General features: G+C 65.8%; 29 protein-coding genes, 1 tRNA gene and 1 pseudogene. 21 read left to right on the top strand and 10 right to left on the bottom strand.

Annotation, left to right across the window (positions count from 1 at the left end; genetic code table 11):
- The first annotated feature begins 707 nt into the window (after positions 1-707).
- The 5 genes and pseudogenes from ltrA (at position 708) to F7O44_RS28620 (ending at position 9,762) form a co-directional block, all read left to right on the top strand.
- Positions 708-1,991 (top strand): group II intron reverse transcriptase/maturase, encoded by a 1,284-nt coding sequence (gene ltrA / locus F7O44_RS28600; RefSeq protein ID WP_162453749.1) that lies wholly within the window; start codon positions 708-710, stop codon positions 1,989-1,991.
- A gap of 74 nt (positions 1,992-2,065) precedes the next feature.
- Positions 2,066-2,254: pseudogene (locus F7O44_RS32395) on the top strand (IS3 family transposase); the annotation flags it as partial.
- 168 nt (positions 2,255-2,422) lie between these two features.
- The gene (locus F7O44_RS28610) at positions 2,423-5,578 is read left to right on the top strand and encodes a UvrD-helicase domain-containing protein (protein ID WP_162453751.1); all 3,156 of its coding nucleotides are present in this window, start codon (positions 2,423-2,425) and stop codon (positions 5,576-5,578) included.
- Positions 5,575-8,757: a UvrD-helicase domain-containing protein gene (locus tag F7O44_RS28615; RefSeq protein ID WP_162453752.1), complete on the top strand. Its 3,183-nt coding sequence runs from the start codon at positions 5,575-5,577 to the stop codon at positions 8,755-8,757. The genes F7O44_RS28610 and F7O44_RS28615 overlap by 4 nt, the downstream gene beginning before the upstream one ends.
- A 51-nt stretch (positions 8,758-8,808) precedes the next feature.
- Positions 8,809-9,762 carry an NUDIX domain-containing protein gene (locus F7O44_RS28620; protein ID WP_162453753.1) on the top strand — a complete coding sequence of 318 codons (954 nt, stop codon included), beginning with the start codon at positions 8,809-8,811 and terminating at the stop codon, positions 9,760-9,762.
- A 31-nt stretch (positions 9,763-9,793) separates the two neighbouring features.
- Here the strand turns inward: F7O44_RS28620 and deoD are convergent, their stop codons facing one another.
- Together deoD and F7O44_RS30820 are read right to left on the bottom strand one after the other, a co-directional pair.
- Positions 9,794-10,498 (bottom strand): purine-nucleoside phosphorylase, encoded by a 705-nt coding sequence (deoD, locus tag F7O44_RS28625; protein ID WP_162453754.1) that lies wholly within the window; start codon positions 10,496-10,498, stop codon positions 9,794-9,796.
- An 82-nt stretch (positions 10,499-10,580) separates the two neighbouring features.
- Entirely contained in the window at positions 10,581-12,860 is a 2,280-nt protein-coding gene (locus F7O44_RS30820; RefSeq protein ID WP_162453755.1) for an ATP-binding cassette domain-containing protein, read from the bottom strand.
- 318 nt (positions 12,861-13,178) lie between these two features.
- Here F7O44_RS30820 and nudC point away from each other — a divergent pair, with 318 nt between their 5' ends.
- A complete protein-coding gene (gene nudC / locus F7O44_RS28635; RefSeq protein ID WP_174256008.1) occupies positions 13,179-14,114 on the top strand; it encodes an NAD(+) diphosphatase in 936 nt (311 codons plus the stop codon).
- 78 nt (positions 14,115-14,192) lie between these two features.
- On the opposite strand, the gene F7O44_RS28640 is transcribed toward nudC, so the two are convergent.
- The gene (locus F7O44_RS28640; protein ID WP_162453756.1) at positions 14,193-14,447 is read right to left on the bottom strand and encodes a mycoredoxin; all 255 of its coding nucleotides are present in this window, start codon (positions 14,445-14,447) and stop codon (positions 14,193-14,195) included.
- Between the two features lie 106 nt (positions 14,448-14,553).
- Between F7O44_RS28640 and F7O44_RS28645 the strand changes: the two genes are divergently transcribed.
- The gene (locus F7O44_RS28645) at positions 14,554-16,632 is read left to right on the top strand and encodes an ATP-dependent DNA helicase UvrD2 (protein ID WP_174256009.1); all 2,079 of its coding nucleotides are present in this window, start codon (positions 14,554-14,556) and stop codon (positions 16,630-16,632) included.
- On the opposite strand, the gene F7O44_RS28650 is transcribed toward F7O44_RS28645, so the two are convergent.
- Positions 16,633-17,364: a haloacid dehalogenase type II gene (locus tag F7O44_RS28650; RefSeq protein ID WP_162453758.1), complete on the bottom strand. Its 732-nt coding sequence runs from the start codon at positions 17,362-17,364 to the stop codon at positions 16,633-16,635. It lies immediately after the preceding gene.
- Between the two features lie 83 nt (positions 17,365-17,447).
- Between F7O44_RS28650 and F7O44_RS32195 the strand changes: the two genes are divergently transcribed.
- The 4 genes from F7O44_RS32195 to F7O44_RS28670 all read left to right on the top strand — a co-directional run bounded on the left by F7O44_RS32195 (position 17,448) and on the right by F7O44_RS28670 (position 19,099).
- A complete protein-coding gene (locus tag F7O44_RS32195) occupies positions 17,448-17,996 on the top strand; it encodes an ABATE domain-containing protein (protein ID WP_162453759.1) in 549 nt (182 codons plus the stop codon).
- Between the two features lie 203 nt (positions 17,997-18,199).
- Positions 18,200-18,436, top strand: a complete 237-nt coding sequence (locus F7O44_RS28660; protein WP_162453760.1) for a hypothetical protein — start codon at positions 18,200-18,202, stop codon at positions 18,434-18,436.
- A gap of 106 nt (positions 18,437-18,542) precedes the next feature.
- Positions 18,543-18,815: a WhiB family transcriptional regulator gene (locus F7O44_RS28665; RefSeq protein WP_162453775.1), complete on the top strand. Its 273-nt coding sequence runs from the start codon at positions 18,543-18,545 to the stop codon at positions 18,813-18,815.
- Between the two features lie 101 nt (positions 18,816-18,916).
- Positions 18,917-19,099 (top strand): hypothetical protein, encoded by a 183-nt coding sequence (locus F7O44_RS28670; protein ID WP_222851796.1) that lies wholly within the window; start codon positions 18,917-18,919, stop codon positions 19,097-19,099.
- Between the two features lie 125 nt (positions 19,100-19,224).
- Here the strand turns inward: F7O44_RS28670 and F7O44_RS28675 are convergent, their stop codons facing one another.
- Both F7O44_RS28675 and F7O44_RS29825 read right to left on the bottom strand, forming a co-directional pair.
- Positions 19,225-20,538: an ABC1 kinase family protein gene (locus F7O44_RS28675; protein ID WP_222851797.1), complete on the bottom strand. Its 1,314-nt coding sequence runs from the start codon at positions 20,536-20,538 to the stop codon at positions 19,225-19,227.
- Positions 20,539-20,542: 4 nt separating this feature from the next.
- Positions 20,543-21,526 carry a ThiF family adenylyltransferase gene (locus F7O44_RS29825; RefSeq protein ID WP_222851798.1) on the bottom strand — a complete coding sequence of 328 codons (984 nt, stop codon included), beginning with the start codon at positions 21,524-21,526 and terminating at the stop codon, positions 20,543-20,545.
- An 832-nt stretch (positions 21,527-22,358) separates the two neighbouring features.
- On the opposite strand from F7O44_RS29825, the gene F7O44_RS28680 reads away from it, so the two are divergent.
- Complete coding sequence (locus tag F7O44_RS28680) at positions 22,359-22,901, top strand: SprT-like domain-containing protein (protein ID WP_162453776.1); 543 nt, start codon at positions 22,359-22,361, stop codon at positions 22,899-22,901.
- Positions 22,902-22,910: 9 nt separating this feature from the next.
- Here the strand turns inward: F7O44_RS28680 and F7O44_RS28685 are convergent, their stop codons facing one another.
- Positions 22,911-24,311: a zinc-dependent metalloprotease gene (locus F7O44_RS28685; protein ID WP_162453763.1), complete on the bottom strand. Its 1,401-nt coding sequence runs from the start codon at positions 24,309-24,311 to the stop codon at positions 22,911-22,913.
- A 29-nt stretch (positions 24,312-24,340) separates the two neighbouring features.
- Here F7O44_RS28685 and F7O44_RS28690 point away from each other — a divergent pair, with 29 nt between their 5' ends.
- From F7O44_RS28690 to F7O44_RS28700, 3 genes are read left to right on the top strand one after another with little or no spacing between them, the layout of a single operon-like run.
- Positions 24,341-25,489: an NAD-dependent epimerase/dehydratase family protein gene (locus tag F7O44_RS28690; protein ID WP_162453764.1), complete on the top strand. Its 1,149-nt coding sequence runs from the start codon at positions 24,341-24,343 to the stop codon at positions 25,487-25,489.
- A 3-nt stretch (positions 25,490-25,492) separates the two neighbouring features.
- Positions 25,493-25,915: a molybdenum cofactor biosynthesis protein MoaE gene (locus tag F7O44_RS28695; RefSeq protein ID WP_162453765.1), complete on the top strand. Its 423-nt coding sequence runs from the start codon at positions 25,493-25,495 to the stop codon at positions 25,913-25,915.
- A 29-nt stretch (positions 25,916-25,944) separates the two neighbouring features.
- Entirely contained in the window at positions 25,945-26,991 is a 1,047-nt protein-coding gene (locus tag F7O44_RS28700; RefSeq protein WP_162453766.1) for a S16 family serine protease, read from the top strand.
- 18 nt (positions 26,992-27,009) lie between these two features.
- Here the strand turns inward: F7O44_RS28700 and F7O44_RS28705 are convergent, their stop codons facing one another.
- Positions 27,010-27,561, bottom strand: coding sequence for a PPA1309 family protein (locus tag F7O44_RS28705; protein ID WP_187361704.1), 552 nt, complete (start codon positions 27,559-27,561; stop codon positions 27,010-27,012).
- A gap of 106 nt (positions 27,562-27,667) precedes the next feature.
- On the opposite strand from F7O44_RS28705, the gene F7O44_RS28710 reads away from it, so the two are divergent.
- From F7O44_RS28710 to F7O44_RS28730, 5 genes are all read left to right on the top strand, one after another.
- Complete coding sequence (locus tag F7O44_RS28710; RefSeq protein ID WP_162453767.1) at positions 27,668-30,667, top strand: UPF0182 family protein; 3,000 nt, start codon at positions 27,668-27,670, stop codon at positions 30,665-30,667.
- A 195-nt stretch (positions 30,668-30,862) separates the two neighbouring features.
- A tRNA-Met gene (locus F7O44_RS28715) sits at positions 30,863-30,939 on the top strand.
- A 173-nt stretch (positions 30,940-31,112) separates the two neighbouring features.
- Positions 31,113-31,358 (top strand): helix-turn-helix transcriptional regulator, encoded by a 246-nt coding sequence (locus F7O44_RS28720; RefSeq protein WP_162453768.1) that lies wholly within the window; start codon positions 31,113-31,115, stop codon positions 31,356-31,358.
- 47 nt (positions 31,359-31,405) lie between these two features.
- Positions 31,406-32,857, top strand: coding sequence for a tyrosine-type recombinase/integrase (locus F7O44_RS30825; protein WP_162453769.1), 1,452 nt, complete (start codon positions 31,406-31,408; stop codon positions 32,855-32,857).
- Between the two features lie 221 nt (positions 32,858-33,078).
- Positions 33,079-33,948, top strand: coding sequence for a hypothetical protein (locus F7O44_RS28730; RefSeq protein WP_162453770.1), 870 nt, complete (start codon positions 33,079-33,081; stop codon positions 33,946-33,948).
- 423 nt (positions 33,949-34,371) lie between these two features.
- Here the strand turns inward: F7O44_RS28730 and F7O44_RS28735 are convergent, their stop codons facing one another.
- On the bottom strand, positions 34,372-37,608 hold the full coding sequence (locus tag F7O44_RS28735; RefSeq protein ID WP_162453771.1) for a DEAD/DEAH box helicase family protein: 3,237 nt from the start codon (positions 37,606-37,608) through the stop codon (positions 34,372-34,374).
- A gap of 52 nt (positions 37,609-37,660) precedes the next feature.
- Complete coding sequence (locus F7O44_RS28740; RefSeq protein WP_162453772.1) at positions 37,661-38,752, bottom strand: hypothetical protein; 1,092 nt, start codon at positions 38,750-38,752, stop codon at positions 37,661-37,663.
- 835 nt (positions 38,753-39,587) lie between these two features.
- Between F7O44_RS28740 and mobF the strand changes: the two genes are divergently transcribed.
- Entirely contained in the window at positions 39,588-43,037 is a 3,450-nt protein-coding gene (gene mobF, locus F7O44_RS28745; protein WP_222851801.1) for a MobF family relaxase, read from the top strand.
- Positions 43,038-43,322: the final 285 nt, after the last annotated feature.

Here is a 43,322-nt window from a genome sequence, read left to right on the forward strand (position 1 = left end):
CTTGAAGAAAGCTGCATCTTTCACTCAGACCGCGGCTCACAATATACTTCTGATAATTACAGCAAGAAGCTGAAGCAGCTTGGCATGCGGGCCTCACTTGGCCGGACCGGGATTTGTTACGATAACGGTGTGCCACGAGCGCGCCAGAAGGAGGCAGCGTGAGCTGACTTTGACTGGTGTGGTGCTGCGTTGGTGATGGAGGTAGGCCCTCCACGGTCGCTTTACAGGAAGAGGCCGTAAACCCCCGCGAGCTGCTGCGGTGAATGAGCCGTGGTGGTGAGCGTCGCGGAAAAGGCGCGCCGTGGAGCGCGTCAGGTGAGGACCGAGAAGGTGAACGAGAGTGAACCACCGATGAGGTGTCGAAATAGCATAGTTGACATCAAAACCAGAGTCCCGTTGTTGCTCTGGGAGCAGCCAGGAAGTTACCTGTCTACTGTCCTGGCGGTGTCCGGCATAGAGGTGGCACGAGCTCGGTCCAGGCGCCAGCGTGGAACGTGGGAACGCCTCGCTCCGACGTCGACCGCTTGTCGAGGGTCGAGAGGGAGAACTCCAAGCAGTAGAAGCTGTGAGGGGGAGAGTACCTGTGCGGAGCAGGCGGGCGGACCGCCTCGTAGTAGTGATGATGTTCCTGTAATGGGGGCGGAGCGAAGGGGGCGGGTTGTCGGGAGTGCGCCGTTCGGCCAACCGGTCTATCCGGGAGGAGCCGGGTGAGTGAACTCAAGGTGAAGGATAAACCGTTTGCCATTTCAAAGTGGTTGGTGTGGGAGGCATATAAGAAGGTCAAGGCCAACAAAGGCGCGCCTGGAGTAGATGGTCAGGCGATCGAGGAGTTCGAACAGAAACTGGAAAGTAACTTGTATCGGCTCTGGAATCGCCTGTCCTCGGGAACGTATTTCCCGCCTCCGGTGAAAGCTGTCGAGATACCGAAATCCGGTGGACGCGGAGTCCGTGTCCTAGGCATTCCGAGTGTGTCAGATCGCATCGCCCAGACAGCGGCCGCCATGATTCTGGAGGAGCGGGTGGAACCCATATTCCATCCAGATTCTTATGGTTATCGCCCTGGACGATCGGCTCTGGACGCGATTGGGGTGTGCCGGGAACGTTGTTGGAAGTATGGCTGGGTGATTGATTTGGATGTCCAGGCCTTTTTCGACAACGTCGATCATGCCCTGCTTGTACGGGCTGTCGAGCGGCATCTGGACGCGGAAACCCGGTGGGTGTTGTTGTATGTCCAACGGTGGCTGGTTGCGCCGTTGCAGACAGCAGACGGCACGCTTCAGGCGCGGGATCGGGGAACCCCTCAGGGATCTGCGATTTCTCCCGTCTTGGCGAATCTGTTCATGCACTACGCGTTCGACACGTGGCTGTCGCGGGAACATCCGCGGGTCGCGTTCGAACGATACTGTGATGACGCGGTGGTTCATTGCGTCAGCCAGAACCACGCGCAGCGGGTTCTGGCTGACCTGCGGTTGCGGATGGAAGAGGTCGGGTTGCGCTTGCATCCTGACAAGACGCGGATCGTGCACTGCCAGGACGCGCGTCGCCCGGGTGCTCATCAGCACACGAGCTTCACGTTCCTGGGCTACACGTTCCGTCCGCGACTGGCAAAGAACCACGAGGGCACCCACTTCGTGGGGTTCATTCCAGCGGTCAGCCGAGACGCCCTGACCTCAATGGGCGGGGTCGTGCGTTCGTGGCACATCGGCCGACACAGTGACCTTTCCTTGAACGACCTCGCGGAAAAGATCAACCCGGTCGTTCGAGGTTGGATCAACTATTACGGGCGGTTCTACAAGTCCGCGTTGATCCCCTTCCTACAGCGCCTCAACGTACTTTTGGTGCGTTGGGCCTGCCGAAAATTCAAACGGTTTCGTCGACGTCCCAAATGGGCGCGGGAGTTCCTTGCGGGTGTAGCTCGCCGGGAACCATCCCTATTCGTACACTGGGCCTTCGGCGTTAAACCCTCCAGCTCGACAATGGGAGCCGTGTAAATCGAGAGGTTTACGCACGGTTCTACGAGAGCCTGGGGGTGTGATTCCCCCGGGCTACTCACCCGCTCGCTGAATCCTTCAATTCCATGTTGAAGATCGAACGTGTCTATCGTCACGTGTATCCGACACGGAAGAAGGCCCAGAAAGATATTGCCAATTACATCGAGGTGTTCTATAATCGTAAACGAATCCATTCAGGGATCGACTACAAGACTCCGCAAGAAGTCCGCAACGAATACCTGAATCGGCAGCTCGCAGCGTAACCGTCCGCAAATGGAGCGGTCCGGAAAGCTCCGGGCAGCCCACAATCCACCCACGGACACGACAGAAGCGCCTCATTTAGGTGGGAGGGCGTGGGGTCTGTCGGTGGTCGATGGTGGGATGGGCATGTCGAACAGTCCGACGGGTTCAGCGTGAAGGGAGCTGCCGGCGTGAGGACATCTGAGGTGCGCCTGGTTCGCCCCAAGCGCGCACCGGTCGGGGCGCCGTCGCTCGATGAATCGCAACGCCGGGTGGTCGAGTACCGGGGCGGTCCGCTGCTGGTCCTGGCCGGTCCGGGTACCGGGAAGACCACAACGCTGATCGAAGCCGTGGCGCACCGGGTCGAACACGACGGCTTGGATCCCGAGCAGGTACTCGTCCTGACCTTCAGCCGCCGCGCGGCCGCTGAGCTGCGTGAACGCATTGCCCGGCGGTTAGAACGCACGGTCCGTGAGCCGCTGGCCCGCACGTTCCACTCATATGCGTTCGGGCTGTTGCGCCGGGAGGCCGTACACAGCGGCGACGCCACCCCACGGCTGATCTCCGGTGCGGAGCAGGACCTCCTGGTCCGCGATCTGCTGCGTGGCGACGTGGAGGAGCTCGGCGCCGGGTACTGGCCGCGAAAGCTGCATCGAGCCCTGCTGACCAGAGGGTTCGCCAGAGAGCTCCGCGACTTGCTGATGCGCGCGGCAGAGCGCGGGCTGAGCCCGGACGACCTCGCTGAGATCGGCCGGCGGCATGGCCGGGAGGACTGGGTCGCGGCAGCCAGGTTCGCGCACCAGTATTCCGGGGTGACGGCGCTGCGCAATCCGCCCTCCTACGACCAAGCCGAACTCGTCCGCTCGGCCTCCGGCCTGCTACGCGAAGATCCGGAGCTGCTGGCTCGGGAACGGGCCGCACGCCGGCTCGTGGTGGTGGACGAGTACCAGGATTCTGATCCAGCCCAGGAAGAGCTGCTGTACCTGCTCACCGGCGGTGGCCGAGACCTGCTGGTAGTGGGCGACCCCGACCAGTCCATCTACGGGTTTCGCGGCGCCGAAGTCGATGGCCTGCGCCGCTTCCCGGACCGTTTTCCCTCCGCCGACGGCCGGCCGGCGCCGGTTTTCACCCTGAGCCATTCCCGACGCTGCGGTCCGGGCCTGCTGGAAGCGTCGCGACGGGTCGCCACCCGGCTCGGCGGTCAGTACAAACATCGGCAGCTACAGGCGGCCGACCCGTATGCCCCGGCGGATGTCTCCGTGCATGTGCTCAGCAGCCCGAGCCAGGAAGCGGCCTTCATAGCCGCGAGGCTGCGCGAGGCCCATCTGATGCACGGTGTTCCTTGGTCGTCCATGGCCGTCTTGGTACGTGCGTCGGCGTCCATACCCGTGTTGCGGCGGGCCCTGATCGGAGCGGGCGTGCCAGCCAGAGTCAGGCTCGAGGAGATCCCGCTGGTGGACCAGCCGGCGGTGCGGGCGCTGCTGTGCATGTCTGACGTCGCCATCGATGCTCGCAAGCTCGATCAGGAGCTGGCTTTCGACTTGGTCACCGGACCGTTCGGTGGTGCTGATCCACTGGTGCTGCGGCGGCTGCGTCAAGAGTTGCGGCACCACGAACTCGCAGCCGGCGGTGGCCGTGCCTCGGGAGAGCTGTTGGTGGAAGCGCTCGAGCAACCGGCGGTGCTCGTTCCGCTCGATGACGCTGCCGTCGCCCCGGCCGCGCAGATCGGCCGGCTGATCGCCGCCGGCCGCGAAGCCGCAGAAACGCCCGGCGCCACCGCTGAGGACGTCCTGTGGGCGGTGTGGTCGGCTTCGGGCCTTGGCCGCCGCTGGGCGCGTACGGCGCTGTCCGGTGGCCGCGCCGGGCAGGCCGCCGACCGTGACCTCGATTCCGTGCTGGCACTGTTCGACGCGGCTGCGCGGTATGTCGACCGGATGCCGGGCGCCGGGCCGGCCGGTTTTCTCGAACACATTCGGGGCCAGCAGATCCCGTCCGATTCGCTCACCGGCGGGCCGGGCCGAGGCGAGTCAGCTGACACCGTGACGGTGCTGACGGCGCATGCCGCCAAGGGGCTGGAGTGGGATGTCGTCGCAGTGCCGGGGGTACAGGAAGGAGTCTGGCCCGACCTTCGCGAACGCGGCAGCCTGCTGGGCACAGAAGAGCTGGTGGACATCGTCGCCCGCCGGGACGCCTCCGCTGTCACGAGAGCCAGCGCCAGGCTGGCCGAAGAGCGCCGGCTGTTCTACGTCGCCGTGACACGTGCCCGCCGGCGTCTGGTCGTCACTGCCGTGTCCAACGAAGACGAACAACCGTCCAGATTCCTCGACGATCTCGACCCGCTGTCTGCCGACGCTCCGCCTGAGCGGGTGGTGGAGCAGCCAGGACGAGGGCTCAATCTGTCGTCGCTGACTGCCGAGCTGCGCCGCACCGTGTGCGACCCCGCCGAGTCGTTGGCCCGCCGGCAGGCCGCGGCGGTGCATCTGAACCGGCTGGCGGCCGAGGGTGTACCGCAGGCGGATCCGGATCAGTGGTACGGGCTGCGCGAGCTGTCGGTGGCCGATCCGGTGGTCGAACCGGGCGAGCCGGTGCGGGTCTCGCCGTCGAAAGTTGAGGAGTTCAACCGATGTGAGCTTCGCTGGTTGCTCAAGTCGTGTGGCGCCACCGATTCCGACATGACCCGCGCCGGCGTTGGATCCCTGGTACACGACCTCGCCGAGAAAGCTGTGACCCACCAGTGGTCCGAGCAAGCCATGCTCGTCGAGCTCGACCGCGCCTGGCCGGGCATCGACGCCGGCGAGGGGTGGGTGGCCGCGCGGGAGTACCAGCGGGTGCGGGAGATGATTCAGCGGCTTGCGCGCTGGATGCAGGCGAATCCGCGCCGGCTGGTCGGTGTGGAGCTCGACTTCGACGTTCAGGTGGGGCGTGCCCGCTTGGTGGGCCGGGTGGACCGGCTCGATGCCGACGACGACGGCCGCCTCGTCGTCGTCGACTACAAGACTGGCAAGAGCGCGCCCACCGCTGCCGAGATGAACGAGCACGCCCAGCTCGCCGTCTACCAGGTGGCCGTGGAGGAAGGTGCTTTTGACGAAGCAGCCGGGGGCCGACGGCGCTCCGGTGGGGCCAGCCTGGTACAGCTGGGTAAGCCGTCCCGGGGCGAGGCCCGCGAACAGCGCCAGTCCCCGCTGGCCGATGCGGATGAATCGCGGTGGGCTCACAAGCTGCTGGAACAGACCGCCGACGGCATGGCGCAGCCGGTGTTTCATGCCCGGCGCGGCCAGTGGTGCGGGTTCTGTCCGGCCCGGCCGTCGTGCCCGGTCTTCCCCGAGGGTGAGCAGGTGACCTCGTGAAGATCACACCGGGTGAGCTGGCCCGGAGGCTCGACCAACCGGAGCCGACGCCGGAACAGACCGCCGCGATCGCTGCCCCGCTCGAACCAGGCGTGATCATCGCCGGAGCGGGATCGGGCAAGACCGAGACCATGGCGGCGCGAGTCGTGTGGCTCGTGGCCAACGGGCTGGTCCGGCCTGAGCAAGTGCTGGGACTCACCTTCACCCGCAAAGCGGCGCGAGAACTGGCGGCGCGGGTACGACGGCGGCTGCAGCAGCTGGCGGCGCGCGGCATCATCGACGCCGCCGACGGGCTCCTCGACGGCGAGCCAACGGTAGCCACCTACGACGCCTACGCAGGCCGGATCGTCGCGGAACATGCGTTGCGGCTGGGCCGCGAACCTGGGGCGCGGCTGATCACCGAGGCCGAGGCGTGGCAGTACTCCCAGCGAGTAGTGTCCACCTACGACGGCCCCATGGACGCCGTCGAGTACGCCCCCTCCACCGTGGTCGCCAAGGTACTTGCGCTGCATGGCGAGCTGGCCGGGCATCTTGTCGCTCCCGACCAGCTCGGTGCCTATGCCGCAGGCCTCCGGGCAGAGATCGAGGCCCGTCCGCGGGCCAAAGGGCAGCGAACCAAGGCCGATGTCTACGCCGACGTCGACAAGGCACTCAACGTGCAGGATGCCCGTGCCGCCATGATGCCGCTGGTCACGGCGTTCCGGGAACGTAAGCGTCTGGACGAGGTCGTCGATTTCGCCGACCAAGCAGAACTCGCGGCGGTGCTGGCAGACACCTTCCCCGAGGTAGGCGAGACCGAGAGCGCGGCGTACCGCGTGGTGTTACTCGACGAGTACCAGGACACCAGTCATACCCAGCTGGTTCTGCTGCGGGCGTTGTTCGGCGGGGGACACCCTGTCACAGCTGTGGGTGATCCCTGCCAGTCCATCTATGGCTGGCGCGGGGCCAGCGCGGGGACGCTCTCGTCGTTCCGGCGCCAGTTCCCGAACGCGCGCGACGAGCCGGCCCGGCTGGATTCGCTGACCACCAGTTTCCGCAATGGCGCGCAGATTCTCGAGGTGGCGAACCAGCTGTCGGAGCCGCTGCGCCAAGAAGGCATGGAGGTGCCCGAACTCTCGGCTTTCAGTGGGCTGCCTGCCAGTGATGTCGTCGTCGGCCTGCATCTCACCGTGGAAGACGAAGCCGCCGATGTCGCCCGTCGGGCGCGGGCTTTCTGGGATGCTTCACCGCCTGGCCGCTCGGTGGCGGTACTCGTACGTAACCGCAGCCAGATTCCTCGTCTCGAAACAGCCTTGCGGGCCGTCGATCTCCCGGTCGAGGTCGTGGGCGTGGGCGGTCTGCTCGCCACCCCGGAAGTCGGTGATGTCGTCGCCACCTTGCGGGTGATCTCCGATCCAGGCCGTGGCGATGCGCTCATGCGGCTGCTGACCGGTGCACGCTGGCGGATTGGGCCACGCGATCTCGACGCGCTGGCACGGTGGGCTCGCCGGCTCGACGGCCCGCGCAGCCGGCTCGAGGCGCCGGACACAGCGGCCCCGGACGAGATCGACCAGCTCAGCATCGTCGACGCGCTGGACGCGCTGCCTGGGCCGCAGTGGTTCTCCGAAGAGGGGTACCGGAGGCTGTCCGAGCTGGCCGACGAACTGCGTGGGCTCCGGCGTCGCGCTGGGCAGTCCCTGACCGAGCTGGTGCACGACGTCGAATGGGTACTCGGCCTCGATGTTGAGGTCGCCGCGCGCCGGGGCCCGGGTGGCCGGGTCAACCTGGACCGTTTTCTCGACGTCGCCTCGGAGTTCGAGGGCACCGCGCAGACCGCTACCCTTCCGGCATTTCTGGCCTATCTCGAGGCTGCCGAGACCGCCGAGCGCGGGTTGGCCCCGGGGGAAGTGGAAGTCTCTGGAGACCGGGTTCAGGTTCTCACCGTCCACGGTGCCAAAGGCCTCGAATGGGACGCCGTCTTCGTCACCGGGATGGTCGAGGGCATCTTCCCGGCGGGACGCGACAAGGACAAGGCCTGGCTCGGTGATCCCGGCGAGCTGCCCTATCCGCTGCGAGGCGACGCGACCGCCCTGCCGCGCCTGGACGTCGCCGGCGCCAAAGACCAGAAAGAGGTCAAGGAGGCGGTCGAGCACTTCATGGTCGAAGCCGCCGAGGCCGGCCGGCTGGAAGAACGCAGGCTTGCGTACGTGGCCGTGACTCGCGCGCGGTCCTTGCTAGTGTGTAGTGGGTACCGGTGGGACGACGCGGTACGGGCTCGTGAGGTGTCCCCGTTCCTGAACGAGATCCGTGCGGCCTGCGGCAAGGGTGCGGGCGAGATCGCCGTCTGGACCGATGAGCCGGGCGAGGACAACCCGCTGCTGGCTGGCGAGCAGCTGTGGCCGTGGCCGTACGATCCCCTGGGTGCGCGGCGGGCAGTGCTAGAAGAAGGCGCGGCGCTGGTGCGGGAGACGGCGCGCAGCGAGCTCGATCTCGAGACGGCCGCGGCGATGGCCGAGTGGGACGACGAAGTCACCCGGTTGCTGGGGGAACGTGAACGGCAGCGGCAGGACCGCCGGATCGAGATCGACTTGCCGGGCCACCTGTCGGTTTCCCAGCTGGTCAGACTTCGGGAGAACCCGGATGGCCTGGCCCGCGAACTGCGCCGGCCGGTGCCCCGCGCGCCCGCGCCATTGGCCCGGCGGGGAACCCTGTTTCATACCTGGCTCGAGACCCGCTGGGGCTCGCCGCGGCTGGTGGATATCGACGAGCTGCCCGGCTCCGCTGACGAAGGCGCGGCTCCTGATCGCGAGATCGCCGAACTCCAGGACGCATTCCTGGCCTCTGAGTGGGCGGAACGCACGCCAGCAGAGGTGGAGGCACCCTTCGAGTTGCTGGTCGGCGGCGTGCTGCTGCGTGGTCGGGTCGATGCCGTCTTCAATGTCGAAGGCGGTGGCGTCGAGGTCGTGGACTGGAAGACGGGCCGGCCGCCGAAAGATGCGGCCGACGAAGCCGTGAAGACCGTCCAGCTGGCTGCCTACCGGCTGGCTTTCGCCCGGCTTCGGGGCCTTCCCGTCGAGCAAGTGGGCGCCGCGTTCCATTACGTGCGGGAGAACTTCACGTTGCGCCCGGCTGATCTCCTCGGTGAAGGCGAGCTGGAAGCGCTGGTCACAGACGTGCCGTCGCCCACGGAGATGTCCTGAGTGCGAGACGACCGTTGATCTTTGCGACGATTACCGGAACACTGACCTATCGTGACGACTGAGCTGACGCCCCTGCGCCGGATAGCCGCGTATGCGGTCTGCTCCGATGAGCAAGATCGCATTCTGCTCGTGAGGGAGTCGGCGCGCTCCGGCACTCCAGGGGTGTGGACGTTACCCGGCGGCGGGGTCACACAGGGCGAACAGCCGCAGTCGGCGATGGCCCGGGAAGCCGCTTCGGAAACCGGCGTCGAACTCGAGGTGGACTCGATCATCGACGTCGTGGCCGACACCCGTGAACTGCGCCACCGCGGTGTCACACTGCATACCGACCGGATCATCTTCGGTACCCGCGCCACCAACGGCGCCGCCCTCCACATCCACTCGCCCATGGTGGACGAGGCCGCGTGGCTCACCGTGGAGGAGGCATCGGCGGTGCAGCTGCGCCCTTTTGTGGCGCAGGTGCTGAAGCTGCCGTTGTCCGCGGTTGACCTGCCGCCGGAGCAAATGCCTGAGCTTCCGGGTTTTCACATCGTCGAGTCGAACGGAAGACCAACGGTGCAGAGGTTCGCCGTCTACGGGCTGGTGCGTGACCCGTTCGGCCGGGTGCTGCTGACACAGGTGGCCGAGGGTTACCCCGGTGCCGGATCGTGGCATCTTCCCGGCGGCGGAACCGACTTCGGCGAGCAACCGGCCCATGGGCTGCTGCGTGAGCTCGAGGAGGAGACAGCTCAAGTGGGCCGGGTGCGCAGGTTGCTTGGCGTGGCCAGTCACCATGAGCCCGAGCAGCTCGGGCCGGAGGGTTTCCCCATCGACTGGCACGGCGTCCGGCCGTACTACGACGTCGTCGTTGACGAGCCGAAGCCGTTGCGGGTCGTAGAACAGGGCGGCTCCACGGTCGGCGCGCGCTGGTTCACTCCGGACGAGGCGTCGTGGCTGTCGCTGACCGCCGTGACCGCCGAGGCGTTCGACGCGGCTGACCTTTCGAGCGAGATCCCGCGCCGCTGACGAGTGGTTCCGAGGCGGTGCGGGCGGGCGGTCAACCCGTGACGGCGTCGAGCGTCAGCTCGGCCATCGCGGCGAAGCTGCGTTCACGTTCTTCCGCGGGCAGGTGTTCCCCAGTGACGAGGCTGTCGCTGACCGTACACACCGCGAGCGCGCGGGCGCCGAACTTCGCCGCCAGCGTGTACAACGCTGCCGCTTCCATTTCCGCCGCGATCACGCCGTACTCGGTGAGCTGGTCGCGCAGTTCCGGGCGATCCATGTAGAAGGCGTCGGTGCTGAATATCTGCCCCACATGGTGCCGGACCCCGGCCGACTCCGCGCGTTCGACGAAGGCCCGGGCAAGCGAGAAGTCCGCGACGGGCGCGAAGTCGAGGCCCTGGAACCGCAGGAGATTCGCCGACGAGTCGGTGCATGCGCTCAGGCCGATCACGAGATCCCGGATGCCGACCGACTCCACCATCGCCCCGCACGAGCCGACCCGGACCAGGGTGCGCGCGCCGTACTCGGCGAGCAGCTCATGTACATAGATCGACAGCGACGGCTGGCCCATGCCGGTGCCCTGGACGGAGATGCGCTGGCCCCGGTACGTGCCGGTGTAACCCAGCATGTTGCGGATCTTCGTGTAGCAGACGGGGTTCTCCAGATACGTGGTGGCGATCCACTCGGCGCGTAGTGGATCGCCTGGCAGTAGCACTGTCTCTGCGATCTGGCCCGGTTCGGCGGCGATATGGGTGCTCACGACAGATGACGTTACCGGGTCCCGGCCGGCCGCGGCGCGAGAGGCCCGCGATGCCACACGCCTCGACCGGCCGGGCCAGGGGTCAGGCCGCGACGGCGCGCCGGAGGTACTCGCCGGTGTGAGAGTCCGGTGCCTCGAGCAGTTGTGCAGCTGTGCCCTCGAACACGACTCGCCCGCCTCCGCTACCGCCGTCGGGCCCGAGATCGACGATCCAGTCGGCATGGGCGATCACATCGAGATCGTGTTCGATGACGATCACGGTGCTGCCGCGCTCGACCAGCCGGTCCAAGACTTCGAGCAACCGCTCGATGTCGGAGAGATGCAGACCTGTGGTGGGCTCGTCCAGGACGTAGACCGCACCCTCTCGGTGCAGCTCTGTCGCCAGCTTGATCCGCTGGCATTCACCTCCGGACAAGCTGGTCAGAGGCTGTCCGAGGCGAAGGTAGTCGAGACCGACGTCGACGACAGCCTGGAGGATGGGTTGTACCTTGCGTTGGCCGGCGAAGAACTTCAGGGCCTCGGCAACCGGCATCTCGAGGACGTCGCTGATGGTAGCTCCGTCGAGATGGTAGGCGAGGACCTCGTCGGTGAACCGGCGTCCATGACAGGAGTCGCACGTGGACGTGACCCCTTCCAGGAACGCGAGGTCGGTATAGATGACGCCCGCACCCTGACAGGTCTCGCAGGCTCCGGTCGAGTTGGCGCTGAACAACGACGGGCTGACCCCGTTGGCCCGGGCGAACGCCCGGCGGATCGGATCGAGCGCGCCGGTGTAGGTCGCGGTGTTCGACCGGCGATTGGCCGTCGGGGCGGATTGATCGACGACGACGGCGCCGGGATGTTGCACACAGAACACGCCGTGGATCAGGGACGACTTCCCGGAGCCGGCCACCCCGGTGACGGCGGTCAGCACGCCGGTGGGCAACTCGAGGCTGACGTTCTGGAGATTGTGTACCCGCGCGTTGGTGACCGGCAGCATCCCGGTGGGCTTGCGTGGATGCGGCTTGGGGGTGGGGCGGGCTTCGATGTGCCGGCCGGTGAGTGTCGGGGCGGCTTTGAGCTCGTCAACAGTACCGGTGAACACGACGTGCCCGCCGTCGGCGCCGGCTCCAGGGCCGATGTCGATGACATGATCCGCTGCCGCGATGACATCACGGTCGTGCTCGACCACAAGCACAGTGTTGCCGTTGTCGCGGAGCTTCATCAGCAGGTCTGTCAGTCGGTGCACGTCGCGTGCGTGCAGTCCGACGCTGGGCTCGTCGAAGACATACAGCATGTCGGTAAGAGTGCTGGCCAGATGGCGGACCAGCTTGATTCGTTGTGACTCGCCGCCGGAGAGGGTGCCGGTGGGCCGGTCCAGGCTCAGGTAGCCGAGACCGATGTCCACGAGATGCTGCACCCGGTGGGTGAGGGCGTCGACCACTGGCGCCACGTTCTCGATGTTCAGCCCGGCCAGCACCTTCACCAATTCGGCGGCTTCCATCGAGGACAGTTCCGCGATGCCGTAGCCGGATACCCGGCAGGCCAGAGCAGCTGGCTTCAAGCGCGCACCGTGGCATGCGGGGCAGGTGACCGACGTGGTGAACTCAGCCGCCATCCGGCGGGTCCGCTCGGCCATCTCGGCGGCGTCTCGCTGGATGTACAGGCGCCGGAACTTGGCGGCCGCGCCCTCGTAGGACGCATTCATCTGCTGGCCGTCGTCGCCGATCGGTACGGAGCCTTCGGTTGCTTCCAGGAGGGCGTGGCGCTCGTCGTCGGTGTATTCGCCGATCTGCTTGTCGGGGTCGAAGCGCCCGGAGCTGACGTAGATCTGCCAGACCCACGTGTCGACCTTGAACAGCGGTGCCAGCAGGCCGCCGTCGTTGAGAGACTTGGCCGGGTCGATGAACGTCTCCATGTCGATGTCGACGATCTCGCCGAGCCCTTCGCAGTCCGGACACATGCCTTCGGGCTTGTTGAAGGAGAACTCGTTGGAGTAGCCGACGTAAGGTTCGCCGGCGCGGGAGAAGAGCAGCCGCAGCAGCGGCGCGATGTCGGTGATCGTGCCGACCGTTGAGCGTGAGCCGCCGCCGAGCCGGTGCTGGTCGACGACGATCGCGGCGGAGAGATTCTCGATCATGTCGACGTCGGGATGCCCGTAGCTCGGCAGGAAGCCGCGGGCGAATGCGGTGAATGTCTCGTTGAGCTGCCGCTGCGCCTCCGCGGCGACGGTGTCGAAGACCAGTGACGACTTCCCTGATCCGGAGACGCCGGTGACCACGGTCAGCTGCCGTTTCGGTATGCCGACCGTGACGTCGGCCAAGTTGTGCTCGCGTGCGCCCGTGACGCGAATCCATTCGGTGGCGGTCTCTGCCTGGGTCATCCACACTCCCTCTCAATAATGCGTACGCCGTACTCTACAACGACTCGGTACGCCGTACGCAATGTTGCGCCAGCGGCTGCTGGTGAATAGGCCGCACTTGCGCTCCCTGCGTGACTGTAGTGACTCTTGGGCTACTAGACAAATTTGATTAGTGAGTTATTCCCACCCCCGGCGCGACTTCAATACCGTGAGGTGACCTAAAGGGCCTGCCACGGCCCATATCGCCAACTCACGGTATTGAAGTGGGGGCTCATCGAGGCTCGCCCGCGTTCGCGAGGTCCCTCAGGCGCGACATTGGTACGCCACTAGGCTCAGGACGTGCCCGACGAATACTCCTTGCGTAGCCCGCTCGCCCTCTCCCGATCCACTGCGGACCGGGCCGCGCATCTGCGACGCGACACCGAATGGCTCGGCAAGGCCTGGAGTGACCCGGCGACGCGTGTACTAGTGGTCGACGACGGGCGGGTGCGGGTTCGCGGCGACGCGCTCTGCTTCGTCGGCCCGGGGGACGCGCCGGACGGCGAGCGTTACTTGCTCGGCGTCGACGATGACACCGTTTACCTCGCCGTGCACGCGCCCGGCGCACTCGGGTCATCGGACGACGGCGGTTCGGGCACCACAAACCCGCCGGCCGCGGCAGCCACGCTGCGCGAGGCCGGAACGTCGCTGAATGACCGGGACGCGGGCCTTGCCGTACACGCCATCGCGCTGGCCAACTGGCATGCGACGCACACCCATTGCCCGAGATGCGGGCATCCGACGGTGGTCACCGAGGCCGGGCACGTGCGGCGCTGCCCGGCCGACGGCTCCGATCACTACCCACGGGTGGACCCAGCGGTGATCATGCTGGTGGTCGACGAGAACGACCGATGCCTGCTCGGCCGGCAGCGAGGCTGGCCGGACGGGCGCTACTCCACACTCGCCGGTTTCGTGGAGCCGGGTGAGACACCGGAGCGGGCGGTTGTGCGGGAGGTGGCCGAAGAGGTGGGCATCACGGTCAACAGCTGCCGGTATGCGGGGGCGCAGCCGTGGCCGTTCCCGTCCAGCTTGATGCTCGGGTACTACGCGACCGCAGCCGGCGACGCCCCCCGGCCTGACGGCGACGAGATCGAGGACGCCCGGTGGTTCAGCCGCGCCGACCTGGAAGCGGCTTGGTCCTCTGGCGAGATCAGGACACCGACGCCGGTCTCGATCGCGAGCCGGCTGGTCGAAGGATGGTTCGGCGACACGTTTCCGGCCAGAGCCTCCCGGTGATCGTGAGCTGATCCGTGTCGCTATGGCGGCGTAATCCTGCTCACGATCACGATGCGGGGTGCCGAGTTTTGCTCACGATCACCGAGTGGCGGCAAGCTCCGCCAGTTTCGCCCTGACCTCGTTCGGGTGCGGGTTGGTCAGCGCGCTGCCATCCGCGAATACCAGGGTCGGCACGGTCGCGTTGCCCTTGTTGAGGCTCATGACCAGTTCAGCGGATCTCGGGTCGGCCTCGATATCCACCTCGTCGAAGGTGAGGCCATCCCTGTTCAGGATGCCCTTCAAACGATGGCAGTAGCCGCACCACGGGGTGCTGTACATGGTGAACTGCGACATTCGGTTCTCTCCTGGTCAACGACGATCCGGCCGTGCTCACTTCGCACAACAAGACACGACCACCGTGTGTTCCGGGCTGTCGGGCCGAGGTGCCAGGATGGGGTGCATGGCTGTTCCCGACGTGCTCTCTGCCCTGGACCCCGAGCAGCTCGAGGTAGCAGCCGCGCTGACCGGCCCGGTGTGTGTCATCGCAGGTGCGGGCACCGGTAAGACGCGTGCCATCACCCACCGCATCGCGCACGGCGTGCTGACCGGCACGTTCGATCCGCGGCGCGTGCTGGCTGTCACGTTCACCACGCGGGCGGCGGGAGAGATGCGTGGGCGGTTGCGCTCACTGAACGTCGAGGGTGTGCAGGCGCGCACCTTCCACTCGGCGGCGCTACGGCAAGCTCGTTACTTCTGGCCGCAGATCACCGGATCGGAGCTGCCGGAGATCACCCGGAGCAAACTGTCGATCGTCGGGGCGGCAGCCACCCGTTGCCGGGTTGCCACCGACCGGGCTGTTCTCCGTGACCTGGCCTCAGAGATCGAATGGGCGAAGGTCAGCAACGTTCTGGCTGAGCAGTACGCGGCCGCGGCCACGTCGGCGCACCGCGAAGTCGGCGGCGTCGATGCCGAAACCGTCGCGCGGGTCTACGCGGCGTACGAAGACCTCAAGTCCGACCGCGGGCAGATGGACATGGAAGACATTCTGCTGGCTGCCGTTGGTCTGCTCGATGCCAATCCAGGCGTGGCCGAGGCGGTCCGGGCTCAATACCACCACTTTGTGGTCGACGAGTATCAAGACGTGTCGCCGCTGCAGCAACGGCTGCTCGACCTATGGCTCGGAGAACGAAACGACATCTGCGTCGTGGGCGATGCGGCGCAGACCATCTACTCGTTCGCCGGCGCCCGGCCTGATTACCTGCTGGACTTTCCCAAGCGGTACCCCACCGCGGCCACTATCAGGCTGTTCCGGGATTACCGTTCCACGCCGCAGGTGGTGAACGTCGCCAACGCGGTCCTGAAGCAGGCTGCGGACGGTGCGCCGGGCATGGTGCTCGAAGCGCAGCGCCCACCTGGCCCGGAGGCTGTCTTTCTCGAGCATGCCGACGAGGTAGCCGAAGCCGAATGGGTGGCAGCTGAAGCGGCACGGCTCGTCGCAACCGGGGTTCCGGCGCGGGAGATCGCGGTGCTTTTCCGGGTCAACGCCCAATCCGAGAACTACGAGCAGGCGCTCTCCGATGCCGGCATCGCCTACGTGGTGCGGGGGGCTGAGCGTTTCTTCGACCGGCCGGAGGTCCGCCAGGCGGCGATGCTTCTGCGGGGGGCTGTCCGTGGCGGTGATGCACCTGATGGCGCTCCTGACGCGGCGGCAGCTACCGCGGCGGTGCTGTCGGCGGCCGGATGGTCGGCCAAGCCGCCCGCCGGAGGCGGTGCCACCCGCGAACGCTGGGAGTCGCTGGCCGCGGTGGTGGCATTGGCCGAAGACGTGGTGGCGCAGCGGCCGGACGCCCAGCTGGCTGACGTCGTCGCCGAGCTCGAGGCCCGGGCCACGGCGCAACACGCGCCCATGGCTGACGGCGTCACGCTGGCGTCATTGCATGCCGCCAAAGGGCTCGAGTGGGATGCGGTCTTCGTCGTAGGGGTCCACGAAGGCACCTTACCGCTGAACTATGCCGAGACTCCGGCTCAGATCGAAGAAGAGCGGCGACTGCTCTATGTCGGTGTGACGCGCGCCCGGGAGCATCTGTCGGTCTCGTGGTCGTTGTCCCGGCAGCCCGGCGGGCGGGGTTCGCGGCGGCCGAGCAGGTTCCTCGACGGCATCCGGCCCGGGAACGGCAACCGGACACCAGTGTCGGCGCCATCGGTCAAGGGCCGGAACCGGAAGGCTCCCGCCAGATGCAGAAGCTGTGGGACGGCGCTGGTCGACGCGGCGTCGCGCAAGCTCGGCCGGTGTGGCGACTGCCCGTCGACCATGGACGAGGCCTTGTTCGAGCGGCTGAGGGAATGGCGGCTGGAGCGAGCTCAGCAGCAGAAGGTGCCGGCCTACGTGGTGTTCACCGACGCCACCTTGACGGTGATCGCCGAGACGAAGCCCACAGACGAAGCCGGCCTGATGGCCCTTCCGGGCGTGGGGCGGACCAAGCTGGAGCGATACGGCGCTGATGTGCTGGAGTTGTGCCGTGCGGCCGGTGTGCGATAGTCACGGCCGTCGTCCGCCGTGGCGTGCGGCTGAGACAGGTTGCCCGGCGAACAGCGTGTTGACCAGTTCGTCGAGCCCGTTGAACCGCCAGTCGAATGTGTCGGAGCCGGCGGGTGGATCCCCGCCTGGTCGCTGGACATATGCGGTCCGCATGCCCGCCTCCTGGGCTCCGCGAAGGTCCCAGGCGTGGGCGGCCACCATCAGCATGTTTTCTGCCCGGCATCCGGCGGTGTCGACCGCGAGTTGGTAGACCTCCGGTGCCGGCTTGTAGGCCAGGACAGTCTCGGCAGACAACGCCTGGTGCCAGCGCAGGCCGGCGCGGGCGTTGAGTCGTAGCAGAGCCGTGCGGCTGGCGTTGGAGAGCCCGATCACGAGGAACCGCTGCGTGAGGCGGTCGAGCCCCGCGACAGAGTCGTCCCAGGGAGGCAACCGCTGACCAGCGGTAGCCAGCCGGTTGATGGCCCCTGGATCGGTGAGGCCGGCATGTTCGGCTACGCGTCGCGCGGCCTCTGCGTCGATGAAATCAGTGTTCACGTAGGCCCGCTGCCCGCGGGCGATGCGTTGCTGCTCGAGTTCGACATGTCGCTGCCACAAGAAGAGCAACTCTTCGACAGTTGCGGCGTCGCACCCGGGCAAGGCCTCGCGAATCCCCGCTCGAAGCCCGCTGGACTGGTCGAGCAGTGTCCCGAGGATGTCGAAGACGACGACCTCGATGTCGTTGATGTTGGCCATCCGTTCACCTGTTTCCAAAAGGCGTCACCAGTTTAACTGGTGACGATTTTGTCAGCACTTGAGTCACCGGTCAAGATGGTGACGTGGACTTCACTTTTGTGAGTGGCAACCCAGCCCTCGATCTGGCCGGCACCGTCGGGTCTCGTCGGGATGGCCCCGTGGACCTTCTGGCCGTGCCCTCCGACCTCGAGCGGTGGGTGGCCGAATGTCCGGGGCTCCCCGGCAGCGTTGCGGTAGACGCCGCGGCCTTCGAGGGTGCGCTGTCGTTGCGGGAAGCGATCTACCAACTCGCTCTCGACCGCATGAACGGTCGGCGCCTCGATTCCGGCAGCCTCGACATCGTCAATCAAGCCGCGGCCCGGCCGCCGCTCGTGGTCGCCCTCGGTGATGCCGGGATTCGTGTGTCGGGTGACCTCGCCGCGGTACTTTCCCACCTGGCGAGAAGTGGTATCGCGATGCTCGGCGACCCCCAGGCATGCCTCAAGGAATGTGGCCGGGCGGGCTGCACCCGGGTCTATCTGGACCGCTCGCGCGGCGCGCGGAGAACGTGGTGCGGAATGGACGAGTGCGGCAACCGCGTCAAGGCGGCGGCGTACCGGGCCCGAATGCGAGCCGCCACCAATACGCGCTGATCATCGCAGTGATCAACTGGGGCCGAAGAGGTGATCGTGGAGGGTGCCGCCGGAGGCTCCTGAGAAATCTCTGAAAGTAGCGAAAAAATATGTTGCCCCTTACCCCGAGGCAGGGTTACTGTAGCCAAGCACGTTCCGCTCGACGGTGCGTGCGCATGATTCGAGAACGTCCGAATACGAGCCAGAGAGGAGGGCAGCTGAACATGATGATCACCAAGACTCATGACACGGGCCGCGTCGCTATGACCGGAACCGCGTGTGCCGCTGCCCTTGATGGCCGCTTTGCGCTGTTCGGAGCCCGTTCCGTGTCTCCCGTTTACGCACCGACGACGGGTGCAGTGCGTCCAAAGGCCACCAATGCTGACGTCCTGATCGTGACGCGTCTCGTTGACGGCAACAAGGGTGACGTGCGTGTCCGCAGCTTGGGACCGCCGATTTGATCTTGTGAATCGGCGCCTCCAAGGCCGCGGACCCCGTACCCGGGATCCGCGGCCTTTTTCTATGCCCACCACCGATCAAGCAGGAAGGGAGGTGACCGAACACATGATGCTGGCGAGCGTTCTCGACGACGCACTCGTGACCGATGAGGTGATCCCTTGTCGTACTGATCCCGAGCTGTGGTTCGCCGATTCGCCGGCCGATGTCGAACGTGCCAAGGACCTGTGCCGGGACTGCCCAGTCCGGATGCAGTGCCTGTCGAGTGCGATTGATCGACGTGAGCCTTGGGGAGTCTGGGGCGGCGAGCTCTTCGACTCCGGTGTTGTCGTGCCCCGCAAGCGTCCCCGTGGACGGCCCCGAAAGACCCAGCTGGCGGCGTAACTCACGCAGCCGCGGCCAACCCGTGAGCAGGAGGAGAAGTGCAGCCGAACCCGCAGATAGCCATCCGGCCCCAGACAGATCTGATCTTCAGGAGTAACAACATGAGTTTGATGAACGAAGACCTCGCGCGGGCGCATAGTCGTCAGCTGCGAGAAGACGCAGAAGCCCACCGCATGGCGAACCGGCTCATCGTGGCGCGCCGGATGGAACGCCGCGCGGCGCGGGCGGCCCAGCGGGCGCGCCGCCTGGCTGCGGCCGCCGTAGCGGCGTCGTCGCGAGTGTGATGGCGCCGGCTGCTCACCGGGCGGGCTTTGCTCGCGGGGCTTGTGCCACGTACACAGCGACGGTTGTGGCGGGATTCACCGCCACAACCGTCGCTGTGCGCGTCGCCGGCCGGCGGCAGCCGACGTCAAGGACCGTCGAATCCGGGGACCCAGCGTTTGAACTCGGCCCGGTACGGGCCTTCGGCGTCCAGCTGTGAGAGGACCCCTATGCCGCCGATCCACACCCGGTGTACCAGCAAGTAGGCCGGGGGAACGTTGAGCTTCAGCCCGATCGAGTAGCCGGGCCGGCGCGGATCGTTGATCCGGTTGAACTGCTCACGCATCCATTCCCGGTTGAAGTGGAACCTCTCGGTGGCCGCGGGCTCGAGAAACGGCGCGAGATACTCGTAGAGGCCCTCGGGATCGACCGTGATGTGTGGCCGGATGAACCCCTCCTCGCGAAGCCCTTCCAGCATCTCCTCCTTGTCCCCCACCAGAGCTTTGCTGATCAGCCGCCCGATTGATGGCGGCAAACCCTCGGGCAGCCGGGCCACCGCTCCGTAGTCGAGCACTCCGAGGCGACCGTCCGGAGTGACCCGGTAGTTGCCTGGGTGTGGATCGGCGTGCAGCAATCCCGCCCTTTCCGGGCCGGAGAAGAGGAAACGAACGTACAGCAGGCCCACGCGGTCGCGTTCTTCCTTGCTTCCGTGCGCGATGACCTCGGACAACGGTGTGCCGTCCAGCCACTCGGAGACCAGGACGTGTTTGGCGCCGTGCACCAGGGCTGGCACGGCGAACTCTGGATCGCCTTCGTAGGCGATGGCGAAGCCGTCCTGGGCGTCGGCTTCCAGACGATAGTCGAGTTCTTCGAGCATGCGATCGTGCAGCTCGTCGAGCATCGCCCCGGCATCGATCCCGGGCACCATCGACCCGAGTGCCTTTCCGAGCCGCGACACCTGGTTCAGATCGGAGCGCAGAGCTGCGTCTGCACCCGGATACTGGATCTTGACGGCGACATCGCGACCGTCGTGCCACACGGCCCGGTGCACTTGACCGATGGAGGCCGCTGCGGCTGGTTCGTCGTCGAACGACACGAACGAGCTGTGCCACTGCTGCCCGAGGTTCTCGGCCAGGACCCGGTGCACCGTGCGGCTGGGCATCGGCGGAGCCGACTCCTGGAGCTTGGTGAGGGTCTCGCGGTACGGCTCGGTCACCTCTTCCGGCAGGGCGGCTTCGAGCACCGAAAGGGTCTGGCCGAACTTCATGGCGCCGCCCTTGAGTTCGCCCAGCACCTTGAACACCTGCTCGGCGGTACGTCGCTGAACGTCGGCAGTGACGCTTTCCGCGGATTGTCCGCTCAGCCGCCGGCCGAAGCCGACGGTGGCGCGCCCGGCGGCGCTGAGCGGCAGGCTGGCTAGTTTCGCGGCACGGCTGACGGCTTTGCGTGGCAGATCACTCACATCATCATTGTGACGCCTCGGCCCCACGACACTCACAATCCGGGTGGGGGCGCCAGCTCCGGCGCCTGGGCAGGCCGTACGGGAGCTCGAGGTCGACGGTGCCGTTGACCGAGGCGACGTCGTAGCCATCCAGGTATCCGAGGACGTGCCCCGCGGCCATACTGGCGACGGCCGTCGCGAGGCTCGCATCACACGGTGGCGTGGTGGTCGGCTTACGAGCCACCTGGTCCACGACGGCCGGCCAGTCCCGGTCACGGTCGGTACGGTGCAGGTCGAGGCAGTGCAGACAGGTGCTGGAACCAGGAACCACCAACGGCCCGACGACGCCTGTGGTCTCGACTACGCGGACTAGCAAGTGCGGCACCCCGCCGTGTCGCAGACCCGCTGCGACGTGCGGGGTGCCGGCGTCGTCATCCGGTGCGAGCACGACGAAATCCAGGTCGGCGTCGGCCAGATCCGTTCGCGTCGGGAGTATTTCCCCGAGCGAGCGGTCTCGTGCCAGTCCGACCGCTTCGGCCGGGTGGCCGCCGGGGGAGACGTCAGCGGGCGTCACCAAGGTGTGATCGTCGACGCCGACGTCACCGATGCCGCCGGCGGCCAGGAGGCGGGCGATGGTGGCGCCGACGCGGCCGGCACCGACGACGTCCACCCGGCGCTGGTTGCGCCGTTCGAAGGCGGCACCTCCGCCGTCGGCGCACCGCTCGACCAGCCCCAGGCTTGCTCGGTCGGGCAGGAACTGTGGATCGGACCCGAAGCCGCGTAGCTGGTCCTGGTCGACGGCGGCACCGGCGGAGAACAGCATGTCGACCAGGCGGTCGGCCACGCCCGGCTCGGCTCCGGCTTTCGTGGCGATCTCCCGCAGCGTGGCCATCGTGTTGTGCCCGTCGAGCGCCCGCAGTACGGCTGTCTCGATGGGGCCCAGCCCGCCGACTACGAGCGCCCGGCCGGGTGTGATGCCTACCTGCAGGGTGGTGGCGTCACGCCACATACACTTCAGCGCTGGATTCAACCGTGGACGCACTCCGCCTGAACCTCCCGATGACCGGCGCGGCGACGGCACCTGCCACGTGGTCGAGATCAGTGGCCGCGATCGGAACACGCGACCCTATGACGAACAGATCTTGCCTTGCGCGGCTGTTCGCTCCGCTGGGTGGTCCCTGCGCTGCGGACGCGAGCGGCGGGGCCTCAGCGCCGCCAGCACGCGCGCGCATCTTCCCCGACATGCGCGCGGGTACAGTCGTTTTCCGAGACCCCGCCGGGACCATTACGGGCTTCGGCCAGCACGCCAAATCCGGGGCTGGTGAGATTGTTGCCGAGCGGTGCGTGATTCCCCGTGTGATGCCGTGTTCTGTTCGCTTCCGTCCGTAGGTTCTGTTGCGAACGTACGGCTGCTGGCGGGTGTCCGCAAGCTGTATGGGAAATGAACGTCCACGGGTTGTGGATAAACCTGTGGAGGACGTGTGCAACGGAGTGGATAAGGCTGTGTACGGCCGGTGGGCAGCCTGTTGACGCGCCCGCCGACGACGTCAACAAGCCTCTGTGAGCTGCTGAAATGCTGTCCACCGCCTGTGGACAAAGAAACTTGGGACAATAATGGATTCTTATGCCACCACTATCGGCTGACAGCCCGAGGTGCCGGGATCCGTACGAGTTATCCACATCGCGTCCCCACATCCGGTGGCCTGAGGGCCGTCGGGTCCCTGACACGACACGTTTGTGCGGTTACCGTGTGAACATGCCCGGCGTCATCTTCTGGCGGAAGCTCTCAGTGGCCCGGCGTCCCACGTGTCAGGGCGCGGAACACTAGGAGCCTGGACTCGATTGTGGTCAACCACGACGCCGAGGTCGAGATCCGCCGCTCAACGCGGCGGCGCCGGACGGTGACAGCTTACCGGGAAGGCGGGCGGATCGTGGTGTGCCTTCCGGCCCGATTCAGCTCAGCCGAGGAGCGCCGCTGGGTGGCCACCATGGTGGAACGGCTGGAAGCCCAGGAACGGCGCCGCCAGCCCAGCGACGAACAATTGCTTCGGCGGGCGCGGGAGCTTTCCCGTCGATATCTCGACGGCCGTGCCCGGCCGTCGAGTGCCCGCTGGAGTGCGGCCCAGCAGAGCCGATGGGGCTCCTGCACCCCCGCGGACGGCTCGATCCGGCTGTCTGAGCGGCTCCAGGGGACGCCTTCGTGGGTGATCGACTACGTCATCGTCCACGAACTCGCGCATCTGCTGATCGGCAACCACGGCGACGAGTTCTGGGAGCTCGTCGGCCGCTATCCGCGATCGGAACGGGCCCGGGGTTTTCTCGACGGACTCGATCACGCGTTGAACATGGGGATCACCGATGCCGTCAACGGTGAGGAGACCTGACGCGGGTGCTTACTTAGCGGAGTCTTCTCCGGGCTCGTCCTCGGAATCGGCTGGTGCGTCGTCCGTGGTCTCAGCTTTGCCCGTATCCGCCGACGACTGACCGGCCTCCTGCTCGGCATTGATGACCTCGTCGAGGCTTGAGACATCCATCAGCTGATCGCGATCGAAGAAAGCTGCTGGGTCGGTGAGGTCGTCGGAGGACGGCATCAGGTCCGGATGCGCCCAGACACCGTCGCGGCCGGAGATGTCGTGCTTCTCGCGGGCAGCCGCCCAGAACGCCGCCGCCTCCCGCAGCCGGCGCGGGCGCAGCTGAAGCCCGACGAGCGTCGCGAACGTCTGCTCGGCCGGGCCACCGGCCGCGCGCTGGCGGCGCACTGTCTCCCGCAGGGCTCCGGCCGACGGCAGGCGGTTGGCTGTGGCCTGGGTGACGACGTCGTCCACCCAGCCTTCGACCAGTGCGAGCGCTAGCTCGAGACGTTCGAGGGCGGCCTTCTGCGCTGGTGTGGTGGGGAGGTCGAACAGGCCGCCTTCCATCGCCTCCTGCAGAGCCTGAGGGTTGGCGGGGTCGATGTCGCGCAGCTTGGATTCAATGGCGTCGGTGTCCACACTGACGTGACGGGAGTATTCCTCGATCAGCGAGATGATGTGCGAACGCAGCCATGGGGCGTGGGCGTACAGGCGCACGTAGGCGGCCTCACGCAACGCGAGATAGAGAGTGACGTCGCGAGCCTCCACCCCGAGGCCGTCGCCGAACAGGCGCACGTTGGCGGGCAGCAGCGCCGGATGACCTTCGGCCAGTGGTACTCCGATGTCGGAGGCGCCACACACCTCGCCGGCCAGCGTGCCGATGCTCTGACCGACCTGCGCGCCCCACATGGAGACACCCACTTGCTGCAGCATGCCGACCAGCGGGCCCGCCGCCTGGGCCATCTCCGGCGGCAATGACTTGCTCATTGCCTCGGCGACCCGCGCTGCCACGGGTTCGACGAGCCCTCGCCACGACGCCTGGGTGCCTTCGACCCACTCAGCGCGGCTCCACGCGCGGGGCGCGCCGCCGGTGGCTGGGAAGGATGTGGCGTCGTCGAGCCAGGTGTCAGCGAGCCGGAAGGCTTCCTCGACCTCGCGCCGTTCGGATGCGCTGACCGAGCGGTCGCCGCCGGCGGCAACAACGTCGCGGGCGGCTGAGTTGGCGAGATCCCAGTTCACCGGGCCGCCGGACCAGGACAGCATCTTGCCGATCTGCTGCAGCATCTGGCCGAGATCTGGGCCGCCCTGCGGGCCGCCCGAGCCCATCATGCCGAACAGTGCGCTCAGGGGGTCGTTTGGCCCGGATGCGCCGCCGGCGCCCTTCTCGGGCTTGTTCTCGTCGTCTTCGTCGTCGGGACGGAAACCGAAGGGGACGTCATTCATAGTTGGCTCTCAGGCAGGATGGGAAGCGGATGGAACGCCTCATACGCTCCACCGTATCTGCAGGAGGAGAAAACGTGGGCATAGAGCCGCACCCGGTTCGCGCTCGGCGCAACAACGGCACCCGTGGCCCGGTGGTCGCCGTCACCGGTGCCGCGTCGGTCCTCGGCCGTCGAGTCGCACAAGGGCTAGCTGCGCGGGCCGACGTGCACCGGGTCATCGCCGTAGACCGGGAACGGGGCGACGTCACCGGCGTGACCTGGCGTGTTATCGATCTGGCCGACCCAGCCGTCGTGACGAGACTCACAGGCGCCGACGTCGTTGTGCATGCCGCCCTCGACCTCAACATCACCGGCGACGTGCCAGCCCGGTCACATCGCAATGTCCGCGGCACTCAGACCGTGCTCACCGCGTCGGCCGCCGCTGGTGTCCGGCACGTGGTCGTGGTGTCGAGTGCCATGGCGTACGGCGCTGTCGAAGACAACCCGGTTCCGCTCGACGAAGACGCGCCGTTGCGGGCGCCGGCCGACGGCGGACTGATCAGCGATCTGCTCGAGATCGAAGCTTTGTGTGCGCGTTCGCGGCGGGCTCATCCGGGCATGCCGGTCACGGTGGTGCGTCCGGCCACGTTGGTGGGGCCAGGCATCGACACCGTGCTGACCCGGCATTTCGAGGCGCCGCGGCTGTTGGTGCTCAAAGGCAGCGTGCCCACCTGGCAGTTCTGTCACATCGACGATCTCGCGTCCGCGCTCGAATTCATCGCCCTCAGACAGGTCGACGGACCCGTGGCCGTGGCCAGCCCTGGTTATCTGGATCAGGAGGAGGTCGAAGCTCTGAGCGGACTGGGGCGGGTGGAGTTGTCGTCGTCGTTCGCCACCGGCACGGCCGGACGATTGCATCGGCTCGGCGTCATCCAGGCGCCGGTCAGCGAGTTGCAGTTCGTCACTCATCCGTGGGCCGTCGCCCCGAACCGGCTGACAGCCGCCGGCTGGCAACCGGAATTCACCAACGAACTGGCGCTACAAGCGCTGATGGAGCTGGTGACCGGACGCCACGCACTGGCGTCGAGGCGGATCGGCCGGCGAGGCGCTACCGCCACCATCGGGGCCGCCGGGGCTACCGTGGCCATACTCGGTACCGCTGTGGTCGTGCGCAAGGCACGAAAGAGAAAACGGGGTTAGATCGTGGATGTCATCAGGCTGCTCGGGGTGCGTGAGGTGCCCCTTTCGGTGGACGAGGTCATCGCTGCCGTGGCTGACCGCGGCGCGGGGGGCACGTGTGTGTTCATCGGCACGGTTCGCGACGTAGACCAGGATCGAACGGTGGAAAACCTCGGCTACGAGGCTCATCCGTCTGTTGAGCAAGAGCTGCGGCGCGTCGCCGAAGCGGTGGCGGCTGAGGTGCCGGTGCAGGCGCTGGCCGCGGTGCACCGGGTGGGCGCTCTGGGCATCGGCGATCTGGCCGTCGTGGTCGCGGCGTCGGCCGCCCACCGTGACCAGGCTTTCACCGCCTGCCGGAAACTGATCGACGACCTCAAGAGGGAGGTGCCGATCTGGAAACACCAGATGTTCGGTGACGGCACCTCGGAGTGGGTGGGCTCACCGTAGCCGGTGACTCACGCCGTACGCTGGGTCGAGTGACCCGTCGCTCTGTCACCCTCTCCGTCGCCGGCGCGCTCGTCGTCGCGCTTGTCGCGCTCGCGTCCTTGTTGCCAGTGCCGTATGTCGTCTACTCGCCCGGGCCCATGGAGGACACCCTCGGCGAGTGGAACGACGCTCCGGTGGTCCAGATCCAGGAGGGCGTCGAGACGTTCGAGACCGACGGCACGCTCGACCTGACCACGGTGGGCGTGACGTCGGCCGACACCGAACTCGACCTGATCACGGTGCTGCGTGCCTGGCTCGATGGTGATCGCGCCGTGGTTCCGCGTAGCACTGTCTATCGCGATGACGAGACCGCCGAAGAGTCGCGTGAGCAAAGCGCGCGCCAGCTGGCCCGTTCCCAAGAGAGTGCGAAGGTCGCCGCATTGCGCGAGCTGGGTTACGACGTTCCGGAGCGGATCGTCGTCGTCACCGTCTTCGAAGATTCACCCGCCGACGGTGTTCTGGAACCCGGCGACGTCATCGTCTCGGTAGACGGCGAGGACGTGGCCGAGCCGGCAGAGGTGGCCGAGATCGTCCAGGACCGCGAGCCGGGTGAGACGGTGGAATTCGTGCTCCGCCGCGGTGATGACGAGATCACCGTCACGGCAGGCACAGAGCCGGCCGAGGACGACGGCCGGCCGCTCGTCGGATTTGCGCCGGACTGGGGTTATGAGTACCCGGTGGAGATCTCGATCGGGATCGACGAACGGATCGGCGGTCCGAGCGCCGGCATGATCTTCGCGCTGGCGATCTACGACACCATGACCGAGGAGCCACTGGTCGCCGGCACACACATCGCCGGATCCGGAGAGATCACCGGAAACGGCGAGGTGGGACCCATCGGGGGAATCCAGCAGAAGATCGCCGCGGCCGGGCAGGCAGGAGTCGAACTCTTTCTCGCTCCGGTGGCGAATTGCGACGAAGCCGGCGAGGCCAACGGCGGCGACATGCAGGTGACACCGGTGGAGACGCTGAGCGACGCCATAGAGACGATCGAGACGTTCAACAACGGCGACGGCGCCTCCCTGCCGACTTGCTGAGCCGAGCAGGTCAGGGCCCTAGGTCAGGGTCTCGGCCAGCGCGTCGCCAATCTCGGGGGACAGCTCGGCATCCCGGATCAGCTCGTCGTCGTCCTCGTGCCCCCGGACTCGCATCACCGACATGCGTGAGCCGTCCCGCAGTACGCCCACCACCACGCGCACATCGGTGCGCTTCGGGTGTGTCTGCGCCCAGCGCACAGCGGCGTCGTCGTCTTCGGGCACGTGCTCCTCGGCGCCTGGCGGGAGCACGATGCGCTCCAGCGCGATGGCACATCCGCTTACGGTGTCGGGCCAGCTGATGGATGGCAGGAGTTCCTCGAGCGAGCCACCTGAGACGTCCTGTTCGATCGGTGTCAAAGCGCCTTCGGCGATGGTTTCGTGTTTCAGCCCCAGCCGATTGGCGAGTCCGGGCTCGCGCTCCACCAGTTCTTCAGTGGGGGCGAGCGCATAGAGGCGCGGATGCTGGTCCCAACCACCTTCCCGGACATGTTGCTCGATGTCGGTCACCGCCTGCACGAGGGCAGAGGTTGGCTGGTTGGCGTCCGATGGCTCGATGTGATTGGTGCTCATAGTTGCATGCTCCCATGTCACTGTGATGACGTGATGACATCACGATCCGGTTTGGATGTGCGTACCGGTTCGAAAACCGGTGCGACCGTAAGATAGTTTTCGGGGCGTGAGCCAGAACTTCCCCCGGCCAGCCGGTCCTGCGCGAGGTCCGGCCCCATCGCGCCGTCCACGCGCCCTCGTTCCTACTCTTCTAGTCCTTGCGGTTCTCACCGTTGCCTATTTGCTGACGGTGAACTTCTGGACCGAACGGTTGTGGTTCGAGTCAATTGACTTCACCCATGTCTTCACGACCCAACTGGTGACCCGGATCGGTCTGTTCACCGTCTTCGGTCTGGTCATGGCGATCGCCGTCATTGTCAACGGCTTGATCGCCTACCGGTTGCGTCCTAGCTATCGGCCGATGAGCGTCGAGCAGCAGAGCCTCGACCGTTACCGGGAGGCCATCGACCCCATCCGGCTGTGGGTGCTCGGCGCCGCCGGCGTTTTGGTCGCGATCATCGCTGGTGCCAGCGCGGCGGGTCAGTGGCAGACGTTCCAGCTGTGGATGAACGGCGGGGCGTTCGGCCGGACCGATCACCAATTCAACATCGACATCGGGTTCTTCGCGTTCACCTACCCGTGGTGGAGGTTCGTCCTCAGCTTCGGTTTCGGTGTCGTGGTCCTGGGTCTGATCGTCGCTGCCGTCACGCACTACATCTACGGCGGCATCCGGCTGCAGACAGCCGGCGAGAAGGTCAGCCCGGCAGCGCAAGCTCACCTGTCGGTGCTCATCGGCTTGTTCATCCTGCTCAAGGCGGTCGCCTACTGGATGGACCGGTACGCGCTGGTGATCGACGACAATCCGCTGTTCACGGGTGGAAACTATGCCGGTGTGAACGCGCTCTTGCCGGCCAAGATGATCTTGATTTTCGTCGCGCTCATCTGTGCCGTTCTGTTCTTCGTCAACGTGTGGCAGCGCAGCTGGACCCTTCCCGGTATCGGGGCCGGGCTCCTGGTGCTCTCGGCAGTGCTGCTGGGCGGGCTCTGGCCGTTCATCGTGCAGCAGTTCCAGGTCAACCCCACGGAGGCCGACCGCGAGGCGCCGTACATCGAGCGCAACATCGAGGCGACGCGTCATGCCTACGACATCGCCGACGTCGAGATCCAGTCTTACGAGGCGACCACCACGGTCGAGGCCGGCCAGCTCGCCGACGACGCCGGCACCGTGCCCGGTATCCGGCTCATGGACCCCTCGGTCATCCCGCAGGCTTACCAGCAGCTGCAGCAGGTTCGTGGGTTCTACTCGTTCGCCGAGCCGGCGAACGTCGACCGCTACGAGATCAATGGCGAGGAGCGCGACGTCGTCGTGTCGGCTCGTGAGATCTCCGTCGACGGCATCCCCGACGGCCAGCGCAACTGGGTCAACGAGCACACGGTCTACACCCACGGTTTCGGCATGGTGGCCGCGTACGGCAACATGAGTGAGATCGATGGCTCGCCGCGCTGGGCCGAGGAAGACATCCCGTCGCGTGGTGTGCTGGGTGAGTACGAGCCCCGGGTGTACTTCGGGCAGAACTCGCCGGAGTATTCGATTGTCGGCGCTCCCGAAGGGGTCGACCCGGTCGAGTACGACATTCCGGAGGACCCGGAGAGCGGCGGTGAGCGGCGCAACACCTATGACGGTGAAGGCGGCGTGCCGATCGGAAGCTTCTTCAACCGGTTGCTGTACGCCACCAAGTTCCAGGAAGCCAACATCCTGCTGTCGGACCGGGTGAACGACGAGTCGGTCATCCTGTACGACCGCGATCCCCGCCAGCGGGTCGAGAAGGCAGCCCCGTGGCTGACCGTCGACTCCAACCCGTTCCCCACGGTGGCCGACGGCCGTCTGGTGTGGGTGGTCGACGCCTACACGACCTTGGACTCGTACCCGTACTCGCAGCGAGTCTCGCTGGAGGAAGCGACCAGCGACTCCCGCACCGCGCGGCCGGCGCTGGCCGCTCAGCCGGACGACTACATCAACTATGTGCGTAACTCGATCAAGGCGACGGTTGATGCCTACGACGGCACGGTCACGCTCTACGAGTGGGACCCGGACGACCCGGTGCTGCAGAGCTGGAAGGCCGTCTTCCCCGACTCGGTCACGCCGCAGTCGGAGATCTCCGACGAGCTGATGGACCACCTCCGGTATCCGGAGGACCTGTTCAAGCTGCAGCGTCGGCTGCTCGAGCAATACCACGTGACCCAGCCGTTCACCTTCTACGAGGGCACCGACCGCTGGATCGTGCCGAACGACCCAGCGTCCAGCCTGGAGATCGACCAGCCGCCGTACTACCAGTCGATCCAGCTGCCCGGCACCGACGAAGGCGTGTTCTCGCTGACCACCACGTACACCCCGCGTGGCCGGCAGAACCTGGTGGCGTTCATGGTGGTCAATGCCGATGTGCGGCATGACGACTATGGGCAGATCACCGCACTGCGGTTGCCTGGCCATACCCAGATCGACGGTCCGGGCCAGGTCGCCAACGCCTTCGAGAGTGATCCGAACATCGCCCAGGAGCTGTCGCTGCTGCGGGCCGGTGACGCGGACGTTCGCGTCGGCAACCTGTTGACGTTGCCGGTCGGTGACGGTCTGCTCTATGTGCAGCCTGTCTACGCGGTGCGAGCCAGTGGCGACGCTGCTTTCCCGCTGCTGCGACGGGTCATGGTCCGCTTCGGTGACCAGATCGGGTATGCCGCCAGCTTGCAGGAGGCGCTCGACGAGGTCTTCCGCGGTGACTCCGGTGTGCAGACGGACGAGATCGGCGAGATCGAGGACGATGCGGTTCCGGAGGTCGATGAAGACGGCGTCGCCGACGACGGCACCGTTGAAGACGAGCCGACGCCGCCCGAGGATGACGAGGACGCTACCGACGAGGACCAGCGGTTGCCGGACGACGACGAGGACGAGGACCAGGACGACGCTCCGGCGCCGACGGGTGACCTGGCCGAAGCCATCGCCGAGGCGCAGCAGGCATGGGAAGACGCCCAGGAAGCCCAGGCCGACGGACGCTGGGGCGACTACGGCGACGCACTCGATCGGTTCGAAGAGGCGTTGAACCGTGCCGCGGAGTTGTCTGAGGAGGACTGAGGCCCTCGGGGTCTAGTTCTAGAGGTCGCTGGCCGTCTGACCGCCGAACATCGGTGATCAGACGGCCAGCCGCTTTGTGCGGGGGCGAAGTGTCCGGGAAGCTGCCGCGGGACCGGTCACCGGACAAGGTCCGTCGCTGCTGCTTAAGTGCAGATTTGGTGTAAGCGGGGTCGTCACGTAGCATTGTTCTTGCGACGCGGGGTGGAGCAGCTCGGTAGCTCGCTGGGCTCATAACCCAGAGGTCGCAGGTTCAAATCCTGCCCCCGCTACCACGAAAACCCCTGGTTATCCAGGGGTTTTTTCGTTCCTGGAAAGGAACGAATTGATGCGTCAGTCGGCGAAAAGTCGGCGGTTTAAGGCACGCCTGCGGGTTCATCGTCCACGACATTCAGGTGTGCTTGCCGTGCCTCGGTTCGGCTCGGGGCCGCTTGTGCACCTGACTCGTATGAACGATCGCTCGCCTCATCCGGTGGCCGGTCTAGAGCCGGTGCTCACCACTTCAGAGTTGGCCGCACACCTGGGTGTGCCGGTCCAGACGATTCATGACCTGCGCCACGCTGGGCGTGGCCCGCGCGGATTCCGGGTCGGCCGTGAGCTGCGTTACCGCGTCTCACAGATTCAGCAGTGGCTAGCGGAGCTTGAAGGCGCGGACGAGGCACGTCGGCAGGGCGACGACGGAGCTGGCCGGTGAACCGGGGGCGGAGTCGACTGGAGATCGGCTGCTACGGAGACATCAGCGTGTCGAGAAGGCGTGCCGGCAGCTACCGTGCCGAGACCCGGTACCGCGACTGGGACGGCGAGGTTCGCAAGGTCACCGCCACCGCGACCAGCGCCAGCGCGGCGAAGGCGGCCCTGCGCCAGAAACTCGCCCAACGTGGTGCCGACCCCGGACACGGTCACGCCCTCAACGCTGAGAGCCCGGTCTCAACGCTCGCTGCGGCCTGGCTCGAAGACGTGCAGATGCGAACCGATCTTGCGGCCGGCACCAAGGATGTCTACCGCCGTGAACTCCACAGTCTCGTGTTGCCGACGTTCAAGAACTTCCTCCTGCGGGAGGTGACCACTGGACGGGTCGATCGGTTCCTCCGGGAGCAGGCGTTGCGTTCGTATGCGCGTGCCCGGCATTCCCGCGTGGTGCTGAACTTGATGTTCAACTTCGCACTGCGCCACGACGCTGTTGTGCGGAACCCCGTGGCCGGAACCGGGCGGCTGAAGCGCGTGAAGCAGCAGCCGAAGGCGCTGACGCCCGACGACGTCGCGGCGGTCCGGCGCGCCGCGCGCGAGTGGCGTATTGGTCGCTCGTTGAGTGGGCCGAAGCCAGACGGGCAGGTGCGCGACCTCGTTGAAGTCATGCTTGGGGGCGGTGGACGCATCGGGGAGGCGCTGGCGCTGCGCAAGTGCGATGTCAACGATGACGTCTCGCCGATGCATGTCACTGTGGCGGGAACCTTGATCGTGGTGAAGGGCAAACCCGTCTTTCGTCAGGACCATCCGAAGACTAGTTCGTCGCGTCGAACCGTTGCGGTGCCTGAATGGACGGCGGAGGTCATCCGGTGTCGCCTCGCCCGGATTGCGGACAAACCCGACGACCACCTGTTGTTCTTCACCCGAAAGGGAACGCCGCTGGCCCCGTACAACGCGCGACGGACGCTGCGGAAGATGCTCGCCGACGCGGGGTTAGAGCATCTGGAGATCACGCCCCACAGCTTCCGGCGAACTGGCGCGACGACGATCGCGCGCGCATCCGATGCCGAAACAGCCGCGGAGTTCTTGGGTCACGGTTCTCCCGATGTCACGAAACACCACTACATCGAGGAAGAGCCAAGCATCGTGAACCCGGCGCCGGCTCGGTACTGGAGACGCTGGCTCCTCACGAGGACGACCATCCAGACCGGGCGGCTTGAGTTTCGGGCAGGAAGCCGCCGTCGCGCAGCAGGTCGGACATCAGCGGACACGGGTGCGGACGTCGGAATTGCGGACCAAGAACATCAAACGGACCAAACGTTCGATGGACGGGAGAACCAACTTCGACCTACTCCGCAAACGCATCCTGCTCACCGTCTGAACAGGCTGGACGCGACTCTCCGCTACACGATCACCAAGTGTGCGCCAAAGCCAACTTCGGTGAGCGTCATCAGTGGTGGGCCTTCGGAATGGGAGAAGTGGCAAGCGCCCTCGCACGGTGCTTGAATGCAGACATGACTTCAGCGCAAGCTTCCGCGGGTCGTGACGATTTCACTCAGGCGACAAGGCACACACTGGCTGGAAGGGTCGCGTACCTCTGTTCGAATCCCGGTTGTCAGGTCCAAACTGTCGGACCTTCTGAGGACTCCGCCTCGGGTGTCGTGCGCACTGGGAACGCTGCTCACATAACGGCCGCGTCTGCCAACGGGCCGCGCTACGACGCTTCGTTGACTTCACAAGAGCGCAAGGATCTTGATAATGGGATCTGGCTCTGCAAGATACATGCTGACCTGGTCGATACAAACCACTCGCGATACACCGTCGGGCTGCTGAAGGCGTGGAGAGCTCGAGCGGAAGAGCTGGCACGCCTCAGACAAGACGGTGTCACACGCCCAGGACGGTCAAGGTTCTTCGCACATGAACAAACGATCGGTACGCCTGATGATGAGACGGAAGCTAAGGCCCGCATCGGCGCTTTGACACGGGAGTTCCTTGCGGATGTCGGCGTGAGTCAGGTCCTCACTCGAACCGATTGCGTGGTGGCCGAGAATGTTATTTTTGAGCTCCTACTTAATGCTCATCGCTACGAGGGAGTTCGCACGTTTCGGATCGTGAGCTCGTCCGCGAGCGTTTCGGTCGAGTACACGTCGTTGACCGGTTATGGCTTGGAGAGTCTCATGGAGGAGACGAGGGGCCACGGTGGTGTTGACGCTGTCAAAATGCTCGCCGACGAAACCCAAGGTCGGGTTCAACTCAACTTCAGGTTCTCAGAGCAAACGAGTCATTGGATCTGCTCGGCTGTGCAACTCGGCTACTCGGACGACCCATGCGCAATCAACTTGCGTGACAGTGATGAGCATGAGCGGGAGATTTTCACGTCAGATTGCGCGGGCTGCGAGAGTGTTCATGTACATGGTCACTTGAACGACCACACAAGCGACAACTGGGTAACCGCTAGGTACGTTAAGCAATTAATTGATCAAGGGGTGCAGGTCGTCGTCCATAGTGTCCCAGGGCCAATGGCACGACATCTGCGAACGACCATCCAGGCGGTTCTCGACGGCAGCGAAGGTTTCGAGATGTCAGAGCACGCCTGAAGTTTGCCCGAAGGTCGTGCGCATCCAGTCGGTAGTTCCGGCTACGGCGGCTGTGTCGTATCTATCCTCTGAGTTCGCGACGATTCGTTACTTCGAGCGCTGGACCCAAGCTCACGAGCAAACACCGACCGAAGCCTGATGGCCGCCATCCGGAGCTTCAACGGAACGCCGGACCTGCTGCGGTTGGACAGCGGCATCAAGGAGCTCCTGGGTCCGCCGGCAACCTGACATATCGGAAGAAGAGTCAAGATGCGCATAGGCGAGGTGGCCGTTGCGATCGTCGTTGTCGTCAAGGCTTACTTTCCATTCCTTGCCGAGGCACGAGAGATGGTAGTCGCATCCCTGCGCGGCGGTGCCGGGTCCGGACGTCTGTCTCGGATGATGATCTCCGTTGTGACCGATGACCCCGCGTGCCGCAGGACGTTAGCCGCTGCACCAGACGGCAAGCGGCGCATTGATGGTGGTCTTCAGGTAGGCCTGGGTTGAAGCCAGCAGGTCGAGTTGTTGGGTGGTGGCTTTCGAGGCGGATAGACCTGGCTGGACGATCACCATCTCCATTCGTCGTCGGAGTACCAGGGCTTTGTCCTGCAGCTCGTAGAGCTTCTTGATGTCACCGACTTCGAATGGGCTGACGCCAGTTCGGCGCTGTTTCTGTCGGGCACGGGCTTCGAGAGCTCGGAAGAATGGACGAAGGTCGCTGCGACGCCAGATGATCGATTTCTGTGCCTGGCCGCAGACTTCGTAGAGATCCGCGACGCGCGCACCGGGGGCGACGCCACGCGAGTACTTGCAGTGCACCAGTCGGATGAGCAGTCCTTCGTGGTCGAGGCGAAGAGCGACGACGTCGGCGATTTCGCCGTTGCCGTCGTCGTCGATGATGATGTCCCACGGCTCTGTCTCGGCCTTGAGGTCGGCGATTGCGCGGAATTGGATTGAGTCGGCAAGTTTGTCCATGGTTTGGGACTCGACGGTGAGCGTCGTCCCAGCCCAGTCGAGTGGGGTCAGCTGGGACGGGTCGAAGGGCGGTCGGTCCCAGGTCGGCTTGTACAGCAGGTCGCCCTCGATGATGCGGTCGTCGTCGAGGATCAAGAGGAGCCCATTGTCGTTCAGCCAATCGCTGAGTGGCAGTTCCGATCGTGGGCGAACGACGGTGATCTCTTCCTCACCGGTACAGCGGTAGCGCAGTCGTCCTCTCTCGACGGTTGCTTCGTAGGTGACCTGCCAACTGCCAGTCTTGACGGTGAACCGGAACGGTCCGGTCGTCGACTCGGTGTCCGGCACGAGATCGGTGTAGACGGCTTCGTGGATCTTCTCCTGGTAGGAGAGGCGCACATGGTCGGCCTGGAGCGTATGTAGCAGCCAAGGCCATTCGGCGGCCAGCAGCACGCCTTCCGGTCGCCCGGTGAGGCTCTCGGGGAGGATGAACTGGCCGATAACCTTGTCGATGCTGATGGTGTCGTCGAGGAGCTTCTCGCCGATGGTGTCGCACCAGTCGCGCCAGTGCTTGAGGCTGGTGGCAGTGGCATGGGACCATATGCGGCCCTTGAGCGAGGCGCTGATGCTGACGTGTTCGCCGTTGCGGTAGCCGCCTCCGGAGATGTTGGTCTGTGACTTGGTGCCGGCCTCGGCCTGCGAGAAGCTTGCGGTCACGTCAGAGCCGACGTGCATGGAGAAGCGTCGAAACTGGTCGTGGGCGTCGAGGACGCCGACGTTGGTGGGAACGAGGCGTTCGATGTCGGCCATGACGCGGTAGACGGTCGACCCGGTGAACCGTTCGGCGCCGGGACCCAGCACGGCGGCTGCAAGGTCTTCGAAGACGCCGTCGTTGGCCGAGTTGTTGATGTACAGAAGCTGGTGATCACGGTCGAAATAGAGGACGTAGAGCTGGTAGGAGACCTCCTCGATGGTCTTCAGATCGCCCCAGCGGACCTCGGTTCGGCGCTCGACGACGCACCACCCGACCCCGGCGTCGGCGTTGAGGCCGATGGGAGAGGTGAGCAGGTTCTCCTCGCCGAAGAAGTCGACGATGTGCTGAGGTTCCCACCGCTTCGACGGTGCGCGGTAGACCACCGTGCTCATCTTGGGCAGCAGGCTACGAAGCGTTACCTCCTCCGGCAGGCTGGTGAAGCCCTCCTCGAAGTCACTGACAGCCTGCTGCTCCTCGACCGCGGCCTCGGTCAGGTTGCGGAGGATGAGGTTCCAGTCCGAGTCCTCGGCGTAGAGCTCGCGTAGGCGCTTGTCGGCCTCGATTTCCGTGCGCGCCACGAACATCGACGCCTCGCCGAAGCTGCCGGATGTCGAGGTGCGGGCGAACCGGCCTATGAACTGCAGGGTTACGCCGAGACTCTTCTGTGGGTCGTGCACGGCAGCGATCTTGAGCGCGGGCAGGTCGAAGCCTTCACCCAGCATGTTGACGCAGACGATGATCCGCGATGTGCGCTCGTGCAGGGCCTTCAAGGCATCGCGCTGATGAACCTTCGGCATCTGGCTGTTGATGATGACCGGCGCCAGGTCCGGGGCGATCGCCTCGTAGAGCGGCAGGATCGCCTTGGCCCGGTCGATGCCGCGGACACGGGCCATGAGCACGTGATCGTGCCCGGCCGCGAGGTCGGTACGGAGCCTTGCCACGCTCTGCTGGGCGAGCGCTTGGTCGACGTCGTCGAAGTCGATGACGGCCGTGTAGTTGATGCTTGAGAAGTAGCCCTGTGCTTGGGCCTCACGCAACGGAAAGGAGTAGATGCTGCGGCCTTGCAGGTGCTTGCCGTCCTCGCGGAAAGGCGTGGCGGTGAACTGCACCACTGGCTTCTGGTCGAATGCTTGGCGGACCTCCGACCAGGTACGGGCCGCGACGTGGTGTGCCTCGTCGATGAACAGATGCGAGCATGCCCCGAGAAACGCTTCTAGAGCGTCTGTCGCGCAGGCGTTCAGTGCCGATGGCGTGGCCACGATGACGTTGCACGCTTGGGCAAAGGCCGTGGCCGTCTCCGTGGCAGTGAACCCATGCAACAGCCGTCCCACCGTTGGTCGAAGGGCCGAGGCTGAGACGATGCCGAGTTCCTGTAACACGCCGAGTGTCTCGAACTTCGCTGCCACCTGTTCACGAAGCGAGTCCGACGGAACCAGCACGAGCAGTCGCTCGGGTCGGGCCGCCACGAGCAGGGCCAGCATGGTCTCGGTCTTGCCCGTGCCCGTGGGCATGACCACCGTCGCGGGGGTCATGCGTTTGGTAGTCCAGTAGCCGAGAACGGCGTGCAGCGCCCCAAGCTGGGGCGAGCGCAGGCCAGGCGTTTCGGGGCCGCCTTCGGTGAAACCGATGGCATCACGGTAGCGTTCCGTGACCTCCGCTGGCGCGACACGCGGAACGGTGACGGGGACGTTCCATGTGGCCCGGCTAACGACATCATCGGCCTGAGCACCCAAAGGTAGCTGAGCCCAGAGCAGGTCGCGGCTCAGTGGCGAATCAGGTGTCGCCGCAGGCCAGCGGCCGTAGTTGTTCCCCACCTGAAGCCGGCCATCGACACCGACGACGCGCTGAAATGTGCTTGCCGGCACGATGAGCTGCTTGACCGAGTTCCTACCGAAGCTGTCCGTTCGAGCCCACACGCTCGGTGCACTCCATCCCCGGCGCGTCTCCTTGGCTCCATGGTCAACGTCGCTCACGTGTGAAGTATCTCACGCATGTAATTTGCCTCTGGCTTGAGCGTGTGTCGTCCTATCCAGCGTTACGCCACCAGCTTGGTTTGCCGCGCATGCCGTGGTGCCAAGGCCGTGGCGGTGTGCCGTGATCTTGGCGTGTGGAATTGACGCCGGTCCGGTAGTAGTCGCGCTCGGGGCGGTGTGGGCTCCATTCCCCGAGGAACGGGCGCAGGTCGTCGGGTCCAGGATCGATGTCGAAGTTGACCGCGGCGAGTGTCGTTGGTCCGCGGCTGGGATCGATCTGGTCGGCTGTTGTGCGTGCCCATGTGATCCATCGGGTGAGGTTCGCATGTTCCTCGATGGTTAGTCCGGATGCTGTCGTTTCGAGCGCGGTGCAGAGAGCCTGGATCTCCTGCGCGGCGATCCAGGAGACGTAGGCGTTCCGGAAGGTGTCTTGACGTAGCTTTTCTGTGGCCTGGATGCGGGCCTCGGCCATTGCGGCTTCCCAGCGGGCACGTTCCTCTTCCTTCTCGCGTTTCCATCTGGCATGTTGTTCCTCGGCCTCACGTTCTGCTTGCAGTCGGGCTTGTTCATCAGCGGCTAGACCTGTTTCAAACGCGTTGATGATCTGCCGTACCTGTTTCTCCAGAGGACTGCGTTTACCGTCGACCCACGTGTCAGGATCGTTCCGTCTGGCGCGCGAGATCCGGAGCCGTAGCCGACCAGACGGCACATAGTCGAACTCGCGTGGTCGTGGCCAGGGATTCCGACGCAGTGCCCGGCGCTCGGCGTCAGTTAAAACGTGTGGCACTTGGTCGCGTTCCTCGTCGAGGCTAACCGTTCGGCGGACCGAGCCTGCCTGTAGAAACAACTGGGGTGGCTTCGTCTTGGTATTCACCCCAATCCGGTGCCCACGGCGTCTGGCCTCGTCACGTAGAGCGAGGACAACATTCACCGCACGTGGTGACACTGCCTCCGAAACGTGCCAGTTGGGAAAGAAGTCCTTCTCTAACGCGGCGGCGACAAGCTCGGGGTCGATGGTGACGCGGCGAACGTTCAGCCGGATCCGGTTCCAATCAGTCTCATCGCGGCTGCCGCTCTCGAACAGCCGGATGATCAGATCGCCGCGGCTACGCCCGGTGTAGACGAGTTGGAAGCCGGTCGGCACCAGATTGTGTTGCTTGCAGGCGTGGATGAGGCGTCGATACAGACCTCTAGCGCCCTCGTCGGGACTTTCCAAATGAATCGTCCCGCCGTCCCGGCGAAGACGAGCAAGCAACTCGGTGGCCCGCTCGACGAGCGAGCCCCACTGGGCTCCAGCTTCTGCGTCGGAAGCACGACCCGTCGCCGGTTCCTCCTTCGCGCGGCCGGGCTTTCGCGCCGCCGACCGCCGTCGTTTGGCGGCGTCAGGACGGTCCGGGTGATGACCATTGTCGAGATAAAACATGCCCCCATCAGTGACGACAGCTCGCCACCCGCCGCGCCGGCTGACATCCACTAACCCGCGACGCTGTAACGCCCGAGCCGAAGCACGGTCTCGGATGCTCTCAACCCCGCTGAGGTCATCACCACCCGCGATACGCCGCAACAATCGTAGCTGACCGTCTGTGAGGAGATCCCATCTACGCATGGTTCAAACGATCTACCCGCCGGAACACGGTCCGCAAGGGCGGAAACGCCGCAGACCCTTTCACGCCATTGTTGCGACTATTTGCGTGAGAGCAGGCAATCGGGGGCACCGCCTTGCGCTCTTGTCTCCAGGCATGTTCAGCATGGCCTGACCCCACTCGTCGCCTCTGAGCGCTCTCGTGCCACGGTCGCCTCGGCCGCCGCAGAGCCACTCGCATTGCTGCCTTGATCCTCCTGGTCCTGGCTGTCGCCTCGCCGAGGGCCTGTCCGTCCTCTCTGGCTTCTTTCGGCCTGCTGTCCTGGATTCGAATGGACGTATGCTACCCGCGGTAGCCGCTGCGCACCTTCCTCACGAGGACGCGAGGAGGCCAGCGGTGAAGGGTGGCGTAATCCTCTTTCGCGGCGCGGGCAGCGCCGCGCGCCGCTACCTCGAATCGGATCGTTCGCAGGCCGACGAGTACTACCTGGAAGTGGGTACCGCTCTGGCGGAGTTTGCCGTCATTGACGGCGGAAGCGATTTCATCGGCGAGAGCGGCCTGACACCGAAGCAGTACGCCGACTGGGTGGACTGGATCAACCCCCTCTCCGGCGAGTCGATGGGCAGGCCGCGCCTACCTGGCGAGGGGCGGCAGGGCTCGCCCCGGTTCGCGGAGATGGTCATCAACACTCCCAAGAGCTTGTCGATCGCAGCTGCGCTGCATCCGGATGTCTCCGACGCGCTGGACGTCGCACAGCGGGACGCGGTGACCGAGATTCGCCGCTGGTTGGGTGAGCATTCCGTGACGCGGGTTGGGCCGCGAGGCAGGCAGGAAGTAGCGCCGGTCGAACAGTTGCAGACCGTGGCGGTCTCACACCGCACCTCGCGGGCGGGTGACCCGCACCGGCACGTCCACTTCCAGATCGGCACCCGGGTATGGGCGGCGGGCAAGTGGCGGGCACTAGATACGGCGGCGCTGTTCAAGCAGCAGGGCGCGATCCGCGCATTGGGCACCGCCGTCCTTGCCGCGCACCCCGGCTTGGCCGGCGTTTTGGAGCATCACCGTCTCTCCCTCGATCCGGTAACCGGTGAGGTTGCGGAGTTGGAACCGTTCAACGCGGTGATGAGCAAGCGAGCCGAGCAAGTGCAGCGAAACCTCGCCCGGATGGAGGACGAATGGGAGGCAGCACATCCCGGTGGGGAACCTGGTCCGGTAGTGCGGTCACGCATGATCACGGCAGCGTGGGCACACGAGCGCCCCAACAAGAAGCCGCGGAGGCTCCCCGATGAAATGGGGTGGCAGCAGGAACTCGTCGACGCCGGATACGACCCAGCCACGCTCACCCACCAGGCGAAATCGGCTCCAGCATCGCTCGATGACCTGCGAGTGCAGGAGGTTGCCAATCGTGCACTCGACCGATGCGCTGCAAGCGCGTCGACGTGGACACGGCACACCATCCAAGATCACGTCACCCGCATCACCAACGAGGCCGGCGTTCGCGCAACGCCGGGAGAGCTGCGGGAGTTCATCACCATGACTACTGGCCTTGCTGCCGCTTACTGCTTCTCTGTGCTCTCGCCCGACGACGTGCAACCCGATCACGTCGCACACCTGACAAGCCTGCGCGTGGTGCACGCAGAGACGCAGCTGCGCGATCTACTGCACGCTCGTCTGCCCGAGCGCGAGCCGAGGCGTCCCGACGTGGCGGGCCTTGCCGCTAGGCGTGGTCTGGACGAGGAGCAGACGGTTGCGGCGGCTGCGGTTGCCTCGACCGATCCGCTCGTGGTCGTGGAGGGTGCTGCGGGTGCAGGCAAGACCACCATGCTCAGGGTCGCGATCGAAGCTACCCAGCGTGAAGGACGCCAGGCACGAGTCGTGGCGCCGACGAAGAAGGCCGCCGACGTCGCCCAGCAGGAACTCGGCGTGGCCGCTGACTCTGTGGCCGCGCTCGTGTACGCGCATGGGTGGCGATGGAACGACGATGGCGTCTGGACCCGCCTCGGCCCGGGCGACACCGACCCAGACACCGGACTCCGTTATGACGGCCGACCCGAAGCGGCCCGGTTGGCCGCCGGGGAGCGGGTGATCGTGGACGAGGCGGGCATGCTCGACCAGGACACCGCCCTCGCCCTCCTCACGGTCACAGCCGAAGCGGACGCAACTGTTGCGTTGGTGGGTGATCGTGCACAGTTGCCCGCGGTCGGGCGTGGCGGCGTGCTCGACATGGCCGCCCACATCCGCGGCACCACGTTTGACATGGCGGGCGTGCACAGATTCACCGACGCCGCATACGCCGACCTCACCCTGCACATGCGCACAGGCACGAACCCGGCGGTGCTACTCGACCGGTTGCATGCACTCGGCCTCATCCGGTTGCACGGGAACGACGAGGCGATGCGCGAGCATATCGCTACGACAGCCGACGAAGACGACGCAATCACGGTTGCGACCAACGACCAGGTGCGTGCCTTCAATGAACGCATCCGCGCCGAGCGTGTGCAACGCGGCGAGGTGGATGACGCCCGCACTGTCACGGGCAGCGATGGACTGAGCATTGGCGTGGGTGATGTGATCCAGACCCGCCGCAATGATCGAGACCTGCGGGTATCGAACCGGCAGACGTGGATCGTCCAACACGTCGGCGACGACGGCGCCTTGTGGGTCATTGAGACCGGAAACGGTAGGAAACGTCAACACACAGCTGCCCTTCCCAGCGAGTATGTGGGCGAACATGCGCACCTGGCTTATGTCTCGACCGCTTACGGCGTCCAAGGCGCGACCGTGAGTGAGGCGCACACGATCCTGTCCGACAGCCTTGACGCGGCAGGCGTCTACGTCGGTATGACCCGAGGCCGGAGCCAGAACGTCCTCCACATCGTTGCCGAGAACTTCGACGAGGCACGTGAGCAGTTCGCCGCGGCGATGGAACGCGATCGCGCCGACCGGGGTCTGGCCGTGGCCACTCAGGCAGCCGGTGCCGTCGTCGCCGGATTGACCAACGACGGTCCGGTCAGACTCGTCAACACCGAACGCGCGCGGCTTGCCGCGGCCGTCGAACACGCCGATCACGAGATCACCAGATGGCAACAGGTCGTCACGACGTTGGCGGAGCAACGACGGGCTCACCGCGACGAGCAAGAAGAATACGAAGCAGCAGTCGTCGTGGCTGAGTCTCACGTCGCGCAGGTGCACGCCGAGGTGACCAAGCCGCTCTTCGAGCAGGCGACCCGCGATGGTGACAAGAACGTTGCCGCCCGTTCTGCGATGTGGGACGCCTCGGCTGCGCATCGCTCGGCGCGCAGATTCAATAGACACACGACTGCTCGCAAGCTAGACGAAGCCGCCGCCGCACATCGAGCCATCGAGCAGGCGGCGCGCGAACGCTGGGGCACCGTGGCGCAGACAGCCGAGAGCGTGACGCGGTGGGCTGAAGCCGTTGCCGAGCAGCGCGCTGGCGAAGACTCGCGCCTGATCGACGCACGTCAGCGAGCCCAGGACGCTCGCGCCGCCGAACGGCAGCTAGTAAACCGACACTTGGATGAGTGCAATGAGCTGAGACGACGACTCAACTCGCAGCCTGGGATTGCCCGTTACGTTCAGGGTTCGCCGGAGAACCACCTGGCACAATGGCGTCAACGCGCAGCAACCCTGCGCCGCGACCTTGCGCACATCGAAGCACTTCCCGTAAGCGAGGCCGCGCAGCTTATCCGCAGGCGTCGCGCCGAAGCCGAAGCCGAAGCGCAGCGCTTTGCCAGGCGCGTCGATACCGAGCGGCAAGCCCAGTTCGTGGTACCTGACCGCGATAAGCCCCGGCGGTCAGAGCCCGGTCGCGCTCCGGGCCGGTAGCAGGCGTGCGGGCGCGGCCGAGCAAGGCGCAGTTCGGGCGAGGCGGCTTAGCCTCGATCCACCGATCGGCTGGCCGGGGTTGAGGTGGTCGTTTCCGTTGGGGTGTGAGGTTGCCAGGACGTGAGGATCCGCCGGACCTCGCTGTCCGGGTGTTCCATTTGGTGTCCTTGGTTGCGCAGCGGTGGCTGCTGGATGGTCAGGCGGCGAGGACGGGCGGTGGGTCGTTGACTCGGTCGAACAGCGCTGTCCAGGCGGTCTGCCATGGCCAGGCTTTCGGGAGGTGGA

Source organism: Phytoactinopolyspora mesophila (genome assembly GCF_010122465.1).
Lineage (GTDB): Bacteria > Actinomycetota > Actinomycetes > Jiangellales > Jiangellaceae > Phytoactinopolyspora > Phytoactinopolyspora mesophila.

Excerpts from the sequence above, each read along its gene's own strand:
- F7O44_RS30820 (WP_162453755.1), bottom strand. The coding sequence starts at position 12,860 with ATGACCCAGGCAGAGACCGCCACCGAATGGATTCGCGTCACGGGCGCA.
- F7O44_RS28640 (WP_162453756.1), bottom strand. The coding sequence starts at position 14,447 with ATGTCGCAGTTCACCATGTACAGCACCCCGTGGTGCGGCTACTGCCAT.
- F7O44_RS28645 (WP_174256009.1), top strand. The coding sequence starts at position 14,554 with ATGGCTGTTCCCGACGTGCTCTCTGCCCTGGACCCCGAGCAGCTCGAG.
- F7O44_RS28650 (WP_162453758.1), bottom strand. The coding sequence starts at position 17,364 with ATGGCCAACATCAACGACATCGAGGTCGTCGTCTTCGACATCCTCGGG.
- F7O44_RS28660 (WP_162453760.1), top strand. The coding sequence starts at position 18,200 with ATGATGATCACCAAGACTCATGACACGGGCCGCGTCGCTATGACCGGA.
- F7O44_RS28665 (WP_162453775.1), top strand. The coding sequence starts at position 18,543 with ATGCTGGCGAGCGTTCTCGACGACGCACTCGTGACCGATGAGGTGATC.
- F7O44_RS28670 (WP_222851796.1), top strand. The coding sequence starts at position 18,917 with ATGAGTTTGATGAACGAAGACCTCGCGCGGGCGCATAGTCGTCAGCTG.
- F7O44_RS29825 (WP_222851798.1), bottom strand. The coding sequence starts at position 21,526 with ATGTGGCGTGACGCCACCACCCTGCAGGTAGGCATCACACCCGGCCGG.
- F7O44_RS28685 (WP_162453763.1), bottom strand. The coding sequence starts at position 24,311 with ATGAATGACGTCCCCTTCGGTTTCCGTCCCGACGACGAAGACGACGAG.
- F7O44_RS28690 (WP_162453764.1), top strand. The coding sequence starts at position 24,341 with ATGGAACGCCTCATACGCTCCACCGTATCTGCAGGAGGAGAAAACGTG.
- F7O44_RS28705 (WP_187361704.1), bottom strand. The coding sequence starts at position 27,561 with ATGAGCACCAATCACATCGAGCCATCGGACGCCAACCAGCCAACCTCT.
- F7O44_RS28720 (WP_162453768.1), top strand. The coding sequence starts at position 31,113 with ATGAACGATCGCTCGCCTCATCCGGTGGCCGGTCTAGAGCCGGTGCTC.